General features: G+C 37.4%; 50 protein-coding genes and 1 riboswitch (2 of these 51 only partly in view). Of the genes, 38 read left to right on the top strand and 12 right to left on the bottom strand.

The features are described from left to right. The 3 genes from ABC255_RS25345 to ABC255_RS25335 all read left to right on the top strand — a co-directional run. Nucleotides 1–1303: the 3' portion of an FTR1 family iron permease gene (locus ABC255_RS25345; protein WP_412997801.1), read on the top strand. The gene continues 443 nt to the left of window position 1, outside the view; only the last 1303 of its 1746 coding nucleotides appear in the window; its start codon lies beyond the left edge, outside the window; the stop codon is at nt 1301–1303. A 107-nt stretch (nt 1304–1410) separates the two neighbouring features. Beyond that, nucleotides 1411–2739: an oligosaccharide flippase family protein gene (locus ABC255_RS25340; RefSeq protein WP_412997800.1), complete on the top strand. Its 1329-nt coding sequence runs from the start codon at nt 1411–1413 to the stop codon at nt 2737–2739. Between the two features lie 100 nt (nt 2740–2839). Continuing rightward, on the top strand, nt 2840–3349 hold the full coding sequence (locus ABC255_RS25335) for an RNA polymerase sigma factor (RefSeq protein WP_412997798.1): 510 nt from the start codon (nt 2840–2842) through the stop codon (nt 3347–3349). Between the two features lie 32 nt (nt 3350–3381). On the opposite strand, the gene ABC255_RS25330 is transcribed toward ABC255_RS25335, so the two are convergent. The 4 genes from ABC255_RS25330 to ABC255_RS25315 form a co-directional block, all read right to left on the bottom strand. Beyond that, nucleotides 3382–4017 (bottom strand): Bax inhibitor-1/YccA family protein, encoded by a 636-nt coding sequence (locus ABC255_RS25330; protein WP_412997797.1) that lies wholly within the window; start codon nt 4015–4017, stop codon nt 3382–3384. A 63-nt stretch (nt 4018–4080) separates the two neighbouring features. Beyond that, nucleotides 4081–4452, bottom strand: coding sequence for a large conductance mechanosensitive channel protein MscL (gene mscL, locus ABC255_RS25325; protein ID WP_412998637.1), 372 nt, complete (start codon nt 4450–4452; stop codon nt 4081–4083). A gap of 76 nt (nt 4453–4528) precedes the next feature. Beyond that, on the bottom strand, nt 4529–5761 hold the full coding sequence (locus ABC255_RS25320) for an aminopeptidase (protein ID WP_412997795.1): 1233 nt from the start codon (nt 5759–5761) through the stop codon (nt 4529–4531). A 536-nt stretch (nt 5762–6297) separates the two neighbouring features. Further along, the gene (locus tag ABC255_RS25315; RefSeq protein WP_412997793.1) at nt 6298–7569 is read right to left on the bottom strand and encodes an MDR family MFS transporter; all 1272 of its coding nucleotides are present in this window, start codon (nt 7567–7569) and stop codon (nt 6298–6300) included. A gap of 212 nt (nt 7570–7781) precedes the next feature. Between ABC255_RS25315 and ABC255_RS25310 the strand changes: the two genes are divergently transcribed. Both ABC255_RS25310 and hutH read left to right on the top strand, forming a co-directional pair. Continuing rightward, complete coding sequence (locus ABC255_RS25310) at nt 7782–9971, top strand: DNA topoisomerase III (protein ID WP_412997791.1); 2190 nt, start codon at nt 7782–7784, stop codon at nt 9969–9971. A 334-nt stretch (nt 9972–10305) separates the two neighbouring features. After that, entirely contained in the window at nt 10306–11838 is a 1533-nt protein-coding gene (gene hutH / locus ABC255_RS25305; protein ID WP_412997789.1) for a histidine ammonia-lyase, read from the top strand. 12 nt (nt 11839–11850) lie between these two features. Here hutH and ABC255_RS25300 read toward each other — a convergent pair whose 3' ends face one another. After that, nucleotides 11851–12015 carry a hypothetical protein gene (locus ABC255_RS25300; RefSeq protein ID WP_335532687.1) on the bottom strand — a complete coding sequence of 55 codons (165 nt, stop codon included), beginning with the start codon at nt 12013–12015 and terminating at the stop codon, nt 11851–11853. A 615-nt stretch (nt 12016–12630) separates the two neighbouring features. After that, nucleotides 12631–12718, top strand: a riboswitch (cyclic di-GMP riboswitch). Nucleotides 12719–12750: 32 nt separating this feature from the next. Between ABC255_RS25300 and ABC255_RS25295 the strand changes: the two genes are divergently transcribed. Next, nucleotides 12751–12900 (top strand): anti-repressor SinI family protein, encoded by a 150-nt coding sequence (locus tag ABC255_RS25295; protein ID WP_412997787.1) that lies wholly within the window; start codon nt 12751–12753, stop codon nt 12898–12900. Nucleotides 12901–12957: 57 nt separating this feature from the next. Here ABC255_RS25295 and ABC255_RS25290 read toward each other — a convergent pair whose 3' ends face one another. Further along, nucleotides 12958–13287: a helix-turn-helix domain-containing protein gene (locus ABC255_RS25290; RefSeq protein WP_179603763.1), complete on the bottom strand. Its 330-nt coding sequence runs from the start codon at nt 13285–13287 to the stop codon at nt 12958–12960. A gap of 206 nt (nt 13288–13493) precedes the next feature. Here ABC255_RS25290 and map point away from each other — a divergent pair, with 206 nt between their 5' ends. Beyond that, nucleotides 13494–14246 carry a type I methionyl aminopeptidase gene (map, locus tag ABC255_RS25285; RefSeq protein ID WP_412997785.1) on the top strand — a complete coding sequence of 251 codons (753 nt, stop codon included), beginning with the start codon at nt 13494–13496 and terminating at the stop codon, nt 14244–14246. A gap of 25 nt (nt 14247–14271) precedes the next feature. On the opposite strand, the gene ABC255_RS25280 is transcribed toward map, so the two are convergent. Further along, the gene (locus ABC255_RS25280) at nt 14272–14499 is read right to left on the bottom strand and encodes a DUF1128 domain-containing protein (RefSeq protein ID WP_179157666.1); all 228 of its coding nucleotides are present in this window, start codon (nt 14497–14499) and stop codon (nt 14272–14274) included. 234 nt (nt 14500–14733) lie between these two features. Between ABC255_RS25280 and ABC255_RS25275 the strand changes: the two genes are divergently transcribed. Beyond that, complete coding sequence (locus ABC255_RS25275; protein WP_412997783.1) at nt 14734–15123, top strand: YtxH domain-containing protein; 390 nt, start codon at nt 14734–14736, stop codon at nt 15121–15123. 29 nt (nt 15124–15152) lie between these two features. After that, on the top strand, nt 15153–15989 hold the full coding sequence (locus ABC255_RS25270; protein WP_412997781.1) for a YihY/virulence factor BrkB family protein: 837 nt from the start codon (nt 15153–15155) through the stop codon (nt 15987–15989). Between the two features lie 286 nt (nt 15990–16275). On the opposite strand, the gene ABC255_RS25265 is transcribed toward ABC255_RS25270, so the two are convergent. Beyond that, nucleotides 16276–18192: a heavy metal translocating P-type ATPase gene (locus ABC255_RS25265; RefSeq protein ID WP_412997779.1), complete on the bottom strand. Its 1917-nt coding sequence runs from the start codon at nt 18190–18192 to the stop codon at nt 16276–16278. A 311-nt stretch (nt 18193–18503) separates the two neighbouring features. Continuing rightward, the gene (locus ABC255_RS25260) at nt 18504–19682 is read right to left on the bottom strand and encodes an MFS transporter (RefSeq protein WP_412997777.1); all 1179 of its coding nucleotides are present in this window, start codon (nt 19680–19682) and stop codon (nt 18504–18506) included. Nucleotides 19683–19867: 185 nt separating this feature from the next. On the opposite strand from ABC255_RS25260, the gene cax reads away from it, so the two are divergent. From cax to rlmD, 7 genes are all read left to right on the top strand, one after another. Further along, nucleotides 19868–20920 carry a calcium/proton exchanger gene (cax, locus tag ABC255_RS25255; protein ID WP_412997775.1) on the top strand — a complete coding sequence of 351 codons (1053 nt, stop codon included), beginning with the start codon at nt 19868–19870 and terminating at the stop codon, nt 20918–20920. 488 nt (nt 20921–21408) lie between these two features. Further along, nucleotides 21409–22218 carry a YfkD famly protein gene (locus ABC255_RS25250; RefSeq protein WP_412997773.1) on the top strand — a complete coding sequence of 270 codons (810 nt, stop codon included), beginning with the start codon at nt 21409–21411 and terminating at the stop codon, nt 22216–22218. A 98-nt stretch (nt 22219–22316) separates the two neighbouring features. Beyond that, nucleotides 22317–22514, top strand: a complete 198-nt coding sequence (locus ABC255_RS25245; protein WP_179603753.1) for an SE1561 family protein — start codon at nt 22317–22319, stop codon at nt 22512–22514. Between the two features lie 130 nt (nt 22515–22644). Next, nucleotides 22645–24189: a fumarate hydratase gene (locus tag ABC255_RS25240; RefSeq protein WP_412997771.1), complete on the top strand. Its 1545-nt coding sequence runs from the start codon at nt 22645–22647 to the stop codon at nt 24187–24189. 435 nt (nt 24190–24624) lie between these two features. Then, a complete protein-coding gene (locus ABC255_RS25235; RefSeq protein WP_412997770.1) occupies nt 24625–25593 on the top strand; it encodes a nuclease-related domain-containing protein in 969 nt (322 codons plus the stop codon). Between the two features lie 63 nt (nt 25594–25656). Next, a complete protein-coding gene (gene pdaA / locus ABC255_RS25230; RefSeq protein WP_335532447.1) occupies nt 25657–26463 on the top strand; it encodes a delta-lactam-biosynthetic de-N-acetylase in 807 nt (268 codons plus the stop codon). A gap of 98 nt (nt 26464–26561) precedes the next feature. Next, entirely contained in the window at nt 26562–27947 is a 1386-nt protein-coding gene (rlmD, locus tag ABC255_RS25225; protein ID WP_412997768.1) for a 23S rRNA (uracil(1939)-C(5))-methyltransferase RlmD, read from the top strand. 161 nt (nt 27948–28108) lie between these two features. On the opposite strand, the gene ABC255_RS25220 is transcribed toward rlmD, so the two are convergent. Continuing rightward, complete coding sequence (locus tag ABC255_RS25220) at nt 28109–29029, bottom strand: LysR family transcriptional regulator (protein WP_412997766.1); 921 nt, start codon at nt 29027–29029, stop codon at nt 28109–28111. Nucleotides 29030–29163: 134 nt separating this feature from the next. On the opposite strand from ABC255_RS25220, the gene ABC255_RS25215 reads away from it, so the two are divergent. From ABC255_RS25215 to ABC255_RS25205, 3 genes are all read left to right on the top strand, one after another. Beyond that, entirely contained in the window at nt 29164–29553 is a 390-nt protein-coding gene (locus ABC255_RS25215) for a hotdog fold thioesterase (protein ID WP_412997764.1), read from the top strand. Nucleotides 29554–29848: 295 nt separating this feature from the next. Then, nucleotides 29849–30343, top strand: a complete 495-nt coding sequence (locus ABC255_RS25210) for a GNAT family N-acetyltransferase (RefSeq protein WP_412997762.1) — start codon at nt 29849–29851, stop codon at nt 30341–30343. Between the two features lie 127 nt (nt 30344–30470). After that, nucleotides 30471–31745: an MFS transporter gene (locus ABC255_RS25205; RefSeq protein ID WP_412997760.1), complete on the top strand. Its 1275-nt coding sequence runs from the start codon at nt 30471–30473 to the stop codon at nt 31743–31745. Nucleotides 31746–32238: 493 nt separating this feature from the next. Here ABC255_RS25205 and ABC255_RS25200 read toward each other — a convergent pair whose 3' ends face one another. Continuing rightward, nucleotides 32239–32373, bottom strand: a complete 135-nt coding sequence (locus ABC255_RS25200) for a hypothetical protein (protein ID WP_412997758.1) — start codon at nt 32371–32373, stop codon at nt 32239–32241. 234 nt (nt 32374–32607) lie between these two features. Here ABC255_RS25200 and ABC255_RS25195 point away from each other — a divergent pair, with 234 nt between their 5' ends. The 7 genes from ABC255_RS25195 (at nt 32608) to ABC255_RS25165 (ending at nt 40888) form a co-directional block, all read left to right on the top strand. Next, nucleotides 32608–32859, top strand: a complete 252-nt coding sequence (locus tag ABC255_RS25195) for a hypothetical protein (protein ID WP_412997756.1) — start codon at nt 32608–32610, stop codon at nt 32857–32859. A 32-nt stretch (nt 32860–32891) separates the two neighbouring features. After that, nucleotides 32892–35036 (top strand): DUF3987 domain-containing protein, encoded by a 2145-nt coding sequence (locus tag ABC255_RS25190; RefSeq protein WP_412997754.1) that lies wholly within the window; start codon nt 32892–32894, stop codon nt 35034–35036. A gap of 94 nt (nt 35037–35130) precedes the next feature. After that, nucleotides 35131–35544 (top strand): helix-turn-helix domain-containing protein, encoded by a 414-nt coding sequence (locus ABC255_RS25185; protein ID WP_412997753.1) that lies wholly within the window; start codon nt 35131–35133, stop codon nt 35542–35544. A gap of 197 nt (nt 35545–35741) precedes the next feature. Next, nucleotides 35742–37229, top strand: a complete 1488-nt coding sequence (locus ABC255_RS25180; protein ID WP_412997751.1) for a recombinase family protein — start codon at nt 35742–35744, stop codon at nt 37227–37229. A 778-nt stretch (nt 37230–38007) separates the two neighbouring features. Continuing rightward, entirely contained in the window at nt 38008–39021 is a 1014-nt protein-coding gene (locus tag ABC255_RS25175) for a zinc-binding alcohol dehydrogenase family protein (protein ID WP_412997750.1), read from the top strand. A gap of 63 nt (nt 39022–39084) precedes the next feature. Next, the gene (locus ABC255_RS25170) at nt 39085–39954 is read left to right on the top strand and encodes an amidohydrolase family protein (protein ID WP_412997748.1); all 870 of its coding nucleotides are present in this window, start codon (nt 39085–39087) and stop codon (nt 39952–39954) included. Continuing rightward, nucleotides 39944–40888: an aldo/keto reductase gene (locus ABC255_RS25165; RefSeq protein WP_412997746.1), complete on the top strand. Its 945-nt coding sequence runs from the start codon at nt 39944–39946 to the stop codon at nt 40886–40888. The genes ABC255_RS25170 and ABC255_RS25165 overlap by 11 nt, the downstream gene beginning before the upstream one ends. A gap of 100 nt (nt 40889–40988) precedes the next feature. On the opposite strand, the gene ABC255_RS25160 is transcribed toward ABC255_RS25165, so the two are convergent. Beyond that, a complete protein-coding gene (locus ABC255_RS25160) occupies nt 40989–42005 on the bottom strand; it encodes a LacI family DNA-binding transcriptional regulator (protein WP_412997745.1) in 1017 nt (338 codons plus the stop codon). Nucleotides 42006–42233: 228 nt separating this feature from the next. On the opposite strand from ABC255_RS25160, the gene ABC255_RS25155 reads away from it, so the two are divergent. The 12 genes from ABC255_RS25155 to ABC255_RS25100 form a co-directional block, all read left to right on the top strand. Continuing rightward, complete coding sequence (locus ABC255_RS25155; RefSeq protein WP_412997744.1) at nt 42234–43829, top strand: response regulator transcription factor; 1596 nt, start codon at nt 42234–42236, stop codon at nt 43827–43829. A 17-nt stretch (nt 43830–43846) separates the two neighbouring features. Next, nucleotides 43847–45643, top strand: a complete 1797-nt coding sequence (locus ABC255_RS25150; RefSeq protein ID WP_412997742.1) for a cache domain-containing sensor histidine kinase — start codon at nt 43847–43849, stop codon at nt 45641–45643. After that, complete coding sequence (locus ABC255_RS25145) at nt 45640–46611, top strand: substrate-binding domain-containing protein (protein WP_412997741.1); 972 nt, start codon at nt 45640–45642, stop codon at nt 46609–46611. The genes ABC255_RS25150 and ABC255_RS25145 overlap by 4 nt, the downstream gene beginning before the upstream one ends. A 147-nt stretch (nt 46612–46758) precedes the next feature. Continuing rightward, a complete protein-coding gene (locus ABC255_RS25140) occupies nt 46759–47190 on the top strand; it encodes an RbsD/FucU family protein (protein ID WP_412997739.1) in 432 nt (143 codons plus the stop codon). 69 nt (nt 47191–47259) lie between these two features. Then, complete coding sequence (locus ABC255_RS25135) at nt 47260–48765, top strand: sugar ABC transporter ATP-binding protein (RefSeq protein WP_412997738.1); 1506 nt, start codon at nt 47260–47262, stop codon at nt 48763–48765. Between the two features lie 35 nt (nt 48766–48800). Further along, a complete protein-coding gene (locus ABC255_RS25130) occupies nt 48801–49805 on the top strand; it encodes an ABC transporter permease (protein ID WP_412997736.1) in 1005 nt (334 codons plus the stop codon). Nucleotides 49806–49868: 63 nt separating this feature from the next. After that, entirely contained in the window at nt 49869–50864 is a 996-nt protein-coding gene (locus tag ABC255_RS25125) for an ABC transporter substrate-binding protein (protein WP_412997735.1), read from the top strand. 127 nt (nt 50865–50991) lie between these two features. Then, nucleotides 50992–51975 carry a Gfo/Idh/MocA family protein gene (locus ABC255_RS25120; RefSeq protein WP_412997733.1) on the top strand — a complete coding sequence of 328 codons (984 nt, stop codon included), beginning with the start codon at nt 50992–50994 and terminating at the stop codon, nt 51973–51975. Between the two features lie 22 nt (nt 51976–51997). Then, entirely contained in the window at nt 51998–52648 is a 651-nt protein-coding gene (locus ABC255_RS25115) for a class II aldolase/adducin family protein (RefSeq protein ID WP_412997731.1), read from the top strand. A gap of 28 nt (nt 52649–52676) precedes the next feature. Next, complete coding sequence (locus ABC255_RS25110) at nt 52677–54170, top strand: rhamnulokinase (protein ID WP_412997729.1); 1494 nt, start codon at nt 52677–52679, stop codon at nt 54168–54170. 1 nt (nt 54171) lies between these two features. Then, the gene (locus ABC255_RS25105; protein WP_412997727.1) at nt 54172–55962 is read left to right on the top strand and encodes an L-fucose isomerase; all 1791 of its coding nucleotides are present in this window, start codon (nt 54172–54174) and stop codon (nt 55960–55962) included. A gap of 77 nt (nt 55963–56039) precedes the next feature. Then, a protein-coding gene (locus ABC255_RS25100) for a ribulokinase (RefSeq protein ID WP_412997725.1) crosses the window boundary here: on the top strand, nt 56040–57671 show its 5' portion. The gene runs 60 nt beyond the window's last position; 1632 of the gene's 1692 nt are visible here — the first part of the coding sequence; it begins with the start codon at nt 56040–56042; its stop codon lies off the right edge, out of view.

Below are 57671 nucleotides of genomic sequence, written 5' to 3'. Positions count from 1 at the left end.
TAATATAAAGATTCAGTATCAAACACTAATGGATCAATGGAATGCTTCGGAAAAAATTGTTCATGATGAAAGTATTTCTTCTTACGGGAATATTGAAAAATACATGGCTTTAATCCGAATTTCAATTACTCAAAACCCTGTGGATCTAAAAAAGGCTGAAACGAATGTAGATAAATTAACACAGGAAGTGGAGAAATTTTTAGCCGGTAAATTTTCAAAAGAGGTTAAAAGTGATTTTTCTTTAACAGATGTTTCCACGCTAATAAAGAAGGCAGAAAAAGAGATTGCCAATAATGATTATAAGAGTTCTACTCAGCATTTAAATGAAATTCTCAACATATGGCCAATGGTTGAAGGGGAAGTACAAACCAGAGACAGTAAGTTATATAGTGAAATCGAAACGAAAATTCCAACAGCTATCAGTATTTTAAGTTCTGATAAAGTGAATGGTCCCAAGGCATTGGAAATAGTTAAGGATTTAAATGCGAAATTAGAACCATTAATTAGTAAAACCAATTATTCATTTTGGGATTCTGCACTTATTTTATTAAGGGAAGGGATAGAGGGTTTGTTAATTATTGCAACCTTACTTGCCTTTTTAAAGAAAATAGGTCAGTCATCTCAACAAAAATGGATTTGGACTGGAGTGGCAGGTGGCATCTTAGCAAGTGCCTTACTTGCAGTTCTAATCAATATTATTTTCTCCAAGATTACTGCAGCTTCCAGTCGAGAATATATTGAAGGAATAACTGGTATTTTGGCTGTGGTTATGATGTTATCGGTTGGAGCATGGCTTCATAAAAAATCAAGTATTGAAAATTGGAATAAGTATGTAAAGCTGCAGATGCAACAAGCAGTTGCACAAGGAAGCCTCTTTTCATTTGCCGTTATTAGTTTTCTTTCGATTTTCCGTGAAGGGGCCGAGACGATTATTTTTTACACTGGAATAACACCCTATATAAGCATTCGACAACTTGTTGTGGGAATTGTTTTAGCAGTGATCATATTAGCTATTTTCGGCTTTATGATTATTTACTACAGTGTAAAAATTCCAATTCATGTATTTTTTAAAGTGGCAACCTTTGTAATTTATTTCTTAGCGTTTAAAATGCTCGGAATTAGTATCCATGCTTTACAGATTTCTAAAGTTTTTTCGACGAGCACAGTTATTAACTTCCCGTTTGTTGATTGGATTGGATTGTACCCAACATGGGAAACCACATTACCACAACTATTGTTAGTTGTTGTCATTCTCTTTATGACTTGGGTAGTAAGGAAACAGACTATAACAAAAAATGTGTAGAAAGGGCCAAGCGCCCTTTTTTTATGCTTTTTTTAATTCTCTCTACTATTCAAACAACTTGTCTCATAGCTTATTAAAAGTGAGATTGTTTTAAAGGGGAGTTCGTTATGGCCATCTTTTACAAAGGAATATTATTTTTAGCCCTATCCGCCTTTTTAGGGGAAGGTGTAGAGTTCTTAGTTAATTTAATTCTTGCAAAAGAATTGGGCAAGCATGGATTAGGTTTATATATGTCGATCCTTCCATCTATTTATCTGCTAGTCCTCTTATCAAGCTTTGAACTGCCGGTTTCCATATCAAAGTTCGTTGCGGAAAAAGAAGATAGGTTTCATCGAAATATCCTATATCATGCCATTACGATTACCATTATTTTTACGTGTATCCTCTTGGTGTTCGCTATGGCTGTTATTCCGTTTATTTCAGTTTTTGATGGCTACCATCCTTATACAAGATGGTTCATTATTCTGCTCGTACCTGTCATATCCTTTACCTCTGTAGCACGGGGATATTTTATGGGCAGGCACAAGATGGGGAAAATCGCCATTGCTAATTTCATAAGAAAATCAATTCAACTAGTATTACTATATCTTTTATTTCGTTTCTTTCAATTTGATTCAGAAGCTTCGGTACTCATTGCAATTGCTTCATTTATCGGCAGTGAAATTGCTGTGTTTCTTTATTTATGCTACATGTTAATTATTCAATTTCAACAGCTTAAACGAATGCCCTTTTCCAATTTAAATCGTAAAGCTGTTCGGAAAAATTTAATGGCCGTATCAGTTCCAACGACAGGTTTACGACTATTCTCCGCTTTAACTGGTGCGGTTCAACCCTTTTTAATTAAGGCGGCATTGGTGCGATCTGGATTGTCGGAAACCATTGCGACTGAGCACTTTGGCATGCTAATGGGAGTTGCCGCGTCAATTGGATTTTTCCCGGCGTTCATTGCGCATTCTTTAATGACTGTTTTAATTCCGGCTGTATCAAAAACGTATTCGAATAGAGATTACTCGACATTGCAAAAAATGCTTTCACAAGTAATGATGCTTACATTTCTTTATGGGGTGCCAGCCGTGGTTGTTTTCTATGTTTTTGCTCCGCAGCTTACTTCCATATTCTTTGAATCTTCAACTGCCGCTAGTTATTTACAAATGCTCTGGCCGTTTTTTCTATTCCATTTTTTTGTGATGCCAATGCAGGCATTTTTAATTGGCTTAGGACTGATAAAGGAAACGTTTATTCATGGTATTTGGTCAACAATTGTCTCTTTTGCAATCATCATTGCCCTATCATCACGCCCCGAATGGAGAATGGACGGTGTAATTATCGCTATGAATACCGGATCCGTCTTATTGGCATTGATGCATTATTTGAGCATTTGTAAAAGTATCGGTGTTTCGATTTTTATGAGAGGTCTTATCGAAAAAAATAATTAAGAAAAAAATGCTCGTTAGTGTAGGGTTTAGAGATTTGTATTCCGTCTATTAGTGTGAGAAGTTTTAAATGGAAAGAAGGTTTGAAAAAATGCGGGATAGAATGACTGATTCGTTTGAAGTTATGGTAAAAGAACATGGGAAAGCCATATTTAACTATATATTTTCTTTAGTTAGAAAAAAAGAACTTGCAGAGGATCTCTATCAGGAGGCTTTGGTATCTGCCTATTTGGCTTTTCATACCATTAAGGAACCCGCTAGATTAAAAGGCTGGTTGTTTACGATAGCAAGAAATAAGTGTCGGGATTATTGGCGGAAAGAAAATAAAACAAAACAGTTTTGGAAGGAAGAGGTGTATTCTTACTCGACAACAGTTGAAGCACCACCTCTCCCCGAAGAAGAGGTACTACATAAATATTCAACAGAAAAAATGGTTGAAAGTGTAAAGGCATTACCAGAAATATACCAATCTGCACTATTTCTCTATTATTTTAAAGACCTTACATTAATTGAAATATCAAATAGAAAAAAAATTCCCATATCTACAGTAAAAACAAGAATGAAAAGGGGAAAGGAGCACCTTAGACCAAAGCTCCAATCCTTTGCATTATAAAAAGCCGGGAGAGAAATCCCGGCTTCATTATGTTAATCCTTAGATGAAAGAATTCCGAAGATGCGCAAAATACTTACGAATAGATTAATAAAGTCTAAGTAAAGATTTAATGCCATCAAAGGAACTTCTTCCGCACTTACTCCATAATGCTTCATACGGTTGAAATCGAACAATACATATCCACTAAAAACCAATACGCCAATGAAAGAGAATGCAAGCATACCGGTTGAACTTAGCGGCATGAAAATATTAAAAATAGAAACAGCAACTAAAGCTAATAAAGCTGCTAACAGGAATCCCCCTAAGAAAGAGAAATTACGTTTGGAAACTGTTGCATAAATGGCTACTCCAGTAAACACGACTGTGGTACTTCCGAAAGCCATCAAGACTACGTTTGCTCCAGCAGTCATTGCATAATAAGAAACAATCGGGTATAACGTAATTCCTGATATAAAAGTGAAGATATACAGGAAGGTATAAGAAATGGCTTTTTTGCGTCTAAAGAAAAAGGCAATCATCAACAAAACGAATTCAAGGATCGCTAATGGTAAAAATAATGCCGGCGGTACAAAGGTTCCTGCCATGGTCCCAACGAAGGCGATGGCTAAAGAAAGGGAAAATGTCCTAATTACAGATGGCAAAAATTCAGTAGATGTTTGTGTATACAATTTTTCTTCACCTCGAAAATAGTTTATATCTAGAATATACGAAGAAAAGGTCAAGATGTTTCATTATCTAGAAAAATCTTTTTCTGCTTTTAATAAATCTCGTATTTCAGCAAGTAATTCTTCTTTCTTGTCAATTTGAACCACCACTTTAACTTCTTCTTTCTTTTTGAAACGAGAGAGGAATTTAATAAACAGAAATATAGAAAAAGCAATGATCAAGAAATCGATAATCGATTGTATAAATACCCCATATTTTACTTCCCCAAACGCTAGGTCCGCGACACTAACTCTACCAACGAGCATTGCCACAATTGGCATAATAATATCAGCAACAAGCGAGGAAACGATTTTCCCAAATGCACCGCCAATGACAACCCCGACAGCAAGATCAATTACATTGCCTCTCATGGCAAATTTCTTAAACTCATTTAACATATAAAATCCTCCATTTTTATCCATATAATCAGTAAGAGCAGCTTCCTGCTGGAAGCTGCTCCTTACATTATACCATTTAAAAAGCCCAATTGCCTTTTTTAAATACCGGTTCGCTAGTTCCATCAGCTTTAATGCCATCGATGTCCATATCTTCCGAGCCAATCATGAAATCGACATGTGTAATACTGTCATTGAGACCATTTTCTTTTAGTTCTTCAGCGGACATTTTCTTACCACCTTCAATACAGAACGCATAAGCGCTTCCGATTGCTAAGTGGTTTGAAGCATTTTCATCAAACAAAGTATTATAGAATAGTACATTAGATTGTGAAATTGGTGAGTTGAAAGGAACTAGAGCTACTTCACCAAGATAATGTGAACCTTCATCCGTCTCAACTAAACGCTTTAGGAACTCCTCACCTTCTTCAGCCTTATAATCAACAATTCTTCCATTTTCAAAAGTAACAGAGAATCGGTCAATTATATTTCCGCCGTAGCTTAATGGCTTGGTACTTGCAACGGTACCATTCACACCATCACGATGAGGAACAGTGAAAACTTCTTCGGTTGGCATATTCGCCATAAATTCAAAACCATTTTCGTTTATACTGCCAGCCCCAACCCAAAGATGGTTATCCGGGAGTTCGATTGTTAAGTCAGTTCCTGGTGCAGTATAGTGAAGCTTTTGATAGTGTCTATCATTTAAATAGTTAACCTTTTCATGTAAGGTTTCATCGTGCTTCTTCCAAGCTTCCACAGGATTCTCAGTATCGACACGAACAGCTTTGAAGATGGCGTCCCATAGTAATGAAACTTGTTGGTCACTTGGTGCATCAGGGAAAACCTTTCTTGCCCAAGCAGGAGATGGAGCGGCGATCACTGTCCAGCTCACTTTATCAGATTGTGCTGCTTGTCGGTATTTAGCCAGCGCCGTTCCTGCAGCCTTTTGGAAGTTAGAAATACGTTCTGGATTAATACCTTTCAATAAGTCAGGGCTGGAAGAAACAATGGCCATAAAAGCGGCCCCTTGATCAACAAAATCTTCCATTTCCTTTGCACGCCAAACAGGATATGTAGTAAAAGCTTCATCTGGTGCTAATTCATATTTTGTTCGAGATACCACATCGTCAGTCCAGTTAACTACCACGTTATCTGCACCGGCTTCATAGGCACTTTTCACAACCTGACGGACAAATTCTGCTGCGTCTAGGGTCGTATTAATAACCAAAATTTGACCCTTCTGTATATTTACACCAACCTTAACGGCAAGCTCTGCATATTTCTCAAGGTTTCTTTGAAATTCACTCATCATATAATCTCCCTTTTTCAGAATCTTCCTTTTTCATTTTAGCCCTTTTAAGGTGAAAAAGAAACTTATAACAGTTTAGTGTTGTTCACTTTAAAATTAGGTAAAAAAATAAGTAGGGATGTGAATCTCTACTCTAATTTACTACCATATACTTTAATATTAAAATAAACACCCGCTGAAAATAATACTAAAAATGTAATAATACCGGACCATGAAGTGGGGGACATAAATTGAGATAATTCCATCAATACCACCATCCTTATATTAGAAACCGATTACATATTAATTATAATAGTAAATAGGTAAGATGTGAATATTTTAGTACAATTTATTGACGGTTTTTTGAACATACGCTGTGTAAGTCAAATTGTTGATTGGAGTGGAAGGCACGAAGACTCCTGCGGGAGGACGGGGCAGGGGGAGACCCCGCAGGCGCTTAAGCGCCGAGGAGGCTCCCCGGACCGCCCGCGGAAAGCGAAGTGCCTGGAACGGAAATTAACAGACAAGTTTAACACAGCCTAAACAAAAAAAGGACCCTAATGAGGATCCAATGCAGTTTTCTTTTCAAAGGAATAAAACATTATCCAATACAATCCGGCACTTGCAAGCGCCAATAGGCCAAGGACGAAAAATGTCCACTCATACCCAATCAAAACCGTCAATGGAATAGATAACGGAGCAATTGTACGGCTGATGGTGAAACGTAAGCTCGCCGCAGCAAAATATTGTCCTCTCATATCCTCAGGAGCAAGCTTCGAGACAAAGCTTTGTTGAATTCCAGCTCCCATTAACTCAGCAAAGGTAAAGACCGCCATTGCGATGATAAATCCCCAAATCCAATGAGTTTGACTAAAGAGTACAATCGAAATCGCATATATAACGGAGGACAACACAAACACATTTCGTTCTTTATAGCTTCCCATCCATTTTGTAATCACTACCGTTAGCAATGCAACGAGGAAGCCATTTTCTGCAAGCACAATACCAAAAGCTTGCTCACCCTTAACGGTGAATGACCAGTCTCCTATTGAAAACAGTGTTTGAAGATCGATAACGTCTTTCATATAAACAGGAAATAATAAATCCAATTGCATAAATGTTTGACCAGCTAAGACTCCCGCAATAATAAAAAGAAGGAAGGTTTTATCTTTTATGATTAATGTATAGTCCTTCAGCTGGTTTTGTAGGAAATAGTACCATTTACGGTCCTCTTCCAAGGGACCGACTTTTTGTAATGGTGCTGTTTCCCTTGTCCATTTTGCTAAGATTAAGCCAAGTAACATACAAACAATACCAGCAAAGAGTAAAGTTTCAAAACGATAATTCACATAAAAAATTGCTCCTAAAATAGGACCAATTACTACTGCGATATTAATAGAAGTGTAGAAAATGGCAAATACATTACTTCGATCTTTTTCATCAACGACATCTGCCACCATTGCTTGACTGGCAGGCCAATAAAACGAACCAAAGACACCAGCAATTGCGAATGCGATAAATCCCAACCAAGGTGACTGAAGCCAAGGAGAACTTGCCAAAGCAAAAACTAAGAAAGAAAGCCCTTGTCCAACCGCTGAGAGAACCATCATCTTTTTACGCCCGAAACGGTCGGCACAGTATCCGCCCATTAAGTTTGCGATGACTGAAAAAATCTGTGAAAATACCAATAATAACCCAGCTCTACTTTTACCAAATTCGTCTGCGAAATAAATCGTCAGAAAAGGAAAGAACATCCAAAACGTAATGTTCATCATTGCTTCGCTAAATAAGCGAACCTTCAAATTTGGATCCCAATCTCTAATCCTCATGTGTACCTCCGAAGCCAATATGTATGATAGCGCTTTTCCATCATACTATCACCAAAGAGATAAATACAAGAAAAAAAGATAGGTAAAAATGAATGTACCAATCCGTATATAGTCCTAATCTCTCAAAGCTTGATTTAAGCAATGCTATTCTGTAATTCAAGTAATAATATGCTATATTATTATTCAATGGTTCACTGAAAGGATGTTAATTAATGAAAAAAAGTGTAGTTATAGCCGAAAAGCCCTCTGTTGCTCGTGATATAGCACGAGTATTGAATTGTCATAAAAAAGGAAACGGTTTTTTAGAAGGAGATAAATATATTGTTACATGGGCACTAGGACATTTAGTTACCCTTGCAGATCCTGAAAGTTATGACGAGAAATATAAAGCCTGGAAAATAGAAGATTTACCAATGCTTCCAAACGAGTTAAAGCTTGTTGTTATTAAGCAAACCAGTAAGCAGTTTCATGCTGTGAAAAGCCAACTACAACGCTCTGATGTTGGGGAGATTGTTATTGCAACAGATAGTGGTCGTGAGGGGGAATTAGTTGCAAGATGGATACTTGCTAAGTCAAAGATTAATAAACCTACTAAACGTCTATGGATATCTTCCGTTACGGATAAAGCAATTAAAGCTGGCTTTTCCAACTTGAAGCCGGGCAAAGCCTATGAAAATTTATACGAATCTGCTGTTGCACGGTCAGAAGCGGATTGGTATATAGGTCTGAATGCAACCCGTGCATTAACAACCCGTTTTAATGCACAGTTAAACTGCGGCCGAGTTCAAACTCCAACGGTTGCAATCATTGCAGCACGGGAGGATGAAATTAAAAACTTCAAACCTCAAACGTATTATGGAATCGATGCACAAACCACCGACAATTTAAAATTGACTTGGCAGGATGCAAAGGGAAATAGTCGCAGCTTTGATAAAGAGAATGTCGACGCAATTGTGAAGAAATTGGGCAAACAAAACGCCATTATAAAAGAAATTGAAAAAAAGCAGAAGAAATCCTTTTCTCCTGGGCTTTATGATTTAACCGAATTACAGCGCGATGCGAACAAGATCTTTGGTTATTCTGCAAAGGAAACATTAAATATTATGCAAAAGCTCTACGAGCAGCATAAAGTCTTAACCTATCCACGAACAGACTCACGTTACCTATCTTCAGATATTGTAGAAACGCTTCCAGAACGCTTGAGAGCATGTGGAGCAGGAGAGTATCGTCCCTTAACTAATAAGATTTTAAGCAAGCCAATAAAAGTATCGAAATCATTTGTCGATGACAGCAAAGTGTCCGATCACCATGCGATTATTCCAACAGAAGGGTATGTAAACTTCTCAGCGTTTACAGATAAAGAACGGAAAATTTATGACTTAGTGGTGAAACGATTTTTAGCCGTGTTATTCCCGGCTTTTGAGTATGAGCAGTTAACGCTTCGTGCAAAAATAGGTGAAGAAAACTTTGTTGCAAGAGGAAAAACTATTCTTTCGAGCGGATGGAAAGAGGTATACGAGAATCGCTTTGAAGAAGAGGATGCAGGAGACGACCTAAAGGAACAGATTTTACCACGACTTGAAAAAAACAATACCCTTAACGTGAAGTTAATTGCGCAAACATCAGGTCAAACCAGCCCGCCAGCCCGTTTTAATGAGGCAACATTATTGTCTGCAATGGAAAATCCTACGAAGTATATGGGAACCGACAATAAACAACTGGCAGAAACTTTAAAATCAACGGGCGGATTAGGAACTGTAGCTACTCGTGCAGATATTATCGAAAAGCTTTTCAATTCATTTCTAATAGAAAAGCGTGGTAAAGACATTCACCTTACTTCCAAAGGACGTCAATTGCTGGATTTGGTGCCTGAAGAACTGAAGTCCCCTGCCTTAACAGCTGAGTGGGAACAAAAACTTGATCAAATTGCCCATGGCAAGTTGAAAAAAGATGTTTTTATCAGCGAAATGAAAAAGTACACAAAAGAAATTGTCGCTGAAATTAAAAACAGTAATAAAAAGTATAAGCACGACAATATCTCTACAAAAAGTTGTCCGGACTGTGGAAAACCAATGCTTGAAGTAAATGGGAAAAAAGGCAAAATGCTTGTGTGCCAAGACCGTGAATGTGGACATCGAAAAAATGTTTCGCGCGTCACTAATGCGCGCTGCCCGCAATGCAAGAAAAAACTTGAGCTTCGCGGTGAAGGGGAAGGACAAATTTTCGCTTGTAAATGTGGATATCGTGAGAAACTATCTGCCTTCGAAGCGCGTCGTAAAAAAGAATCTACTGGTAAAGTGGATAAACGTACGGTACAAAAGTATCTGAATAACCAAAACAAGGAAGAAGAGCCGATTAATACAGCTTTGGCAGATGCATTAAAGAAGTTGAATTTGAAGTAAGAAAGATCAAAAACAATATCGATTAGAAAATTGGGCTTTATATACTTGTTTTGTATATAAAGCCTATATTGTAAACAGCAGGAATCCTTTCTTATATTATCTTGCTAAAGTGATATTGTGCTAAAATTCTGACAATTGCATTGACAATCAAGCTTCTTATCACATACAATAATTATTAATCTAATAGAATTTTTGAATGGACTGATAACCTATGAGGCATCCAAAAACAAAATTAAATTATGTAATGTTTATAAAAGAGGCTGGACTCCAAATCTAATGTGATATGGAATCCAGCCTCTTTCTTTATTCTATTAAAGTGGTAGAGGTGAGAAATATGATTATGCTAACAGGTCAAAGTTTAACGTTGGAGCAAATGAAAGAAGTTTTATATCGAAACGAAAAGGTTATTGCTTCTGAGAAAAGTATGGACCTTGTAAAGAAAAGCCGTGAAGCGGTGGAGAAAATCGTTTCCAATCATAAAGTGGTGTACGGTATAAATACAGGTTTTGGAAAGTTCAGTGATGTCATAATCGATAAAGAACACGTTAGGGATTTACAACTAAACTTAATTCGCTCCCATGCTTGTGGAGTCGGCGACCCTTTTCCTGAGATTGTTTCAAAAGTTATGGTGCTTTTACGAGCCAATGCACTTTTAAAAGGATATTCAGGTGTTAGACCCATCGTGATTGAGAAACTATTGGAATTGCTAAATGCTGAAATCATCCCGGTTATTCCTCAACAGGGTTCACTGGGTGCCAGCGGTGATTTGGCTCCACTCTCCCATTTAGCTTTAGTGCTGATTGGGGAAGGGGAAGTATTTTACAAAGGAAATAGGATGGATTCAATCCATGCGCTGCAAATGGAAGGGATTCTTCCGATAACATTAGAGGCAAAAGAGGGTCTCGCGTTAATTAATGGAACACAGGCGATGACAGCTATGGGAGTTGTCGGCTATCTTGAAGCGGAACAGCTGGCATTTGAAAGTGAACTAATCGCTGCAATGACAATTGAAGGATTGAACGGAATCATTGACGCCTTTGCCGAGGAGGTTCATGTAGCAAGAGGCTACCAACAGCAAATTGACACGGCAGCGAGAATCCGCGGTTACCTAAGTGATAGTTTATTAACCAGTGTTCAGGGAGAATATCGTGTTCAAGATGCTTATTCTATAAGGTGTATTCCACAGGTTCATGGAGCTTCTTGGCAGGCACTGGATTATGTAAAAGAAAAATTAGAAATCGAAATGAATGCCGCTACAGACAATCCATTAATATTTGATGACGGAGAAAAGGTTATTTCAGGAGGGAATTTTCATGGGCAGCCAATTGCTTTCGCGATGGATTTTATGAAAATTGCCGTTGCCGAGCTTGCGAATATATCTGAAAGACGTATCGAGAGATTAGTAAATCCACAGTTGAACGATTTGCCGCCTTTCTTAAGCCCTGAGCCTGGTTTGCAGTCAGGTGCGATGATTATGCAATATGCGGCGGCGTCGTTAGTATCAGAAAATAAAACACTGGCACACCCAGCAAGTGTCGATTCCATTCCCTCCTCTGCTAATCAGGAAGACCATGTGAGCATGGGAACGATCGCCTCTAGGCATGCGTATCAAATCATTCAGAATGCTCGAAGAGTGCTGGCGATTGAACTAATTTGTGCCATGCAGGGTGTTGAAATTCGCGGGGTAGATAAAATGGCCAGCCAGACCAAGCGGGTGTATGAAAAGGGGAGGGAGCTTGTTGCTTCTATAAAGAAGGATCGAATCTTTTCAATAGATATTGAAAGGGCTGCAACAGGTCTAAAAGAATGGGACTTAAAGAAGCTTATTCAAAAATTTGATAATGTTAGGCAGGCAAAAAAGGCGTGAAAATCACGCCTTTTATTCTACGTCTTTCGTTTCTACCCTATTCTTAAATGCCTCTTGCACTACAATAAATTCCTCGTCTCCAATGGCATCCTTTGAGTGTTTCTCAACTACGTTATCTTTTGGTAAATTTCCAGGATGACCTTTCTTCTTATGGTTAAAATGTTCTCCACGTGCCAAATTAAACACTCCTTTCGTCTTCGAATGTATCATTCCCAAACGAAGGAAAATTATTAGTGGAGAGGAGAGACAGAGTATTAATCACCTTCTATATTTTCATCAGACTTTGCAGGTTTACAAATGCGATCAAGAAGGTAACCAAAAAATACAACAAAGGCTATTGGGATAGCGTAATTCAACACATGAATGGTTGTCATTGACTAGATCCACCACCAATATTAGAATATTTACAATATTTAGTATATTTTAATGGTGTTTATGGTAGATGTCAATTGTCACAAAATAGACAAATTTCACTGCGTTTTTCTGGTCTTTTTGTATCGTTTTATAAAGACTTTCATTAGGTAAAATAACCTAATATCGACTTTTATCCCTCTGTTTTTCCGTAAATCTTCCATATTGATTGTGAATTTCAGGAATTCTGCGAATTCCATAAAGCTCTTTTGTAGAAAATTGGAATATTTTGTGTAAAAAAAAGGTTCGAAAAAATAAACCATTTGACAAATTCCAACACGATACTGAAAAAGTACTATATATAATAAACATAGTCATTATTTAACAGGAAAGCTTGTCTATTGAATATACTGAATAATCAATGATTTATGAGTAATAAGAAACAGAAAAGGGCAAACCCATTGAAAAATGGGGACGCAAAGCCGAGGATCTAAGGTATAGATTTTACTATGATGGCCGGGCTACCTGGAATACGAATATGTATTTTAGGAGTGAATGTGAGTGGGCATAACTGACAGTATGAAAAATGGTATGGATGCAGAATGGCTAGCTCTTATTTTAGAGGCAAAGGACCTAGGAATTTCGAAGGAAACAATCCTTAATTTTCTCCATCAGAACGAAGCCAGAGAGGTAGTACTTAAGAATCGCTAAGATACATAAAAGAACAAAGCATACTACAAAAATCCTGGTAGTATGCTTTGTTCTTTTTTATTCGTTATTATTTTGGCCAATTCGCCACTTATTGAATTCAATAAAATCGCGAAATTGTTCTTTAGAGACACCCGAATCCATCGCCTCTTTAACAATGCTCATCCAATCACTATCTAATTCTTCTTTATTAATGTGTTCATTTATTAAATGGTCAACAGGAACGTTTAATACAGAAGAAATCTTTTCAAGGAATTGAATTGATGGATTTCTTTGCAGGTTTCGCTCAAGAGAGCTTAAATAAGATTTAGCAACTCCAGCTTGCTCAGCAAGTTCTGATAATGACATCCTTTTTTCTAACCGAAGTTTTTTTACACGATCACCTATCATGGGCTCACACACCTAATTTTTATTATTGCTATAATAATTTTATCAGAAAAGCGGAAAAAGTTCCATATTAAGAACAGTTTATTATGACAAAAATATTTATCAAAGTCAAAAACTTTTTGAAAAAATGTTAGCTTAGCGATAAGATTAAAGTGTGTTTCCAATTCTCTAAGAATACATAAAAATAATATAAAAAGGTTGGGAAGATCATGATTGTTCTTAAATCACTGCGGGAAATCGAGAGAATGAAAAAAGCAGGGGAAATTCTTGCTTCATGCCATAAAGAAATTGCAAAAATGATTAAACCAGGTATAACAACTTGGGAAATTGATGAGTTTGTGGATGATTTTCTTAAAAAACACAATGCCACCCCACAGCAAAAGGGCTATAAGGGCTATAAATACGCCACCTGTGCGAGCATTAACGACGAAATATGTCATGGATTCCCAAGAAAGGAACCATTAAAGGAAGGCGATATCGTAACAATAGATATGGTCGTCAACTATAATGGCGGATTAGCGGATTCAGCATGGTCTTATGCTATTGGAACTGTCCCTAAGGAAACAGATCATTTATTAATGGTTACAAAAGAGGCACTCTATAAAGGAATTGAGCAGGCTGTCCCTGGAAATCGGATTGGAGATATCGGTCATGCTATTCAAACCTATGTAGAAGGAGAAGGCTTATCGGTTGTTCGTGATTTTATTGGTCATGGAATTGGAGCAGTCATTCATGAAAAACCTGATGTACCACATTATGGGCTGCCTGGAAAAGGTCCTAGAATAAAAGAAGGAATGGTATTTACTATTGAGCCAATGGTCAATATCGGTATGTACCAAACAAAAATGGATAGTAATGGCTGGACTGCTAGGACGATTGATGGGAAATATTCGGCACAGTATGAACACACCATTGCCATCACCAAGGATGGTCCGATTATTTTAACTGAACAGGAAAAATAAAAAAACAGATCTCTCGAGATCTGTTTTACTTATTTTTGCGAAGGTTCCCTAATTCCTCCACCAAAGCTTGCATTTCGTTAGGGCTAAAAGAAGGTTTTTTCATAACCATTTCATAAATTTCTTTTAATTCCTCGTACATTTCCTCATCAAAGTGTGAAGATTTAATGGCTCCGAGATTTAGTACCTTTAATTTTTCCTTTATTTGTTCAATCATATACTCAACATTTTCTACTGTTTTTTCTGATAAATTCATCCCGTCACCCTTTCAGTATTCGTAACTTTATCTTTCCATTTTCATTGGAAGATGTCAATCTAAACTTGTTTTAATGCACCTAATGTTGGGTAATAAAATAATAGGAGTAAAATATGATCGACGCTTGCATTTTGCCGCAAGCTTAAAGCAGAATATAAAGTGGAGTTTATTGGTATTTTTTTCATAGTGGCAGAAATGAATGATAAAAACATCTTGAAAGGAGAGGTTAAAAAAATGGGTAAGAATTTATTTTTTAAAGGCATTTTCTATGGTGCCTTAGCAGGTGGAGCACTTAGCTTGTTAGATAAAAAAACACGGCAGGATATGAAGGTAAATGTGAAAAAAGCGTACGAGCAGGTTTCTTATGTGGTTCGCCATCCACAAGAAATAACAGAAAATGTGAAAGAGACTGCCGAAAAAATTAGAAATACTATTGAGCAGGTGAGCGAGGACATTTCTTACATAACCGAAAAAGTTGACGAACTCCGTGAGTTAACGCCCCAAGTAAAAGAAGTGGTAAGGGAAACGAAAAGTACCTTTTTAAAGCATGAAGATACGACAACCGTTGAAGATTTATTAAAAGAGGTTAAAGTCGTGGAAGAACCAATAGAGAAAAAAGAATAGAATTTGTCATTTTAAGGAGAGGTGAGAAAATGGAGAAGGCAGTGAATGTCCGTAAATCCCTGTTAAGACTGTTATGGCACCGGATTGAAGAAGATGATATACCAGGTTTATCCGCTCAGCTCGCCTATTTTTTTCTTCTTTCACTGTTTCCACTTCTTATTTTTATTTTTACGTTACTGCCATATCTGCCCATACCATACCCCGATATTTTAGGGAGTATTAGAGAGTTTGCACCCCCACAGACAATGGATTTAATCGAAAAAAATGTTAACCATGTGATGAATAATCGCAATGGAGGATTGCTTTCCTTTGGGGTTATTGGAACAATCTGGTCTGCATCTAATGGTATTCATGCACTGGTGAGAGCTTTTAACAAAGCATACAATGTGGACGAAAGCCGTTCTTTTATTGTATCTAGAGGTATGGCCATCCTGCTGACGATTGGAATGATTTTTGTATTTATCGTAGCTGTATTACTTCCGATATTCGGAAGGGAAATTGGAATTTTTCTTTTCTCCTATTTAGGATTTAAGTTGGAATTCATCCGCATTTGGGAAATGTTAAGATTAGTCGTCAGTGCCCTAATATTATTTTTAATTTTCACCGGATTATATTGGATAGCTCCTAATGTTAAATTACGTTGTAGAAGTGCATTCCCAGGAGCAGGTTTTGCAACCGTGGGCTGGATCCTTTCCTCCTATGCTTTATCTTTTTACGTAAGTAATTTTAACAACTTTTCACTGACCTATGGTAGTATTGGAGCCATTATTGTTTTGCTCATTTGGTTATACATCTCTGGGTTTATTATCATTATCGGCGGCGAGATAAATGCTTTCTATACCGAGAGGAATAAATCAAATTGTTAAATTCATAAATTAAATTCTAAAACGCAAAATAGAAATTTCCACGTTAAAATCGGCTTTAAGATTTTAACAACAATTTTTTAGAAAATATCCTTATGAAAAATTCTTAACTGCAGACAATATAGGTGGGGAACAGATATTAACTAGGGGGGCTCACCATGACTAAACATACAAAAAAAGATGGCGGAACAAAACAAAAGGGTAAAGGCAGTAAAGGGAACAAAACTTCAGGATCTGCAAACGGCAGTAATGGATACCATTAAATAAACCGGGCTATACGCCCGGTCTTTTAATTTTTGAGCAGTCTTAAGCTGTTTAGTATCACGAGAATGGTACTACCTTCATGCCCAATTACTCCAAATGGCAAATCCAACAATTGAAAAAAGTTAGATGATATTAAAATCATAATCACCATGATGGAGAAGATTACATTTTGTTTAATAATTGTGTTCATCCGTTTCGAAAGATGAATCGCTTCGGCAATCCGTGGTAAATCATTTTTCATTAGGACCACATCCGCGGTTTCAAGTGCCACATCCGATCCTTCCCCCATGGCAATTCCAACATTTGCTGTCGCTAAAGCGGGGGCATCATTAATGCCATCACCAACCATCGCAATGGTTCCATATTTCTCCTTCAGCTTTTTAAGCTGCTCCACTTTTTCTTCAGGCAGACATTCTGCAAAGAACTGATCCACATGACTTTCTTCTGCAATCGCATTTGCCGTTTTCTCACTATCGCCAGTCAGCATCACTGTGTAAATACCTTGTTTCTTTAAATGATCGATGGCCATCTTTGTTTCTTGTCTAACCACATCTTTTAAAGCAATCATCGCAGCTAAACAATCGTTAACTTGCACAAATACAAGAGTATTTCCTTGACTTGCCAGGCTGACTGCTTTGCCGTCTGCGAATGATAGAGCAGCCTCTTTTCCAACAAAATCTGCCTTGCCAATTTTCCACTGCTCACCATTTATTTCCGCTTTTACACCCCACCCCGAAACATCTTCCAGTTTTTCTGGCTGAAGAAGGTCTCGGTCAAGATTGGCTTTAACATATTTAACAATCGATTGTGCAAGAGGATGATTGGATTGATTTTCTATCGAAGCAGTTTTCCATAATAGTTCTGCTTCAACAAAGTTTTCATTGACGATAATTTCGGTAACCTCAGGTTTCCCTTTGGTCAGCGTACCAGTTTTGTCGAAGGCAATAGCTTTCAAATGGCTTAGATTCTCTAAATGCACGCCGCCTTTGACTAAAATCCCACGTTTTGCCCCATTGGAAATGGCGGACAAGGTTGCTGGCATAATGGAAGCAACAAGGGCACAAGGGGATGCAACTACTAATAAAATCATCGCTCGGTAAAACGACTCATTCCATGTCCAATCAAGTAAGAAATAGGGAAGGAACATCATCAATAAAACGACAACTAAAACCGTTTTTACATAGGTACCTTCAAATCGTTCAATAAATAGTTGTGATGGAGACTTTTCACTTTGAGCAGATTGTACAAGCTCAATAATCTTGTGAAAGAGTGTTTCGTTACTTGCTTTTGTTGTTGCAACAGTAATAGCACCAGTTAAATTTACCGTCCCTGCAAACACTTCCGTCTCTAGTCCTTTTGAGACGGGCATTGATTCTCCAGTAATTGCCGCTTCATCAATATTTGTATGCCCCTTCTTTATGACACCATCGGAAGGAATTCTTTCCCCAGGCTTAACAAGAATGTGGTCACCGACTTCAAGCTCGGAAACTGGTACACGCCTTTCAACTCCGTTGTTAATAAGAAGAGCTTCTTCAGGCTGAAGCTTCATTAGCGATGAAATCTCTTTGTGACTCTTGTTCATTGTATAAGTTTCTAATGCACCACTAACAGCAAATATAAAGATTAATATTGCGCCTTCCGTCCAATAGCCAATAATCGCGGACCCAATCGCTGCAAATATCATTAGCATTTCGACGTTTAACTGTTTGTTTTCATACGTTGCTTCGATTCCTTCCTTTGCCTTGGCAAATCCGCCAATCACAAACGCCAACAAATAAAAGATAATAGAGGCAACATGGTCATTCATTTTGTCTGTAATCCATCCTGTTGCTATGAAAACACCGCTTAAACCTGCCGCAATCAGTTCTGCATGAGGTTTTATTTTTTCAATAATCCCTACTTTGGGTATTATTTTTGATAATCTCTTAGCATCCGCGTTCATTTTCAGTTCCCTCCCCAAATCAAATTCTTGTCTAGCTGCAGCGCCTAGGGGCTCGGGGTCATAAGCCAATCCGTCAAGAAGGTTAAAGAACAACCTTCTCGCCGGCTCGTCTTATGCCTGTTGCCCCTGGACAAGGCGCTTCCGCTTTCTACTAATTGAGAAAAATAATCAAAATCATTACCCCTAAAAAACACGAAAGCTGTCATCAATTAAGATGACAGCAGTCTTACAAAAACAATTATTAGATTAATTTAATTCTATTTTATCATATAGTCTATGTTTAATATAGGTAAATGCTCCAAAAATATAGGTTAAGAATGGTGTTGCTCGGCAACTGAAAATGTCTTTTTCCCAAATACATAAATGACGATTGATAAGATTAACAGCATGGTACTTATAATATAAAAGAAGCTTATCCTTTCGAAAAATTGTATAAAAAGACCGCCAATAATCGGACCACTTAAACTGCCTAAGCTAAAAAAGATTCCACATAATAAATTTCCGGTCGCCAACAATGTCTTTGGCACTAAATCCGTCATATAACTAATGCCAAGAGAAAATGTTGATCCTACTACCATTCCTGATAAAAGCACGGAGATGAATAGCCCGATAAACGACTGTTCAAATATACTTGCAGCTGAAAAACTTAAGAATCCAAGAAGCAATACAATCATCAAAATATTTCTTCTTCCATATTGGTCGCTTAGAACACCTAATGGCAGCTGGGTGATGACACTTCCAATGGCAAAGGCAGTTAACACCAAGGAGACACTCGCTACGTCGATATCACTTCGTAAAGCATACACTGGAAAGCTGCCGTTTAAGGAAGATTCTAAGAAACCATAGCAGAAAGTTGGAAGGAAGGCTATCCAGCCATATTTCATGGTCTTTTTAAAGCGTTTAATGGTGTTGAAAAATGAATTGATTCCAACTTCTTGTTCAGGAAATTCGTTTTTAAGTGTAAAAACGAATACCCAGCCAATTAAACATAAAATAGAGGAAACGATAAATGGCAATGCTTCATTTACATCAACGAGAGGAGTCATTAATGGTCCACTCGCAAATCCAATTCCAAAAAATAATCCATACAATGATACGTTCCGCCCTCTTTTCTCGGAAGGAGAGGAGGAAGTAATCCAGGTTTGTGTCGCAAAATGCAAGGCATGGTCACCTATCCCAATGAGTGCTCGTAAGCCAAACCAAAACCAAAAGGATTTCCACAATGGAAACATTGCCAATGCCGCAACCACCAGCCCGCCGCCGATAATAATTATTGGTTTATAACCATATTTTCGAAGCGGTGCTTCCATAAAAGGAGAAACCAGAAGAATTCCAATATAAAGTGCGGTGGCATTTAATCCATTAAGAGAAGAGGAAACCCCGCCTTTTTCAAAAATAACTGCGATTAATGGCAGCAGCATTCCTTGTGAGAAACCAGAAATGGCGACAATTGTAACTAATATCCATAATCGATGGGAACTTTTATTCATAGAAGATTCCTCGTTTGTTTAATAATTAATTTCCATTCGATGGTATCGGGAAAATAAAGTATTTGCAAGAAAAATATTCTTCAATCATGTTAAATAACAGAAAAATAGGGAACTATCATACTGGAGGAATTTTTATACACTTTTATCATATTTATTTTCTATGTTAGCCACTAGGAGGAGAAACTGTGGGAAAAATATTTATGCTGCTTACTTTTATCGGAGTCCCGCTTTCCGTGATTGGGACATTAATGCACTGGCCAACCATGATCCTTTTTATTGTTTACTGTGTGTCAATTATCGCTCTTGCCAGTTATATGGGGAGGGCAACGGAAAGTTTAGCGATTGTTGCCGGACCGCGTATAGGAGGACTGCTAAATGCAACATTCGGAAATGCAGTAGAATTAATTATTTCAATCTTTGCTTTAAAAGCTGGATTAGTTGGAGTGGTGCTGGCTTCCTTAACAGGGTCTGTACTCGGTAATCTCCTGCTTGTTGCAGGTTTATCCTTTTTTATTGGGGGGATAAAGTTTAAACGGCAGGCTTTTAACGTCCATGATGCCAGACATAATTCAGGACTTCTAATGTTCGCCGTTATTGTGGCTTTCGTGATCCCTGAAGTATTTTCAATGGAAATGAATGAAACCAAAACCTTAACGTTAAGTATTGGGATATCCGTTATTCTAATCTTGCTTTATCTTGCAGCACTATTCTTTAAACTTGTTACACACCGAGGGGTTTATCAAAGTGAGAAATCTGGGGAGCATCATGAGGAAGAACCTGAATGGAGCAAGGGGAAGGCAATTGGGGTTTTATTAGCAGCAACACTCGCAGTCGCCTACATATCTGAGAATCTTGTTCATACGTTTGAATATGTTGCTGAATCATTTGGATGGTCGGAATTATTTATCGGGGTAATAATCGTTGCAATTGTGGGAAATGCAGCAGAACATGCATCTGCCATTGTTATGGCATATAAAAATAAAATGGACATCGCTGTTGAAATTGCAATTGGTTCTACTCTGCAAATTGCCATGTTTGTATTACCTGTTCTCGTCCTCGTTTCACTATTCTTTACTGAAACCATGCCGCTTGTTTTTACAATGCCAGAGTTAATTGCAATGGTAACCTCGGTCCTCTTGATGGTTGTCATTTCAAATGACGGTGAATCCAACTGGTTTGAGGGACTCACCTTACTTGCTGCATATTTCATTATGGGCATAGGATTCTTCCTGCTATAGCGTAAAAAGACTCTGTGCCTGAGGGCGCAGAGTCTTTTATTAATTATACAATTCGATGTAAGGGTAAATCCTTTAACTGTTCTATAATTCAAACATTATGCGTTTGTGGGGTAATACCAATCGCGTTTCTTGGGACCATCAATCACCAACCTTCATGTTTATTTTATAATAGAAAAACACGAGTGTTGAATTTCATATATAATTGGTATCCCAACCTCCTTAAAGTAAATGATTCGTCGATTGATTACTGCCCTCCTTTTTTAAAGGTTAAGTATAGTATAATTGATTAATTGAATTTTGTAAATGTTCAGATTATATTTTTTTTAGGAAATACAAGGGCATGATGGTAAAGGTAATAATGATGGTACCAATACAGAAATTCTCAAGGGGAATATTGAAATAATTTGAGGTTATGGATAAAAGTTTTTAACTCCGAAAACACTATAAGCAGACTTATTACTGCCATATTGTGAAAGGAGTTTTTTCTTGTGAAAAAATTGTTTCCTGTCGTAGTGACACTGCTGCTACTGTTAGCAATCCTGCCAACAGCCTCTGCTGAAAACAAAAATGCTAAAATAGAACCTGCGACCTATCAAATACCTTCTTCAGTACGTAATATTACGAAGGAAAATACGTATCCCAATTCAACTCAGGACCTGCCGACTTTGCAGCCTAGTGAATTAACGAAGCAGCTGATTGACTCTTCCAAGGTGAAGATAGAAAATCCAGATTTAATTCGTATGCTAAATGAGTCAAGCATTAATAGTACACCCTTTGCCCTTGGTTATCGAGCAATCGTATATCTAGGTCAGTGGCCATTAAATTATGAATCAACGGAAACTGCACCCAACTGGGAATATCAAAAAATTAATACAAACTACTATGATAATCGCGGCGGGAAGGTACCTTACCAGATTCACTATGTTCAAGAAGCACAAAAAATTATCCGCGGCGGGTTAACAGCAAAAATCGCAAACGCGGAAGATGTTAAAAAAATGATGTTGCTAAAAGCTATGGAAAAAACACGTCTACCACTAGCGTTTGATACGATTATCGGTGCAGGAACGAAAAACGATCATGTCTACAATATACCAGTCAACCGCTTAGGATACCTATATGCATACGCTCCGGCAGTGAATGAAAAAGGGAAAGTTACCTACGGAGAAGTATATTTAATGCTTAAGGGAAACAAAAAAGTAATTGTCATTAAAAATGTAACGTCACAAGGAATCGGAGCATGGATTCCGGTTCAAGACCATGTTTCCTTTGGTTTTGCTGCCTCAGAAAGACCAAGATGATGATGGAGAAAGAACTCCTACCAAGGTCGTAGGGGTTCTTTTTTGAAAAAGTGATGAGGAAAGTGTAAGATAATTTGCATGGAAGGGGGAGATCAAATTTGGGTAGTCCGACGCATGATAAAAATACACAAGTTAGCTTTTTAAAGCAACGTTTAAACATGTTTCTAGATGTTTTAGACGCAATCGATCCAGAGGATACGGATCTTGATGATATTGACAACTTAATTAAAATGATTGATGAACTAGAATCAAAATGTAAAGAATTCAATCATCGCGAAGCACCAGAGTCTGTTTAATTACAGGCTCTATTTTTTTGAAAACCTTTACCTTTAAAAGATTTGTTTATAGGAGTATAATAATAATCGTCAAATAGTTGTAATTTTTAAATAGATTGCAAATCGGACATGGGGAAAGGGGTATATTTAGGTGAATATCGAGAAATTTCAGGAAAGCATGTACAAGTTAGTGGTTGAAACTTCTACAAAGCTGCCAAAGGATGTGCGCCGTGCAGTTAAAGCGGCTAAGGAGAAGGAAAACGCAGGTACCAGTGCAGCAATGAGCCTCGCAACCATTACAAATAATATTAAAATGGCAGATGATCAAGTCTCACCTATTTGCCAGGATACCGGATTACCAACTTTTAAAATTAAAACGCCTGTTGGTGTTAACCAATTAGAAATAAAAGAAGCAATTAAAAATGCAATCGTCATCGCGACAAAAGAAGGTAAACTTCGTCCAAACTCTGTTGATTCTTTGACAGGTGAAAACAGCGGCGACAATCTTGGTGCCGGTTTGCCAGTTATGAAATTTGATCAATGGGAAAAGGATTATATTGACGTTCGTTTGATTTTAAAAGGCGGCGGCTGTGAAAATAAAAACATCCAGTATAGTCTTCCATGTGAATTAGAAGGACTGGGAAGAGCTGGACGTGACCTTGATGGCATTCGTAAATGTGTCATGCACTCTGTTTATCAAGCACAAGGCCAAGGATGCAGTGCTGGTTTCATTGGAGTAGGTATTGGCGGTGACCGTTCATCTGGCTATGATTTAGCAAAGGAACAGTTATTCCGTTCGTTGGATGATGTTAATCCAAATGAAGATTTACGCAAGTTGGAAGAGTATGTTCTAGAAAATGCCAATAAATTGGGTATCGGTACGATGGGCTTTGGTGGAGAGGCAACGCTGTTAGGCTGTAAAGTGGGAGTCATGAACCGAATTCCTGCAAGCTTCTATGTTTCTGTGGCTTACAATTGTTGGGCATTCCGCCGCTTAGGTGTAAGTATTGATCCAGTGTCAGGAGAAATTAACGAGTGGATGTACCAGGAAGGCGATTTGATTGATTTCACGGAAACAGAAGCGGAAAAAGAAACAGCAGCTGCGCGTGCTAATGACGTTATTACGCTGCAAGCACCAATCACAGAAGAACAAATCCGCGAATTAAAGGTAGGGGACGTTGTTCAAATTAATGGTATGATGTATACCGGTCGTGATGCTATTCATAAATACCTGTCTGATCACGATGCGCCAGTGGATTTAAATGGACAAGTCATTTACCACTGTGGTCCGGTTATGCTCAAGGATAAAGATGGAGTTTGGCATGTTAAAGCGGCCGGCCCAACTACAAGTATTCGTGAGGAGCCTTATCAAGGTGACATTATGAAGCGATTTGGTATCCGCGCTGTTATTGGTAAAGGCGGAATGGGTCCGCGGACGCTGGCTGCGCTTAAAGAACATGGTGGTGTGTATCTGAACGCTATCGGCGGCGCTGCTCAGTATTATGCAGATTGCATTAAAGGTGTTGAAGGTGTCGACCTCATGCAATTTGGTATCCCTGAAGCCATGTGGCACCTTCGGGTGGAAGGCTTCACAGCTGTCGTTACCATGGATTCACACGGAAACAGTTTGCATGCTGATGTGGATAAGTCTTCTTTAGAGAAGTTAGCACAGTTTAAGGATAAGGTTTTTAATTAAGGTTTTTTTTGGGCAGGCTCCATTATGGGGTTTGCTCTTTTTTGTGTATGCGGATTGGTCGATTTGTAGATATATTCGGGAAATGTGTAGATAAATTTAAGATTTGTGTAGATATTAGGATAAAGTATGTAGATAACATTTATATTCTTGTAGATATAATTAAGATTTGTGTAGATATATTACCTTAAATACTGAATGTCTTTTTTGGGATCGTTCGGTAATCGGTCATATAGTAGATAAAAACGAGAATTGTGTAGATATCGTCGTAAAGTGTGTAGATATATTTAGATTTGTGTAGATATGTGGCCCAAGCGTATAAATACGTATTAACCAACTTGTTATAAATGTGTATATAAATTGAACAAATTATCTTATTAAAGGATAATCATATGTTCACCGAGAAATTACTATCCAAAACAATGTAGGAGGGATAATTTGTTTGATTTAGAACTAACCAAATCAAATGATTTAGTAAAACATGAGGCACTTGTTGGGAGACTAGATAAAAATCACCCGAAATTTCCAGAGGTATTAGGAAATCTTAAAAAGTTATCTGCTGGTTATCGAGGAGAAAAGACAGTTGATTACTTTTTAAAATCTCTTCCTCCAAAAAGGCATCATATTTTTCAAGGGTTGAGGCTGCCAATTGGAAAAAACTTTTTTCAAATCGATTCCCTCATGATGTCGGCTAAATCTGGTTTGCTCATTGAATCAAAGAACTACGCAGGAACACTTTTGTTTGAAAAAAATCAATTAACTCGCACTCTCTCAGGATCAACTGAAAGTGATATCTTCCAAAATCCCCTTACACAAGCAAACAACCATAAAATTCTTCTTAAATACTTCTTTGAGAAAAATAAAATTCCAGTAATTCCAATAGAACACTTAGTCTGTGTTGCTAATACAACATCAAACATAGTAATAAGCCCGGGATATATAGAGGCGGATAAAAGAGTTACGCGTGCAGAGAATGTTTTACAAAAGATTGAGGAAAATGACAAGTTCTATAACAAGGATGTAATTGATGATAAAACAATAGGTAAACTATGTAAATTATTAAAAACTCAACATACACCATTGATGACTGATATTTTACAAAAATACGGCATTCATAAAAGCGAAATAACCGGAGTGCAGTGCCCAAGATGTCTTTCTATTCCAATGCTATATAGAGGTCGATATTGGGATTGTTTATCTTGTAAAATGAAAGCTAGAGATCCCTTTATCAAAGCAATAAATGAATATTTTCTTCTAATCAAACCAACTATAACAAATCAAGAATTAGTGAAATTCCTTCAGCTTCCTTCTGCAAGAGCTGCTACTTATCTCCTTTCCTTATTAAATCTCCCTTATACAGGAACAAATAAAGGTCGTGTCTATCACCAACCACCCCTTTTTCCTTAAAATACTAATCATGTTTCCCAATGACAAACAAATACTATAAAAAACAAAATAGGGGGAACATGGATGAAAAAGTTGTTATGCATCCTTAGTTTGCTGCTGTTAATGGTACCTCAGGTTACATATGGTTACGTTCCCAATAAGCCGATCCATTGGGGATTTAAAAAAGCTGTGGATGAACAGCCGCCTGATGCTGGAGCGGAGTATGAAAAGATCCTTGAAAAGTATGGTGCTTTTTATAAGGGAGATCCAAATTCAAAAATCCTATATCTAACCTTTGATAATGGGTATGAAGCAGGATATACCGGTCAAATCTTGGATGTATTGAAAAAGGAAAAAGTTCCGGCAACTTTTTTTGTAACGGGACATTACCTATTATCGCAGCCTGAATTGACGAAGAGGATGGTCGATGAAGGTCATATCATTGGCAATCATTCTTGGCACCATCCCAATATGACAGAAATCAGTGATGAGCGAATTCGTGAGGAACTTCAAAAAGTGAAGGTTAAAACAAAAGAGATTACAGGTCAAAAGAAAATGAAGTATCTACGTCCTCCAAGAGGCGTTTTTAGCGAGAGAACGATGCAGATTGCGAAGGAAGAAGGCTATACCCATGTTTTCTGGTCATTAGCTTTTGTCGACTGGAACACTAATGCTCAAAGAGGCTGGGAGTATTCTTACCTTAACATTATGAGACAAATTCATCCTGGAAGTGTTTTACTGCTTCACACCGTTTCAAAGGATAATGCCGATGCGCTTGAAAAAGTGATTAAGGATTTGAAAAAGAAGGGCTATAAATTTAAAAGTCTAGATGAATTCAAACCGGAAAAGAAAGGTCTTTCAAAGATCATTCCGAGTTTCTGGAGAAAATAATTAGAAAAAGCTGGATTCGTGAAGAATTCGGCTTTTCTCTGTTAATAATGCTATAATACGGTGATATCAAACAGGAACCGGAATTTGGAGTGAACGAAATGAAAACAGATCAATCAATTAAAATACAAGAAAAACAGACCTTTCCTTTAACCATTAAACGACTCGGCATTAACGGAGAAGGAGTCGGTTATTTTAAAAAGCAGGTAGTTTTTGTGCCAGGAGCACTACCTGGAGAAGAGGTAGTGGTAGAGGCAACAAAGATTAACCCTAAATTTGCAGAGGCAAAAATAAAAAAGATACGTATTAAATCACCGCATCGTGTTCAGCCTCCTTGTCCAGTCTATGAGGAATGCGGCGGTTGTCAGCTGCAGCATTTAAAATATAGCCAACAGTTAAAAGAAAAGCGGGATATTATCATTCAATCGCTTGAACGTCATACCCGGTTTGCAGTGGATAAACTTGATATTCGAGAAACCATCGGAATGGAAGACCCTTGGGGATATCGGAATAAAAGCAGTTTTCAGCTCGCAGGTAGAGATGGAAAGGTTTTAGCAGGACTATATGGCCTTAACTCTCACCAATTAATTAATATTGAACATTGTGCGGTACAGCATTCACAAACGAATGAAGCAGTTAATGCTGTTAAAAAGATTCTAGAAGAACTAAAAATCACGATTTATAATGAAAAAACACGTAAAGGGATTGTTCGTACAATCGTTACCCGAGTAGGAGTGGAAAGTGGCGAGCTCCAGATTGTTCTTATTACAAATCAAAAAGAGTTACCCAAAAAAGAACAAATCATTGAGGAAATCAAAAAAAGACTTCCTAATGTGAAATCCATCGTTCAGAACATTAATGAACAGAAAACATCGCTTATTTTTGGAGAGGAAACATTGCCATTAGCAGGTGAAGAGTTCATTCAAGAAACATTGGGAGATCTCCAGTTTGAGTTATCCGCAAGGACTTTCTTTCAGTTAAATCCTGTCCAAACCATTAAGCTTTATAATGAAGTAAAATCGGCAGCGGCGCTGACTGGTAAAGAAAAAATAGTGGATGCTTATTGTGGCGTAGGAACCATTGGTTTGTGGCTGGCTGAACAGGCTGCTGAAGTACGTGGAATGGACGTAATTCCAGAATCAATAGAGGACGCAAAGAAAAATGCCAAACGTCACGGGTTTACCAACACTAAATATGTACCAGGAAAAGCAGAAGAGGTTCTTCCTAAATGGACGAAAAAGGGTTGGAAGCCAGAAGTGATCGTAGTTGACCCGCCAAGAACCGGTCTCGACGGGCAGTTAATCCAAACGATTCTACAAACAGCACCCGAAAAGCTCATTTACATTTCATGCAACCCTTCTACTTTGGCAAAAGATATCAATTTGTTAAGTGCTAAATACGAAGTGAAATATATTCAACCTGTAGATATGTTTCCTCAGACGGCACACGTGGAGTGCTGTTCACTACTCATATTGAAAGATAAATAAAGAAATGTGACAGTGAGCAAAAGCCCCCTTTTCCTAATCAAGGGGGCTTAAATGTTTTGGATAATCGAATAAAAGTGTAGAATTGTTTTCTGATAAATTTTTTCAGCAATAGCGCCCGATTGTTGAAGAACATTGCTTAAACCTTATTAAAGAAAAGCACCCTATTCGCTGTAACAAGTAGTCTCTGCACATGACCAGTCTCTTGCATGTTTCAAAGTAATATCGATAAACATTGATAAAGCTGGGGAAATCCACTTACTTTTGTGATAAACGACTTGGGAGAATATCTGTTTAAAGCCACCAACGCAGGGAATAATTTTTAACCTTCCTTCCTTGATTTCATCATTTACAGTCATTAATGGTAAACAAGCAATACCAAGCCCACTCATTACACAACGTTTCATCGCTTCTATACTCCAAAGCTCCATCGTTTGGGAAGGTACGATTCCCCGTTCTCTAAGGTATTCTTCAAACATCGTTCGATAGCTGCATTCTTTCTCATTCGCAATCAAACACTCGCTTATCTTTTGATTTTCATAACTGTTATCTAAATTATTCAGCGAGCAGTCAGGGCTTCCAACAAGTACAATAGGCTCGTCCAACAACGAATGGACAATTAACTCTGAATCCTGCAATTGTGGCATCATGACAAATGCAATATCCGCACTGCCATTAAGTATTGCTCTCTTGTTATCACTACATGTGGCGTTATTTAAACTGATGTTTACATGGGGAAACTTCTTTCTATATTCTCTTAATATTGGTTCTAGTCTGTATACCGTTAGAGATTCCGGAGCCGCAATCTTTAATTCCCCTCTCATATCCTCTCCATCACTGGTAATGCTTTCGATCTTTCCATAGGTATCTAAAATCTCTTGAGTATAGGGCAACAAATTTTTTCCAACATCAGTCAATCTTACCTTTCGACCCATCCGATCAAACAGAGGTGCACCTAAATGTTCTTCAAGCGCCTGAATATGAGAAGTCACCGTGGATTGAGTGTAACCTAAATGTTCTGCTGCTAGTGTGAAACTACCCGTTTCAATGACCTTTCTAAACGTAACAAAATGGCGTATTTCCATCATTTCACCAACTTTTATTTTACTATTACTTCTATAGTATCAAAAAAAACAATGGATAACTTCACAAAATTCAATTTTACTAATAATTAATTACGAGTTAATGTTAAGAAAAATAGAAAACAGGAGGATATTATATGAAGACGATATTGGATGCACTTGGAATTGAAATCGTTGAAGTGTCAAGTGAGAAGGTTGTTGCTACGATGCCTGTTCATGATGCAACCAGACAACCCTTTGGACAGCTTCATGGGGGAGCTTCGGTAGTCTTGGCCGAAACTGTGGCAAGTGTAGGAAGTTGGAATCTCTTGGATATGGAGAAAGAATATGCGGTTGGATTGGAGATTAACGCCAATCATATTCGTGGAAAGAGCGAAGGAACTGTGAGAGCTACTGGTTTTCCAATCCATAAAGGGAAAACAACCATGGTTTGGGAAATTAAAATTACAGATGAGCATAATGATAAGCTTATCTGTATTTCTAGATGTACAATGGCTCTGATCGAAAAGGATAAAGAAAAATTCTAATTTTTGAATAGATCAACTATTAATACAACAAAATTAAAGACAAAACTTAATCCCATAGCTTTGTCAGAAAGTTGATTTCCAAGGAATCACCCAAGGTTTTCCCCCGTTTCATGTAATTTCCTAGATTGTGATTCACGGTTCCAACTTGACCCGTAGATGTTACTTTAAATAAGGCTCTGTTAAATTCTGATTGTTGATTTTCTTTTTAAAGCAGGAACAACAGATTAATTCAATAGTTCCATTACAAAAATATAAATAGCATTCTTTTTACAAACACATTTGGAGGAGTTAATAAATGATTACGGTTTACGATGATAGGTACAAAGAAGAAGTCATTAAATTAATATTGTACGTACAGAATGTTGAATATGATGTGGGTATTGGTGTCGAAGAACAACCAGATATTCTAGACATTCAATCGAATTATATAAATGACGGTGGTAACTTTTGGGTAGCATTAAATGAAAACGGAGAGGTTGTAGGTTCTATTGGTTTACAAAAGAAAACCAATGAGGTTGCAGTATTAAAGAAATTTTTCGTTTATGAAGATTATCGTGGTAAAGAGTTTGGAATAGGAATGGATCTTTATAATGGATTACTTGATTTTGCGAGGAAACAAGGGTTTACTAAGGTAATTTTGGATACTCCATCTAAAGCTACTAGGTCACATGGTTTTTATAAAAAGGTGGGATTTAAGGAGATTATTAAAGAGGATTTGCCGATCAAATATGACTACCCTGATAGAGATTCATTTATTTTTCAATTAGATCTGTCTAAGAAGGAATATTAAATTATCGGGAATCTATAGGTAGAAACGGTAAAATAACACCATGAAGTGAACATAAAAAGTCAGACAAATATTTTAAGTATCTACTTGGGATTAGAAGGCATCTTACACTGAGAATGCAGGTGAGGTTTTGAAACGTATTCACTATAGCTGGTTTATTCTTTCCATAACATTTTTCTCAATTATTGTAGCGGGAATCGTCATATCTTCATCAGGGGTTTTCATAGATTCCTTCGAAAATGAATTTGGCTGGGATCGATCTGTTATTGCACTTGCTTTTGCAATTAGTCTTTTTTTATATGGCATATCAGGACCGTTTATAGCAGCATTATTAGATGGTATTGGGTTAAAAAAAATGATGATAGTTTCTATGGCAACACTGCTGACAGGTATCATGCTAACCTTCATTATGAATCAATCATGGCAGCTGATCATCATTTGGGGCTTTATTATTGGATTAGGATCGAGTCTTTTTTTAACGGTATTAAGTCCATATGTTGCGAATCATTGGTTTGAGAAAAGAAGGGGACTTGCAGTAGGAATATTAACTGCAAGTACGGCGACAGGTCAGTTAATTCTACTTCCTGTCTTAGCGATTATTATCAATAATTATTCATGGCGATGGGCGATTGGATTAATTATGATCCTTAGTTTCATTATGCTTGTCATAATCTTTTTATTTATGAAAAATTCACCGAAGGATGTTGGTATTCTTCCATATGGACTTGAGGAAGAAACACAAGAGAGCGATGAAGTTCAAAAGAAAAATCCTATTGTTATTGCTTTCAATGGTTTATTAGACGCTGTGAAAGTGAAGGAATTTTGGTTATTAGCCGGTAGTTTCTTCATTTGTGGGCTTTCAACAAACGGATTAATTGGTACACATTTTGTTTCTTACTGTATTAGTTTTGGAGTTCCTTTAGTTACTGCAGCTTCGTTTCTTTCATTTATGGGAGTTTTTAACCTAGTAGGAACAACCCTATCAGGTTGGCTGTCAGACCGTTTCGATAACCGATGGCTATTATTTTGGTATTACAGTCTAAGAGGGGCTTCACTCGTATTACTTCCTTATTCATTAAGTGAAGGTTCCATCACTATGCTGGTTATCTTTACTATATTTTATGGATTAGATTGGATTGCAACTGTACCGCCAACTATTAGTATCTCAAGACAAATCTTCGGCAAGAATAAAAGTGGAGTTGTTTATGGTTGGATTTTTGCTTCTCATCAGGCAGGTGCTGCAGTAGCTGCTTTTGGTGGAGGTATAATCTATAAATTTTTCAATTCTTACACTTGGGCGTTCTTCTTGGCAGGAGTTTTCTGTTTATTAGCAAGCCTATTTGTAATTATTATTAAAAAACAAAAATCAAGTCAACTAACTAAAGAAGAGATACTGAATATATAGCAATGCATAGATAAGCTAAAACTGATGTATTTACTTTACTCTTACCGCACAGGATAAATCGTTTATATGACAAAGTTTTTATAGATTCTGGTAAGCATCCTGTATTCGAGAGAATCTATATTTTAATTACCAAAAGGTGCTTTTCTGAAGTAACTAAAGCCTAATTTCTAGGTTCTGTAAGCAGGAAATTAGGCTTTTTTATGTGGATTTGCTTAACGTTGTATACCTGTATTTTCCTAATGCTATCTCTAATTATCTTTTTCCTTCTTTTCCCAACCTGCCCTTTACTTTAAGTAGAAATCTTCACAATCTCTTCTAAAATGTAACATAGATATCCAATTTTCTTTAAGAGTGTTCCTCCACAATCTGGCCCGTTGTTGAAGATACACAAGCCTTTATAACAAGTATTCCAAAAGCTATAAATAAAAGGCTACATTCTCCATACGTTTATCCCTATCTCCTTTTTCGTTTCTTTAAATCACTTCTGCCAACTTCATTTTTTATCCATCAACTTCCCTGCAATCAGTCCCAAAAGGATATTTGTAATTAATAATCCGTAAAAGTCACCGACAGCTATAAATGTAAGAACTCCAGCTACACCAGCAAATAATAAAGCATTTAAGGACATAAATTTCCTTCTCGCAAATCCTACACTTTTTTACAGCGTACAAATGATCTTTACTTATTTATTAATTACGGTAGACAAAGGAAAAGGTTTCAATAACCAAATGAAATGGTTTTTGCAGAAATTGTCGAGCGAAAGAAAAGTATTCCTTTAATCTTTCTAGCATATAACAAATTAAGGCAACATCATAGACAACAACAATTTTGCCTTAAAAATTAAGAGAGGTGGCTAGTAGCGATGAACCCTATTAAAAAGCTACGAATAGAAACGCTAAAATTGTCATTAAAGGAAATGTCGTTATTAACAGATTTAAGTTATGAAACGCTTGTACGGGTTGAAAATGGACGAGTTAAGAAGATACCGAAGAAAATGTTAGAGATATTAAATGGGCTTGGATATTGTGATGAGGTGATTTCTTTGGATTATGGGGAGTGGTTACATCGGGAACAGCAAAAAGTGAAAAACAGTTTTCATACATCCACAAAATGAAGGGAGATTTTATATGACGAGGTGAATTGCAAATGGAGGTTAACCCAATAAAAATTTTGAAACAACTTGAACTAGTAGAATTGTTTAAAGGAATCCCTTTAAAATTCATCCGCCTAGTTGGATACGCTGATCAGAACATGGATTATAAAAGAGCAAAAGCACCCATCGACAGAGACTTTACTCAGGAAAGTTATATGAATCCTAGTCGTGAAGCCTTGGGCGAGTGGATAGAACAGGGCGGTTGGCTTGGAATGATTGTTCCTGATAATCATATCTTAATAGATATAGACGACAAGCAAATAGGCGATTACATGTATCAGCAACTAATGAAAGACAAGGCTTCTTTTCATGCGATTCAAACACCGAATGGCTACCAATTTATTTTTAAAGATAATCGTAAAGTGACTAGGCAGACGGTTAAAACATTAACGGAGATTGGTATTGAAGTAGATTATCGTCTTGAAAATAAAGGTTATTTTGTAGTGCCTACAAAGGGCACTGAAAATCGTCGGTGGCTTTATTGTTGCAACGATCCACTAGATGATATGCCATTTATGTTTAATCCGATAAAAGACAAGCCCAAGGAAAGGGACATGATCCCTATTCCTATCATTGAAGGCTCAAGGAATCAAACGCTTTTTGAACATGCTTGCCGGCTACTTTATTACGGAAAGAAAGCCGATGAATTAAAGCAGATACTGATGTATATGAACAAGCACTTACTGAATATGCCACTTAAGGCAGCTGAAATAGAAAATATATTTAATAGCGCTCTTAAATACCATAAAAGAGACAGTCAAGAAGGAATCTTGCAACCATTCGAGATAAATGGGGATGAACATACCCCCAAGCCGCTTCCAATTACGAAAGTAAAGGCATTTCCGCTTGAAATCTTTCCAACAAGCGTAAAAGGTTTATTTACTGTTGCATCTAAAGCCATTTCTTGCCCTATTGACTATATAGCTGTACCATTTCTGTCAATCGTGGGTACGATCATTGGTAATACGCATGTTGCGGAAATAAAAGCGGGATATAAGAAAAAAGCTATCCTTTGGACATGTTCAATCGGTTCATCCGGATATGCAAAATCCCCAGCAAAAGACGTGGCATTAAAGCCATTACAGAAAATACAAGAACAACTTCATGAGGAATATGAACAAGCAATAGAAGAGTACGAATTAAATTCGGAGGAAGGCAAAACTTCAAAACCTGTCGTAAAGCGGGCATTTACAAGTGATGCAACACTTGAAGCAGTCATTGAATTAAACAAGGACAATCCTAGAGGGATTTTGTTTGAAAGTGACGAGCTTGCGGGATGGTTAAATGGAATGAATCAGTATAAGGGCGGTAAGGGCAATGATAGGCAACGATGGCTTAAATTATGGAACGGTACGGCTGTAACAAGCGATAGAAAAAGTGAAAAGCTTTATTTACCAAACCCATTAATAAATGTTACCGGTACTGCTCAACCTGACGTGATTAAAAGTATTCTAAACAATTATATTTCAGATGGGTTAATCGAACGTATATTATTTTGTTATCCAAATTCTTTTCCGCCGTATTGGAGCGAACAGGAAATCCCTCCTCAGCTTGAAGAAATCTATGAAGAAACACTTTTTAAATTGTACCAAATTAAGCTAACTGAAGAGCCAATAGTTGTTCTTTTTATAGGCGGGGCGAGGGAAATTTATGAAAAATGGCATAACGAAACTGTAGAGGAATCGGAGGATGCAAAGTTTACTGAGCTTCTAAAAGGACATTGGGCGAAATTAAGAGGTTACTGTATTTCTTTTGCACTCATTATCCATCTATTAAGACTAGCAGATGGAGAAAAAGAGAGTGAAAAAATAACCGAGATGGATATCCAGGGTGCTATTCGTTTAGCAAACTATTTTAAAAGTCATTTTTTAAAGCTTGTATCATTTGCTAATTCCGATATTGAAACACAACGTGTGATGAATGTATTGGGAAAGATCAAACAAGAAGGCGGGACTATTACTACCCGTACAGTATATTCAAATGGGTGGTGTGGAATAAGAAGTGCCGAAGATGCAAAACAATTATTCGAGTTGATTGAAAGTTATGGATGGGGAAATATTACTGTTCAAAAAAATTCGCATGGGAAAGATTCTGTGTTAATTACACTTACTGATGACGTACTAAGCCAGATTAGCTAGGTAAAGTGTACATCATTACAGCATTATAAAAGTTTTTAAAAAAGTAATGCTGTAATGCTGTATGAAATCAAATCAATGGTAGGAGGAATTTAATATGAAACCATTAGAAACAAAGCAAAAATTTATCGAGTTACGAGCAAAGGGATACAGCTATGATTCTATTTCCAAGGAGCTTGGAGTAGCAAAATCGACCTTAGTTGAATGGGCAAAAGAATTTGAAACGGAAATTGCTAATTTATACGCTATGGAACTTACAGCTATATATGAACAGTATTTTGTGGCTAAGCGCTCACGTATTGTTGCTTTTGGGACAGTGGTTGAAAAGCTTATGGACGGTTTCGACAAGTTGGATTTTAACTTAGTACCGATAGAAAAACGATTGGAGCTATTAGCAAAGTATTTACTGCTACTAAAGGAAGAAGGAGAACAACTGTTGTTTAAAAAAGAAGTAGCCTTAGAAGATGTGTTTCAAAGTATGAACGTAACAGAAGTGAAATGGAAAGCGTAACAAAATCGGTATAAAACTGAACAATATGGGAGGAATGTTCTATGGTATATCGTATTTTTTTAAATGAATTTTCTATTTTTGATGTTATTCACCTTTATTTTGAAAAGGAAATCCTAAATATAGTAGAACAGGCATCAAGTGATTTGGGGTATAATTAGGATGCTCACTGTTGCATCTCAGAGTGGAGCGGGATTTATATGAGATGTGCGGTATATGTTAGGGTTTCAACTGATCGTGATGAACAAAAGCAAAGCTTAGAAAATCAAAAACAACTTTTCTATAACTTTATTGCAGAAAAGCAATGGGAACTGCATGAAGTGTATGTTGATGTCGAGAGCGGGACAACAGATAAGCGAATTTCATTCCAACAAATGATTGATGACGGGGAAAAAGGAAAATTTGACTGTATTCTTGCGAAAGAATTATCCCGAATTGCAAGAAATGGAGAATTAGCTTACAAGATTAAAAGGGTACTACATTCCAATAAAATACACTTCATTACTTTAGACGGTGCAATTAACACGCTTGAAGATAATACGGATAAATTTGGTTTATACGCATGGTTGTATGAAGAAGAGAGCCAGAGGATGTCATCCCGTATAAAAACCGCTTTGGAGCAAAGAGCGTTAAAGGGTGAGTTCAAAGGCTCTCACCCTCCTTATGGATACTTTTTGAAAAATAAAAAGCTATATCCTCGAAATGATGAAACCGTTGTAGCGGTTGAAAAGATATTTTCCCTTTATGTTCAAGGAGTCGGTTTGGAAGCTATTGCAAAAAAGATGGATGAAGCGGGATATCCCACTCCCGCTCAAGTTGCAGGAAAGAAAAATGCAGGACAATTTTGGCATGGTTCAACGATTAAAACCATTTTAAAAAATCCACATTATACAGGTGACTTAGCCCAAGGGCGGACAAAAGTACGGAGCGTGGTTGATAAAGTTAGAGATGAAGTTGCTCAAGAAGATTGGATTGTGATTAAGAATACACATGAGCCAATCATTCCAAGAGAAGAATTTGAAGCGGTGCAAAATATTATGAAAAGCAGATATATGAAGCGACCGAAAGCAAAAATTCATTTATTCACGAACGTTATCTATTGTGCAGATTGTGGAACTGGATTATGGTTTTTAAAAAATCGTAATGGATATGTATGTGGACGGTATCGAAAACATGGGGTGCGTGCTTGTACCAGTCATAGCGTGAAGGAAAATTACATCAAGGAAACAGTCTTAGATGATTTAAGAAAGATCATTTCCGCTTCTGTAGATGAAGAAGGTTTACTTAAAAAAGTAAAGCCAAAAATTAAAAAGCAGGAACAAATGCTTTCTAAGGAAATAGAAAAGAAGGAAAATAAAATTAGCGAGCTAAAAAAGGAAAATAAAAAGTTCCTGAAGTTATTAGCGAATGAAGTTATAGAAAAGCTTGATTATGATGAAGCGGTCAATGAAAATAGAAGCGAAATAAAAAAGCTACAATCAGATATTCTTCAAAAGAAAGAAATGTTGAAGCAATATACGAAAAGTACGGAAATGCTTCAAAAAGTGCAAAAAGAACTAAAAAAGGTAATTGATATAAATGATATTACACCAGAGTTACTACACAAGCTTATGCATAAAATAGAGGTGAAGGAAAACAAGGATATTATTATCCATTACCGTTTTTCTAACCCTTTTTTTGTAAAGTAATGTAGTGACCAGTATTCTACACATGTGGAATGTGTAGCGCAACTTATATTAAAGTGTAACTAAAAAATAAAAGTTCTATATGTTAAAATGGAATTTTTCCACAATTCATCATCAATTAAAATTAAAAACAGACCAAAAAGTGTGATAAAAAAGCCCATCAAGTCAGACATATCAACAATTGTAAAAAAAGCGTGTGAGAAAATGTCTTTATTAACTGCTTAAAAGATGTAACAAAATAACAAACTCTTCTTACTCAAAATAAACATTTCCGATTCAGACTCGGTTTTCGGTAAAATAAACTTTTCCGATTTCCGGGTCTTTTTCGGTACAAACCCTTTCCCTGTCTGTCTTTTCTCAGGTTTCTCTTCATTTCACTATCGAAAAACTTTATTTTATTCCGGGAAAATAAAATTTAACAATCCATTTATAGCTGTTATCTGTATCCTGTTTGCTTCTGGAATTTAATCATTGCCTCAGCGTTCCGTAAGGAAACCTTCCTCTCTAAACCTTTCAAATGTTTCTCTCCAACGCTACCCCAGAAAGGGGCACTTTTTTTTTTCAATGTCTGCTATCCATGGGATAGTTCACTTTACTCTAAAGGCTGTTTTTTTATCCGAATGAAGTCTCCTTATTGACGTAAAGAACACATCTATATTAAACTTGTGTTATCGATAACATCGAATTAACATCATGATGATCCTTCGTAATTTGATAGAGTATTTTAACCTTTAGAAATGCCATTCGGATGCAAGTTATTTTAGAAGAGGAGTGAATAAAGATGAAATCAATTGTTTGTGACCAACCCAATGTTTTTAAATTATCCGAAGTAGAACACCCAATGCAAAAAGAAGGAGAAGCCATCGTTGCCATTAAACGAATTGGCATTTGTGGTACCGATTTGCATGCATATAAAGGAAATCAGCCTTTCTTTTACTACCCAAGAGTACTTGGTCATGAACTTGCAGGGGTCATAGAGTCTATTGGCGAAAATGAACTTGGTTTAAAGGCAGGCGATCAGGTTTCCATTATTCCTTATATGGAATGTGGTGAATGTGTTGCCTGCCGTAAAGGAAAGACAAACTGTTGTACACATATGAAAGTTTTAGGAGTACATATCGACGGGGGCATGAGTGAAAAAATCTCTGTGCCTTACCACCATTTGATTAATACAGAAGGGCTGTCACTGGATCAAACAGCTGTAATTGAACCCTTAAGTATCGGTGCCCATGCGGTCAGACGTTCTGAAATAAAAGAGAGGGATTTTGTTCTTGTGATTGGTGCGGGCCCAATTGGTTTGGGTGTAATGTCCTTTGCCCGCCAGGCGGGTGCGGTGGTCATTGCAATGGATATTAATGAAAAACGATTGGAATTTTGCCGTCAGTGGGCAAAGGTTGATTACACAATAAATGCTTTAGAATCCCCAATGGAAGATTTAAAAGAAATTACAGGTGGAGATATGCCTGATATTGTATTTGAATCAACAGGTAATATCAAATCTATGACAGAGTCATTCCGTTACCCGGCAAGTGGAGGAAAACTGATTTTTGTAGGATTGGTAAAATCAGATATCGTCTTTTCAGATCCGGATTTTCATTCAAAGGAACTTACCTTAATGGCCAGCCGGAATGCTACCATGGAGGACTTCGATCATGTAATCAAATCCTTACAGAGCGGGAAAATCGATGTGGATTCCTACATTACACATCGTTCAAAGTTTGAGCATATGCTCGATACCTTTAACTATTGGTTAAATCCTGAAGCGGGCGTCATAAAAGCAATGGTTGAACTGTAAGTGGAAATTATATATACGAGAAACTGAGAGAAATAGATTAACTGTTAGAAAGGGTATAAATAAATGCGAATTGATTCACACCAGCACTATTGGAAAATAGACAGGAATGATTATGGTTGGATTACTCCTGAAATCCCTAAACTGTATCGTGATTTCCTTGAGAATGATTTAAAACCTCACTTGAAAAAAAATAAGATAGATAAAACCATTGTAGTTCAAGCGGCTCCAAATATAGAAGAAACAGAATTTATCCTCTCACTTAGTAATGAGTCCGAAACGATAGCCGGTGTAGTCGGATGGATTGATCTTGAAAATCCTTCGTATAAAGAACATCTAAACAGGTTTAGACAAAATCCCAAATTCGTTGGGATGCGTGTCATGATTCAAGATATGCCTGATGAAAATAAAATTCTCGAAACTGATTACTTGCAGGCTTTTTCCTATTTTTCAGAATTGGATCTTCCTGTAGATCTTCTGGTCCGGTCGGATCAGCTTCCAGCAGTATTGGAATTATTGAAGCAAGTTCCAATCCGTGGAGTGATTGATCATATAGCGAAACCAGAAATTAAACAAGGAAAAATGGAGCCTTGGAAAAGACAAATGGAACAGATTGCTCAATATCCTAATATTTATTGCAAATTATCTGGTATGGTTACGGAGGCTGACCAAATGAACTGGAAGAAAGAGGATTTTGTAGCTTATGTCCATCATATTGTCCAAGTGTTTGGTAAGAACCGTGTAATGTTCGGAAGCGATTGGCCTGTATGTCTTTTAGCAGCCAGTTATGATCAAGTATATGAACTTCTAAAGGATATACTTACAGGCAGGTTAACAGAAGAAGAAGAAGCAAAGATCTTTGGTGTAAATGCATTCGAGTTTTACAAATTAAAACCTACAAATATGCAGTTATGGAGTGATTGTAGTGAAATATAGAAAGTTGGGAAATACGGGATTAGAGGTTTCCACACTTAGTTTTGGAGCTTCATCTTTAGGCTCCGTTTTTAGGGATATAGATGAAACAGAAGGAATAAAAACTGTGCATACTGCGATTGATCTGGGGATTAATTTAATTGATGTATCACCATATTATGGACTAACCAAGGCTGAAACTTTACTGGGGAAAGCTATAAGAGAGATTCCTAGAGATAAGTTTGTTTTATCGACAAAAGCAGGTCGTTACGGAGAAAATGCATTCGATTTCTCAAAGCAGCGAATTTTCGATAGTATTGAGGAGAGTCTGATAAGATTACACACCGATTACGTAGATATCCTTTTGCTGCATGATATTGAGTTTGGTTCATACAATCAAATTATGGAAGAAGGAATACCAGCTTTACAGCAACTGAAAAAGGAGGGAAAAATCCGCTTTTTCGGAGTGTCGGGACTTCCATTGTCCATTTTTGAAAGGGTGCTGAATCAGACGGAATTGGATGTGATTTTATCGTATTGCCATTATTCACTAAATAATACGTCCCTTCTGTCGCTTATACCTTTATTGGAAATGAAAAAAACTGGATTAATAAACGCATCTCCTTTGTCGATGGGATTATTAAGTTCAAGATCGGTTCCGGATTGGCATCCTGCTCATCAAGAAATTCGGATAATTTGTAAACAGGCTGTTGATTTTTGTGCCTGGAATGGAGCGGATATATCCAAGTTAGCCATCCAATATGCTGTCCTAAATGAACAAATACCTACGACTCTAGTAAGTACCGCTAGTGTTGAAAATATTAAGAAAAATATTACTTGGACGGAAGAACCAATAGATCATGATCTATTAAAAGAAGTTCTTGAAATCCTAAGACCTATACATAATAAAACATGGTCAAGTGGAGATTCGGAATATGCTAATAATACGATAAAATAATCATACAAAAAACACCTTTACTTAAATACTGATAAAGACCAGTATTTAACTTAATAGGTGTTTTTTGCCATTGTCTTTTTGTCTAGTTCCAGGATAAATTTTACTCAATATTATGAAGTGAGGAGGCCCGAATATGAATATCTGCTGGGAGCACAATTTTCCTAGGTTTTTCAGGAGCTTTTCCTTCTATTCGCTCTATTAATAGTTGTATTCCAAAATAGCCAAAATTGTAGGCAGGTTGTTCTGCAACAGTCAATTGTGATTCATTCTCTGTATAATTGGGGATTCCGTCATAGGAAACAACTGCCATTTCTTCAGGAACTTTTATATTATGGCTGTAAAGAAATTTTATTGAATTCATGCCAATAAAATTATTGGTGGCAAAAATGGCAGTAGGGCGCTCAGAATCTGGTAAATCAAGGAGCTGCTGAATTGAACTTGATACATCACTGTCACGAAATTGGCTTTCTTTTATTAAGTTTTTATTAATGGAAATTCCATGTATTTTTAGCGTATCCATATACGCTTGATGCCTTTCACGGGCTGTTGATACATCTAAAGGGCCATTGATAATGGCAATTTTTTTATGACCTTGGGAAAGTAGGTGTTCCATTAACCGGCGGGTGGTTGTCCCGTTATCACTAAGAACTTGGTCGCACTCCAAATCTTCAATATTACGGTCAATTAACACAAAAGGAATACCATGTTTACTTAATTTTCTAATATTTTTTTTTGAGGAATTGTTCGCCGGAGCGATTAAAACTCCATCTGTACCTGTTGAGATAAGCATATCCATATACTTCGATTCTTTTTCAAAATTTTCATCACTATTACATAAAAGCAGCTGATATCCCAATTGCATTGCCTTATCTTCCGCTCCACGTGCAACATTTGTAAAAAAAGGGTTTGATATATCTGTAATCATTAAGGATAATATTTTTGTTTTTTTGGTTATCAAATGTCTGGCTGAATTATTAGGGATATAATTTAGTTCTTTAATAACCGATTCCACTTTTTTTTTTGTTTCTTCACTAATTTTTCCTGATTTATTAATAACCCTTGATACGGTCATTGCTGACACGTTTGCTTTCTTGGCAATATCATAAATTGTTACCATCATAATCCTCCAAAAATTTCTTTGAAAGTTTCTATTTTAAAATATTTTAGTTTAATATATGTCAATTGGCAAGATAAGCAGTGTTATCGGTAACAAAAAAGTGAAAAACATTGAAGATGAGGGATCACTTTTAATTGTCGTAAAAATCATTATTTTCAAAGTTGTTGGCATATTATGTCATATAATTTATACTATTTAATAGCATCTTTGATAGAGAGGATGATGGGCATGTATAAAGTTATTCTCGTTGATGACGAGGAAATTGTACGTGAAGGGATTCGAGAAAGAATCCCCTGGGGAGATTTAGGTTTCGAGCTAATCGGTACAGCAGAAAATGGTCAAGAGGCATTGCAAATGATTCAATCAAACCAAGTCGATCTTCTGATTACTGACATTTGTATGCCGTTCATGGATGGTTTGACCTTAACGGAGAATGTAAAAAGCATTTATCCATCTCTAAAAATAATTATCTTAAGTGGTTATGATCAATTTGATTATGCTCAAAATGCAATCAAGCTTGGTGTTCAAGACTATATTTTAAAACCTATTACTTCCAAAGAAATGAAAGCGCTCTTAGTTAAGGTGAAGAAAACATTAGATGAAGAAATGTCCGGTAAGAAATATATGGAATCTTTACGAAAACAGGTTCAAAAGAGCCTTCCTCTTTTGAGAGAGAGGTTTCTGAATCAGTTGATTTCTTTTCCCGTTTCAGCCGATGAGTTTGTTCGGAATGGCAGCTATCTTTCAATTCCATTATCTTTGCCTCCTTGTATTGTTTTAGTAATAGATCTCGATTCAATGGAACAAGGTTTTGAAGAAACACAGCTTTTACAATTTGCTATCCTAAATATATCTGTCGAATGGTACAGGGATCGTGATGGAATCCTAGCTTTCAGCAACCGGCAAGGACAAACGGTTATCTTATTATCTTGTAACAATCCGGACCGTGATCAAGAACTAGCTTTCAATGTCTCGAAGGAAATCCAGGAGGTCATTCTGGAGAAACTGAAAACTCAGGTGTCTATCGGAATAAGCAATCCTGCTTTTCTGACAAAGGATATTCATGCTTCCTATCAGGAAGCATTGTCAGCACTTGAATACCGTTTTTTGTTAGGGAAAAACCAAATTATCCATATAGCTGATATGGAGAAGAAACAGAGCTTGTTTCCTCAGCCGTTGGATTTGGAGAAAAAGCTGTTAACGAACATAAAAGTAGGGACCATAGAAGAAACGTATCAGTTAATAGATTTGATTTTTACCCAATTGGAAAAGTCGAGATTAAATCGTTGTAAACTATATATTATGGAACTTATAGTTATGATCAATAAAACATTTTATGAGTTAGGATTGCAATTCGAGCCATTATGGGGAGATTCTTTAGTCCCTATGACTGAAATTCATCAATATAAGACGATAAATGAAATAAAAAATTGGCTGAAGAGTGTTTGCAAGGATGCGAATTTAATCATTTCTGAAAAGCGTACATCATCCGCCAAACAGCAAGTGGAACAGGCCAAACAGTATATACTCGAACACTATGGCGATAGCAGCATTTCATTATCATCGATTTGTCAGTATCTTCATGTGAGTGTCAGTTATTTCAGTTTAATTTTTAAGAAAGAAACTAAAGAGACTTTTGTTGAATTTTTAACAAAATTTCGCCTTGAAAAAGCAAAGGAACTATTAAGAGGAACAGATTACAAAACATATGAGATTGCCGATATGGCCGGATACAGTGATCCCCAATATTTTAGTACGGTATTTAAGAAGCAAGTGGGGGTTTCCCCAACTGAATACCGATCTTTGGTACAGCAATCAAGGTAGGGAGAGAGGGAGCGGTCTTGCGGGCATTATTACATAAAAAGTGGCTAAAACGTATTATGCTGCAATTAAATAGTATTCAATTTCATATTTCTTTTTATTTTTCTGCTCTTATTTTATTAATTATTACGATTATTGGTTTGGTTTCATATGAGAAATTTTCCAATACTTTAGAGAGCAACGCGGAGGATTATAATCTTCAACTTACGCAGCAGGTCAAGGAAAATATCGACTACTATATTCGGTACATGGATGATATTTCTTCTATCGTTCAAACTTCTCCAAGCATCCAACAGTATTTTTCATCAAATGAAAAAGGAAGTATAACACAAACAGAGGAGCAGGAAAAAAGGATAACTGGTTTTTTTCAATCTTTTATCAACGCAAGAAATGACATCGTTTCCATATTTGCATTTGGTTATAACGGCCAAGTGCTGAAAAGCGATCCTAATCTTAAAATAAAAGATAATTACAAGATTGAGGATCTGGATTGGTATCAAGCGGCTAAAGATTCTGATGGAAAGCCCGTTGTTTCGACCTCTCATGTGCAAACTTTTGTTAACGATCCTCGTTGGGTGGTGTCTTTAAGTAAGGAGCTTAAGAGTACGGATAACCATGAGAGAAAAGGGATCTTGCTAATCGATCTTAATTATAAAATTATCTCTGAGATATGCAATAAGGTTAAATTGGGGGGCAAAGGATACATATTCATAATTGATAAACAAGGAAATATCGTTTATCATCCCCAGCAGAAGCTGATTTACAACAGGCTCAAGGAAGAAATGATTCCACAAGAACTGAATTCACAGGGAAAAAGCTTTGTTGTTAATCACGATGGGGATAGAAAACTCTATACGATTTCTACTTCGGATTTAACGGGTTGGAAGGTCGTAAGTGTGACCAATGTAAACGATATGATTATGGATGGAGAAGAAACGAAGAAGTTTTTCTTTATGATGATTATAATTAGTATTCTTCTGTCACTTCTTATCGCCCTTATAATATCAAATAGGGTTTCCCGGCCTATAAAAAAGCTTGAATTATCTATGAAGCAGGTGGAAATCGGCAATTTCGATATCGTGTTAGATCTTCCTTACAATCATGAAGTTGGGAGATTAAGTAAATCATTCAACATGATGACGATAAAAATCAAGGAATTGATGCAACAGGTAGTTTATGAGCAAAAAGCGCTTAGGAAAAGTGAAATCAAGGCTCTTCAATCACAGATAAATCCCCATTTCCTGTACAACACCTTAGACTCGATTATTTGGATGGCGGAGAGCAACCGAAATGAAGAGGTGATTGATATGACGTCCTCTTTGGCTAAGTTGTTTCGGATAAGTTTGAATAAGGGAGAAGAAACCATCTCGATTCGTGGTGAGATTGAACATGTCAAAAACTATTTGCTTATTCAGGAGATGAGGTACAGCAATAAACTGGATTTTATTATAGATGTAGATCCGGCGATTATGTCCTATCAAACTATCAAACTAATTCTACAGCCTATAGTGGAAAATGCTATTTACCATGGAATTAAAAATAAAACGGGGAAAGGCCTAATCCGGATTCTTGGAAAGGAAGTAGAAGGAAAGATTCTCTTTCAGGTGATAGATAACGGAGTAGGGATGGATTCTGAACAAATAAAAAACATATATTCCGATGAACATCGTAAACATTCAAAAGGGAATGGGGTAGGAGTGAAAAATGTTCATGAACGAATACAAATCTATTATGGACCAGATTTTGGAGTGTCATTTGAAAGTGAAGTCGATAGGGGAACTACAGTCTATATTTGGATGCCGGTGGTAACCATATGAAAAAATGGTTATTTGGTATATCTATCGTTGTAGTCTTAATGGTTGTTTCTGGTTTGAGTTCATTAGCTTTCAAACCAGTAAATCAATCGCCTTTGAAGATTATTATGATTGTTAAATCCAAGGATCTTGATTTTTGGAATCTAGTAAAATCTGGAACAAATATGGCCGCTGAGGAATTTCATGCAGATACGATGTTTTGGGCCCCTTCTTCTGAAAAAAATGTTGATGAGCAAATGGAATTGATGGAGAAGGCCATACAAAAGAAGCCTGATGCGATTGTGTTGGCAGCTGCTGACTTTCAACGCCTTGCTCCGCTTGCTCGTAAGGCCAAAGAGAAAGGAATCCTTTTGCTGACTTTGGATTCAAGGTTACCAGAACATTTATCTGAAGGGCATATCGCCACGGATAATGTAAGGGCTGCGGGAAAAGCAGCTGACTATTTGGCACATCTTATCGGTGAAAAGGGAAAATTGGCTATTATCAGTACAGTCGCTGGTACAGCTACCGCGATGGAGAGGGAAAAAGGATTTATGGAGGCGATTCAGAAATACCCCGATATTCAGTTGATCGATATTAAATTCAGCGGCAGTGATGTTGGAGAAGCTTATAGGTTAACGAAACAAAATCTGAAAGAACATCCTGATCTAAAAGGGATTTTTGGTATTAATGAGTTTACAATTATTGGCATCGCGCAAGCTAATAAGGAGCTAGGGGAGACATCTGCGATTAAGACAGTTGGATTTGATAGTTCTCCGGAAATATTAAGCTTTGTTGAAGAAGGGGCTCTTTCTGCTACAGTTGTTCAGAAGCCATTCAATATGGGATATTTGGCTGTTAAACAGGCTGTATCCATTTTAGAAGGGAAAACCAAAGGGAAATTATTATATACTGATTCTGAAATTATAACGAAAGAGAATATGTATTCCCCTGAAAATCAGAAACTGTTGTTCCCTTTCGAAGAACAGTAGAGGAGGTAAAAAAGATAGGATTTCAGTCCTATCTTTTTTTTATACTTTTTTTGGAAGATTTTAAATGATTTGTGGAAAATATTAAATTAATTAAATTGAAAAACAATAGTATCCTTATAACAAGCCAAATAGGAAAGGGAGAAAGAAATGCTAAAAGGAATACCAAAAATAATTAGTCCAGAATTTATGAAAATACTTTTAGAAATGGGACATGGGGATGAAATTATTTTAGCCGATGGAAATTTTCCTGCTGCTTCTTGCGCTGCTAACCTAATTCGTTGTGACGGACATGGGGTTCCTGAAGTATTAGAGGCAGTGTTGAAATTCTTTCCATTGGATACTTACAGTAATCATTCTGTTTCACTGATGAAGGTTGTGGAGGGGGATTCAATCGTTCCGTCTATATGGGAAACCTATGATTCAGTGATAAAAAAATATGATGATCATTTTAATGAATTCGAGATGGTCGAACGTTTTGATTTTTATGAGCGTGCGAAGAAAGCTTATGCAATTGTCGCAACGAGTGAAAGCGCTCTCTATGCCAATGTGATTTTAAAAAAGGGAGTCGTTACCGATTAACTCTTTAGTATCTAATTTATTTTAATATATTTATTTGCTTACAAAATTGATAGAGTAGCAGGTGATAAAATGAGTAAATTGCTTCTAAAAATGGAAGGAATCAGCAAAGCATTCCCAGGGGTGCAAGCGCTTTCGGATGTTGAATTTGAATTGAATGAAGGCGAGGTTCACGCGCTGCTTGGGGAAAATGGAGCTGGAAAATCCACACTAATGAAAATCCTAACGGGGATCTATCAAAAGGATGAGGGTACCATAGAGTACCAAGGGAAAAACATAGAGGTTCCAGATACAAAAGCGGCGCAAAAACTAGGAATCAGCATTATTCATCAGGAACTTAACTTAGCCCCGCATTTAACAGTCGCACAAAATATTTTTATCGGAAGAGAGCCTAAAGGTTTATTTAATATTTTTTTGGATGAAAAAGAGCTCAATGATAGGACACAAAAATTATTTGAGAGATTAAATATTAACCTGGATCCTCGGGAACTGGTAGGTAATTTGACCGTTGCGAAACAACAGATGGTTGAAATTTCCAAGGCTCTTTCCTTTGAATCAAAAGTATTGATTATGGATGAGCCAACCGCAGCCTTAACCGATACCGAAATCGATGCTTTGTTTGTTATGATTAGGAAATTACGTCGGGATGGAGTAGGTATTGTTTACATCTCACACCGTATGGAAGAACTAAAGAAAATTACTGACCGTGTATCAATTATGCGGGATGGTACATATGTAGGGACCATTAACACGAAGGATGCAACTATTGACCAAATTATTTCGATGATGGTTGGAAGAAAGATTAATAATAATCAAAGACCAACCATTAAACAACAGAACAGAGAAAAGGTGCTTGAAGTAAGGAAATTAAATAGAGTAAAAGCTATAAAGGATGTAAGCTTTGAACTTTATAAGGGAGAAATCGTTGGCTTTGCCGGATTGATGGGAGCCGGAAGAACAGAAGTGGCTCGTGCCATATTTGGTGCAGATCCACTTGATTCAGGGGAAATCCTCATTAGAGGCCAAAAGGTAAATATTAAAAGTCCAACTGATGCAGTACAAAATGGAATTGGCTATCTTTCCGAGGACCGGAAACAGTTTGGTGTTTTAGTAGGGATGGATGTAAAGACCAATATTGCCATTTCGACCATGAAAGACTATTTAAGACCCCTCGGATGGATGAATACATCTAAGATTGACAAACAAGCAAAGGACATGATTGAGAAATTAAGAATAAAAACTCCATCTGGTAACCAATTAGTGAAAAACCTTTCCGGAGGGAATCAGCAAAAAGTCGTAATTGGTAAGTGGCTTACTAGAGATTCAGATATTTTAATCTTTGATGAGCCCACCCGAGGAATTGATATCGGAGCAAAAGACGAAATTTATCGGTTATTAAATGAATTGGCAGAACAAGGAAAATCTATCATTATGATTTCCTCAGAACTTCCTGAAATATTAAGAATGAGCCACCGTGTTATTGTCATGTGCGAAGGAAGAATAACGGGGGAACTGGAAAATAATGAAAAAACGACACAAGAAGCGATCATGACTCTTGCAACCAAACGAATTGGGTAAAGGATACTAAATAAATTATAAAGGAGTGGACATGAATGGAAATGCAAAAAGTAGCTGTATTGCCAGTTGAAGAGCAGAAGAAAAAAAGGATCAATTCAAATGCCCTTCAGCAAGTTCTGGCATTTGCAAGTTTAATTGTGCTGATCTTAATCTTTTCAATCTCTTCATCTAACTTTTTTCAATTTGATAATATTATAGGAATTCTTCTATCAACAGCTGTTGTGGGGATCCTCGCCCTGGGTGCAACGATGATTATCGTTACAAGCGGAATAGATTTATCTGTTGGAACTGTACTGACTTTGTCTTCGGTTATGACTGGTGTTTTTGCTGTTAACTTGGGTTTTCCCGTTTGGGCAGCTGTTATCGGGGGCATTGTAACAGGTGCTGTAACAGGGTTGGTTTCCGGTACTGCGATAGCAAAATTAAAGATTCCGCCATTTATCGCAACATTAGCAATGATGATGATTGCTAAAGGATTGGCCCTAGTTATTTCTAAAGCTACACCAATCTATTTCACTTCTCTTCCAAGCTTTAACAAAATTGCAATGGGTTCTATTATTCCAGGGTCTGGTATTCCAAATGCCATTTTCATCTTTTTTGGAATGGCTATTCTAGCAAGCTTAATTTTAAATAAAACGATCATCGGAAGATATACATTTGCACTAGGAAGCAATGAAGAAGCAACCCGCCTTTCTGGAGTGAATGTTAATAAATGGAAAGTAATAATCTACATGATTGCTGGTGCTTTTACTGGTGTAGCCGGTATCGTAATGGCATCACGTTTAAATTCTGCCCAGCCAGCTTTAGGAGCAGGATATGAATTGGAAGCAATCGCAGCAGTCGTTATCGGAGGAACTTCCTTAAGTGGTGGTAAAGGAACGATTCTTGGTACTGTTATTGGTGCTTTGATTATGAGTGTGTTAACAAATGGTCTTCAAATTCTTTCAGTACCACAAGAATGGCAAACCGTCGTTGTTGGTGCGGTTATCTTATTAGCTGTTTACACAGATGTATTACGGAACAAAAAATCAGCAAAGTAACCTGGGTATTACTCTCTAAAGAGAATAATATATAAATTAAATTTTACATAGGGGGAAATAAAATTGATGAAAGCAAAAGCAGGGATCTTTTTATCATCCGTTCTCGCACTCTCCGTGGTATTGGGTGCATGCTCTTCAGACAATGCAAGTACAGGAAGCAAGGAAAGCGATGCTAGTGCAAAGGTTGACGGTAAGCGATATGTTGCAGTCATCTCTAAAGGTTTCCAGCATCAGTATTGGCAGGCAGTTAAAAAAGGAGCCGAGCAGGCAGCAGACGATTTAAATGTAAAAGTAACATTTGTAGGTCCTGAAACAGAATCACAGGTTGATAAACAAGTTGAAATGCTTCGTAATGCTCTTGATAAAAAGCCAGATGCTATTGGCCTTGCAGCTCTAGATTCTAAGGCTGTTCTCCCATTATTAGAACAGGCACAAAACAAAAAAATTCCGGTTGTGGCATTTGACTCAGGTGTTGAAGGAGACATACCTGTAGCAACAGCTGCAACAGATAACAAAGCTGCAGCAGCTCTTGCAGCTGATAAGATGGCTGAATTAATTGGTGAAAAAGGGGAAGTGGCAATTGTTGCCCACGACCAGACAAGCAAAACAGGTGTAGACCGCCGTGATGGATTTGTAGACCAAATCAAATCAAAGTATCCGAATATTAAGATTGTTGATATCCAATATGGCGCAGGCGACCAATTAAAATCGACGGATGCTGCTAAGGCTATTTTGCAAGCGCACCCAAATCTAAAAGGTCTTTTCGGTACAAATGAAGGATCTGCGATTGGGGTAATAAATGCTGTTAAAGAATTAAACAAAAAGAGTGTAAAAGTAATTGGTTTCGACTCAGGTAAACTACAAATCGATGCCATTAAGGGCGGCGTAATGGCAGGTGCCATCACACAGAACCCAATTGCCATTGGTTATGAAACGGTTAAAGCCGCTGTTGATACTCTGGATGGTAAAGAAGTATCGAAGTCAATCGACACTGGTTTCTTCTGGTATGACAAAACAAATATTGATGATTCAAAAACAAAAGAAGTTCTTTATGAATAAAAGTCATGTTGGAGAGATTATTCAGAGAATGAATAGTCTCTCTCCATCCATAAATAGGTTTGAATATTCTTTGATACATAAATTACATTTCAGTTAATCAATGAACTACTCTAAAAGGGATGATCAAATGGAAAGAAAAATTAAATGGGGAATTCTTAGTACAGCCCAAATTGCGTTAGAGCAGTTTATTCCAGCGATTCAAAAATCAACCAATGGACAAGTATATGCGATTGCCAGCACCAGTGGAAAAGCCAGACATGCAGCTGAAAAATTTCAAATCCCTTGCTTCTACGAAACTTACGAAGAGTTATTAGCAGATTCAGAGATTGATGCTGTATACATACCGCTTCCAAATAAGATGCACTATGAGTGGACCATAAAAGCTGCCAAAGCGAAAAAACATATCTTATGTGAAAAGCCAGCTGCATTAAAGGCTGAGCAGGTTGCTGAAATGGTGGCTGTCTGTAAACAGAATGGCGTCATTTTTATGGAAGGGTTTATGTATCGATTTCATCCTCAACATCTAAAAGTAAAAGAATTAATAAGAGACAAGGCTATTGGCGATGTGAAAGTCATGAGAGCATTTTTTTCATTCTTTATGGAAGACAGGACAGGAAATATTCGCCTAAACCCCGACTTAGGCGGTGGAGCTTTGTTCGATATTGGATGCTACTGTATCAACTCTATCCGCTATATTTTGGAAGAAGAACCACTTAGCATGGAAATCCTTGTTGAGACAAATAAGAGTGGAGTTGATACATCGTCTGCCGGGGTACTGAAATTTCCTTCCAATGTGCTTGCTACGTTCGCATGCAGTTTTGATGCAGCTTTAAAGAATGAATATGAAATTATCGGAACGAATGGAACCATCCGTGTTCCATATGCTTACCGTCCTGATTTACATTCGGGCAAGGGAGTTGTTCAACTTAATAAGGATGGCGAACTGACTGAATTTATCATCGAAGGCGATCAATATTTATTAGAGGCAGAGCATTTTGCAGAATGTATTCTTACTGGCAGGGAACCCGTATACTCATGGGAAAATACGTTTAATAATATGAAAGTGATTCAGGCTCTGTATCAAAAATTAGAAACAAGCATTCAAAATTAGCTATAAGTTGAGGTGTATAACGTTGTCACATGTAATAAACGATTTGAAATTATATGCATCTAAGATTGTCCACACTGGTCTTGTGGTGGGAGCAGGCGGAAATTTAAGTATGAGAGATGGAAATATCATGTATATTTCTCCAAGCGGTTTTGATTTACAAGAGATAGAAGACCATCAATGGGTACGTGTCAATATTGAAACTGGTGAGATATTGGATGATTTAAAACCATCCTCAGAAATTTTGATGCATTTGGAATGTTTTCGCAAACGTCCCGATATTACAGCTGTTTTACATGCGCACCCAAGTTATTCAGTAGGTGTGTCATCTACCGGCCATAACATTCCGAGTCTATTCCCTGATTTTCCAGCAATGATTAAAAGTGTGGCCTACCTTGACTATATGATTCCAACTACAGATGTATTGGCTGACGCCATATCTGGCGTAATTGAGGAAAATGATGTCGTTGTAATGAGAAATCACGGAGTGTTGACCGTTGGAAAAACAATGAAAGAAGCTTATTTCTTCATGCAGATTATAGAGGAATCGGCAAAAGTATATACGATCGCATCGACAGTAGGTATTCCAAGGGTTCTAACAGTCGAAGAATGTGAGGATTTAAGGAATCTATCTTCGGAGAAATATCGATCAAAACTACTAAAAGATGTGAGATAGTAAATATTTTTCCAAAGGGCGTGAATCAATGGAAAAAGTGTGGGCTTTTGATTTAGGTGCATCCAATGGGCGTTTAATGGTAAGTGGATTTGATGGTAAACGCTTCTTTCTTGAAGAAGTCCATCGTTTCTCCAATCACCCTGTTCACTTAACTGGTCATTATTATTGGGATATTCTAAGAATATTTCAGGAAATGAAGAATGGGATCGGTAAAAGTATTAAGAACGGGCATATTTCGATTGAAAGTTTATCCATCGATACTTGGGGGGTTGATTTTGGTCTTCTCTCGGGAACTGGTGAACTTCTTAGTAATCCCTATTCCTATAGAGACCTGCAAACAAATGACAGCTTTAAAGAAATAATGGGAGCCATTCCTAGGGATGAACTGTTCTCTCGAACGGGTGTCGAACCAGCAGCAATCAATACCATTTACCAACTAGATGCCATTAAAAAAAATAATCCAGTCTTAATTGAAAAGGCAAAAACCCTATTATTAACACCAAACTTGCTTAGTTATTTTTTTTCCGGTGTAAAGGCGAATGAATATACGATCAGTACAACGACTTCGTTATTTAATGTTCATGAACGTAATTGGGACTCCGCCCTTATGGCCAAATTAAATCTCCCTGCAAAAATTATGGCGGATATTGTGATGCCGGGAACGATTCTTGGTCCGATCCTTGACTCTATTCAAAACGAATTTGGCATCCGGCCTGTTAAGGTTATTGCCGGAGCAGGGCATGATACGGCTTGTGCCCTTGCAGCATTACCGATAAAAACCGACAATGCTGCATTTATGAGCTGCGGTACCTGGATTTTGATGGGAGTCCAAGTGAAGGATCCAATCATTAATGCAAAGTCTTTGGCATGGGGCTTTACTAATGAAGGAACAGCAGATGGCGAGTTCCGGCTGCTGAAAAATATTATGGGATTATGGCTCATTCAAGAATGCAGAATGGTTTGGGCAAAAGAAGGCAAGCTTTTTACTTACGAAGAAGAAGCAGAGTTAATTAAACAAGCAAAACCATTTACGAGTTTCATAGACCCAGATGATCCTTCATTCTTCAATCCGGAAAATATGCAGAAACAAATCAGGGATTTCTGTATAAAGAGCGGTCAACAGCCGCCTGATACGGAAGGTGATTTTCTCCGTTGTATTTTAGAGAGCCTGTCATTGAAATACAGATGGGTCTTAGAGAAGCTGGAGACTTTAACCGGCAATCGGATAGAAGTGATCCATATGGGCGGCGGGGGAATTAGAAATGATTTATTCTGTCAATTTACCGCAAATGCGACAAACCGTCCTGTTGTAGCAGGACCAGTTGAAGCGAGCTCGATTGGGAATTCATTATCCCAATGGATCGCACTAGGAAGAATAAAAGATTTAAAAGAAGGCAGAGAGATAGTTGAAAATTCATTTACTGTGAAGCACTATCAACCTCAAAATCAATCGGAATGGCAGGGAGCATTCGGCCGTTTTGTTGAACTAGTTGACCAAAACCTAATAAAAAGGGGATTTTAAAATGGGAAATATTAGTAATAGATATTTTAACAATTTACCGAAAATCGGTATTAGACCAGCGATCGATGGCAGAAGAAATGGTGTACGGGAATCTCTAGAAGATATGACGATGAATCTAGCAAAATCGGTAGCCAATCTATTAACCGAAAATTTGCATCATTATAATGGTGAGGAAGTAGAATGTGTCATTGCGGATACATGCATTGGCGGTGTTGCTGAAGCAGCCCAAGCGGCTGAAAAGTTTGCAAGAGAGGGAGTCGGTGTTTCCATTACTATAACACCATGCTGGTGCTATGGTTCAGAAACAATGGATATGAATCCGGATGTTCCAAAAGCAGTATGGGGATTTAATGGAACAGAGCGTCCAGGTGCGGTCTATCTGGCTGCTGTCCTGGCTGCCCACAATCAAAAGGGTGTTCCAGCTTTTGGAATCTATGGGAAAGATGTACAAGACTTAAGCGATACATCCATTCCAGAAGATGTACAGGCAAAACTGCTACAATTTGCAAAGTCTGGTCTAGTTGTTGCCACTCTAAAAGGAAAATCTTATCTTTCAATGGGATCCGTGTCCATGGGTATTGCCGGAAGTACAGTTCAACCTGACTTTTTCCAGGATTATTTGGGAATGAGAAATGAATATATTGACATGTCTGAATTCGTAAGAAGGATGGACCGGGAGATCTATGATAAAGAAGAATATGAAAGAGCATTGAATTGGGTGAAGGAGTATTGCCCGGAAGGTCCGGATAATAATTCGGAAGACATGCAAAGATCAAGGGAACAAAAGGATAAAGATTGGGAAGTCAGTGTAAAAATGACATTGATTGCAAGGGATCTTATGGTCGGTAATTCGAAATTGGAAGAACTCGGCTACGGTGAGGAAGCCTTGGGTCATAACGCCATTGCTGCGGGTTTCCAAGGCCAGCGTCAATGGACGGACCATTTCCCAAATGGTGATTTTATGGAAACCATTTTAAATTCCTCCTTTGATTGGAATGGAATTCGTCCCCCATACATTATGGCTACTGAAAATGACAGCTTAAATGGGGTTACCATGCTGTTTGGCCATTTATTAACCAATACGGCTCAAGTTTTTGCGGATGTAAGAACCTATTGGAGCCCAGAGGCAATAGAACGCGTGACAGGGTATAAACCTGAAGGAAAGGCAGCGAATGGCTTTATCCATATGATAAACTCCGGTTCAGCTTCACTTGACGGTACAGGGCAACAATCAAAAGATGGAAAGCCGGTTATGAAACCGTTTTGGGAAATTACGGAGGACGAGGTTCAAAAGTGTTTGGCAGCTACTTCTTGGAGACCGGCTTCAACTGGGTATTTCCGTGGAGGCGGATACTCAAGTGATTTCTTAACAAAGGGAGAAATGCCTGTAACAGCCGCCCGTCTAAATCTTGTAAAAGGTTTAGGGCCTGTATTGCAGATTGCAGAGGGCTATACAGTTGAGCTGCCGGAAGAGGTTCATGATGTTTTGGATAATCGGACAGACCCAACTTGGCCTACAACCTGGTTTGTTCCAAATATAACTGGTGAAGGCGCTTTTAAGGATGTTTACACCGTGATGAATAATTGGGGGGCCAATCATTGTGTAATAAGCTATGGTCATATTGGCAGTGATTTAATTACCCTTGCTTCGATGCTCAGAATTCCTGTAAATATGCATAATGTAAAAGAAGAACAAATCTTCAGACCGAATGCATGGGGAATGTTTGGAACAAAAGATCCGGAAGCCGCTGATTACCGTGCTTGCCAAAACTTTGGTCCATTATATCGTTAATGTAAGAGTTCCCCTGAGTTTATATCAGGGGATTTACTTTATATTTATCTACATTGGAATGGAAATGGGGTATACAAATGACCGGTAAAAAATATGCAATTGGAATTGACTATGGAACGGAATCTGGAAGGGTGCTCCTTGTTGATGTGGCTACCGGAAAAGAAATGGCCACACATGTCACACCGTATGAACACGGGGTATTAGATGAAGTATTACCCAACGGAAGACAACTTGAAACAGATTGGGCTTTGCAACATCCGAACGATTATTTGGAGGTTCTTTACCAATCCGTTCCGGAAGTCATCCGTATGGCTAGCATTCCTCCAGAAGATGTGATAGGAATAGGGATTGATTTTACTTCAAGCACTATCTTACCTTTAGATTCTAGCGGGGTTCCATTATGTTTTCATTCGAAATATGAGGACAGTCCACATAGTTGGGTAAAGTTATGGAAACATCATGCAGCACAAGAGGAAGCAGATGTCATAACACAGATAGCTCAAGAGAGAAATGAGGCATTTTTAAGCCGGTACGGAGGAAAAATTTCCTCTGAATGGATGTTTCCTAAAATTCTGCAAATCTTACAGGAAGCACCGAAAATTTTTGAAGACACTGATCTTTTTATAGAAGCCTGTGATTGGGTGACATACCAATTAACCAATAATCTCATTCGCAGTAGTAATACATGTGGATACAAAGCGTTTTGGAGTAAGGAGGATGGGTATCCTGAAGCTTCATTTTTTAAAGCTGTAGATCCACGCCTTGAGAATATTTTACATACTAAAATGAGAGGTTCGGTGCATTCTATTGGTGAAAAAGCGGGAGAATTGACAGAAGCAATGGCCCAGCGCTTAGGACTTTTACCAGGAATCGCCGTCGCTGTAGGCATTATTGATGCTCATGCGGGAGTTCCGGCTGTAGGAGCTGTTCACCCGGGACAATTGGTTATGGCGATGGGAACTTCTACATGTCATATGCTTATATCCGATAAGGAAACGGAGATTGAGGGCGTTTGTGGAATAGTAGAAGACGGAATTATTCCAGGTTACTATAGTTATGAGACTGGTCAGGTTGCCGTAGGAGATTCTTTTGCTTGGTATGTTGAACATGCAGTACCTGGCTATATAAAACAACAGGCAGAAGAAAGAGGAATGGGTGTCCATCAGTTATTAGAAGAAAAAGCGTCGATTTATAAGCCAGGGCAATCCGGGCTTATCGCACTGGACTGGTGGAACGGAAATCGCTCAGTCTTAGTGGACGCTAATTTGTCTGGTTTAATAGTCGGATTTTCATTAGCGACAAAACCAGAGGAGATTTATCGAGCTTTGATGGAATCAACCTCGTTTGGAACGAGAAAAATTATTGAAAATTATTCGGAGGCAGGAATTGAAGTAAACGAAATTTTCGCTTGTGGAGGTTTACCACAACGAAATAAATTACTAATGCAAATCTATGCTGATATTACCAATCGAGAAATCAAAATTGCTGATTCAAAACAGACAACAGCTCTTGGTGCAGCTATGTATGCGGCAGTGGCAGCAGGAGGAAAAAATGGTGGTTACGAAACGATTATCGAAGCAGCGGAAAGTATGGCAAAAGTTAAGGAAGAAACTTTCGTTCCGATTCCAGAAAATGTACGCATTTATGATGAGCTGTATAAACATTATCTAGAGCTTCATGATTATTTTGGCAGAAAAAATAATTCAATA

The organism is Neobacillus canaveralius, from assembly GCF_047237705.1.
Lineage (GTDB): Bacteria > Bacillota > Bacilli > Bacillales > Cytobacillaceae > Neobacillus > Neobacillus niacini_K.
This window is presented reverse-complemented; position numbering and strand designations above follow the sequence as displayed.

Excerpts from the sequence above, each read along its gene's own strand:
- ABC255_RS25340 (WP_412997800.1), top strand. The coding sequence starts at position 1,411 with ATGGCCATCTTTTACAAAGGAATATTATTTTTAGCCCTATCCGCCTTT.
- ABC255_RS25335 (WP_412997798.1), top strand. The coding sequence starts at position 2,840 with ATGACTGATTCGTTTGAAGTTATGGTAAAAGAACATGGGAAAGCCATA.
- mscL (WP_412998637.1), bottom strand. The coding sequence starts at position 4,452 with ATGTTAAATGAGTTTAAGAAATTTGCCATGAGAGGCAATGTAATTGAT.
- ABC255_RS25320 (WP_412997795.1), bottom strand. The coding sequence starts at position 5,761 with ATGAGTGAATTTCAAAGAAACCTTGAGAAATATGCAGAGCTTGCCGTT.
- ABC255_RS25315 (WP_412997793.1), bottom strand. The coding sequence starts at position 7,569 with ATGAGGATTAGAGATTGGGATCCAAATTTGAAGGTTCGCTTATTTAGC.
- ABC255_RS25310 (WP_412997791.1), top strand. The coding sequence starts at position 7,782 with ATGAAAAAAAGTGTAGTTATAGCCGAAAAGCCCTCTGTTGCTCGTGAT.
- hutH (WP_412997789.1), top strand. The coding sequence starts at position 10,306 with ATGATTATGCTAACAGGTCAAAGTTTAACGTTGGAGCAAATGAAAGAA.
- ABC255_RS25290 (WP_179603763.1), bottom strand. The coding sequence starts at position 13,287 with ATGATAGGTGATCGTGTAAAAAAACTTCGGTTAGAAAAAAGGATGTCA.
- map (WP_412997785.1), top strand. The coding sequence starts at position 13,494 with ATGATTGTTCTTAAATCACTGCGGGAAATCGAGAGAATGAAAAAAGCA.
- ABC255_RS25280 (WP_179157666.1), bottom strand. The coding sequence starts at position 14,499 with ATGAATTTATCAGAAAAAACAGTAGAAAATGTTGAGTATATGATTGAA.
- ABC255_RS25275 (WP_412997783.1), top strand. The coding sequence starts at position 14,734 with ATGGGTAAGAATTTATTTTTTAAAGGCATTTTCTATGGTGCCTTAGCA.
- ABC255_RS25270 (WP_412997781.1), top strand. The coding sequence starts at position 15,153 with ATGGAGAAGGCAGTGAATGTCCGTAAATCCCTGTTAAGACTGTTATGG.
- ABC255_RS25265 (WP_412997779.1), bottom strand. The coding sequence starts at position 18,192 with ATGAACGCGGATGCTAAGAGATTATCAAAAATAATACCCAAAGTAGGG.
- ABC255_RS25260 (WP_412997777.1), bottom strand. The coding sequence starts at position 19,682 with ATGAATAAAAGTTCCCATCGATTATGGATATTAGTTACAATTGTCGCC.
- pdaA (WP_335532447.1), top strand. The coding sequence starts at position 25,657 with ATGAAAAAGTTGTTATGCATCCTTAGTTTGCTGCTGTTAATGGTACCT.
- rlmD (WP_412997768.1), top strand. The coding sequence starts at position 26,562 with ATGAAAACAGATCAATCAATTAAAATACAAGAAAAACAGACCTTTCCT.
- ABC255_RS25220 (WP_412997766.1), bottom strand. The coding sequence starts at position 29,029 with ATGGAAATACGCCATTTTGTTACGTTTAGAAAGGTCATTGAAACGGGT.
- ABC255_RS25215 (WP_412997764.1), top strand. The coding sequence starts at position 29,164 with ATGAAGACGATATTGGATGCACTTGGAATTGAAATCGTTGAAGTGTCA.
- ABC255_RS25210 (WP_412997762.1), top strand. The coding sequence starts at position 29,849 with ATGATTACGGTTTACGATGATAGGTACAAAGAAGAAGTCATTAAATTA.
- ABC255_RS25200 (WP_412997758.1), bottom strand. The coding sequence starts at position 32,373 with ATGTCCTTAAATGCTTTATTATTTGCTGGTGTAGCTGGAGTTCTTACA.
- ABC255_RS25195 (WP_412997756.1), top strand. The coding sequence starts at position 32,608 with ATGAACCCTATTAAAAAGCTACGAATAGAAACGCTAAAATTGTCATTA.
- ABC255_RS25190 (WP_412997754.1), top strand. The coding sequence starts at position 32,892 with ATGGAGGTTAACCCAATAAAAATTTTGAAACAACTTGAACTAGTAGAA.
- ABC255_RS25185 (WP_412997753.1), top strand. The coding sequence starts at position 35,131 with ATGAAACCATTAGAAACAAAGCAAAAATTTATCGAGTTACGAGCAAAG.
- ABC255_RS25180 (WP_412997751.1), top strand. The coding sequence starts at position 35,742 with ATGAGATGTGCGGTATATGTTAGGGTTTCAACTGATCGTGATGAACAA.
- ABC255_RS25175 (WP_412997750.1), top strand. The coding sequence starts at position 38,008 with ATGAAATCAATTGTTTGTGACCAACCCAATGTTTTTAAATTATCCGAA.
- ABC255_RS25170 (WP_412997748.1), top strand. The coding sequence starts at position 39,085 with ATGCGAATTGATTCACACCAGCACTATTGGAAAATAGACAGGAATGAT.
- ABC255_RS25160 (WP_412997745.1), bottom strand. The coding sequence starts at position 42,005 with ATGGTAACAATTTATGATATTGCCAAGAAAGCAAACGTGTCAGCAATG.
- ABC255_RS25155 (WP_412997744.1), top strand. The coding sequence starts at position 42,234 with ATGTATAAAGTTATTCTCGTTGATGACGAGGAAATTGTACGTGAAGGG.
- ABC255_RS25145 (WP_412997741.1), top strand. The coding sequence starts at position 45,640 with ATGAAAAAATGGTTATTTGGTATATCTATCGTTGTAGTCTTAATGGTT.
- ABC255_RS25140 (WP_412997739.1), top strand. The coding sequence starts at position 46,759 with ATGCTAAAAGGAATACCAAAAATAATTAGTCCAGAATTTATGAAAATA.
- ABC255_RS25135 (WP_412997738.1), top strand. The coding sequence starts at position 47,260 with ATGAGTAAATTGCTTCTAAAAATGGAAGGAATCAGCAAAGCATTCCCA.
- ABC255_RS25130 (WP_412997736.1), top strand. The coding sequence starts at position 48,801 with ATGGAAATGCAAAAAGTAGCTGTATTGCCAGTTGAAGAGCAGAAGAAA.
- ABC255_RS25120 (WP_412997733.1), top strand. The coding sequence starts at position 50,992 with ATGGAAAGAAAAATTAAATGGGGAATTCTTAGTACAGCCCAAATTGCG.
- ABC255_RS25110 (WP_412997729.1), top strand. The coding sequence starts at position 52,677 with ATGGAAAAAGTGTGGGCTTTTGATTTAGGTGCATCCAATGGGCGTTTA.
- ABC255_RS25105 (WP_412997727.1), top strand. The coding sequence starts at position 54,172 with ATGGGAAATATTAGTAATAGATATTTTAACAATTTACCGAAAATCGGT.